Raw genomic sequence first — 55,927 nt, 5'->3', positions numbered from 1 at the left:
AACCCACAAGAATACCTATAACTATTGAATCAAACAATGTTTTGAGAAATATCAGTTTAATTTGAATCTACGCATCAAAATTTGCTATAATTTCACAACAACTCAGTTCTTTGTAAACAGATTATTTACCATACGTAGAAACCTTAGTTTCTTAAAGGAAAAAACGATGGAAGGTAAACACTTACCTTGGCACCTACCTTTGACAGATTGGTGTCTCGGAGCAACGGTTCTATTCGCAACCACTGGCACTGTCATCCTGTGCCGATTCTTGTTGCGGAAGTGGCAATCATGGCGGATTCAACGGTTTCTCGACCAACGGGCAGCACTCGCATCTCCGGGCGAGCAGCAGCTGACAACTCACGAAAAGCAGATACTAACAAAAAAGTTTCGGCAATCAGGAAACGAACGTTTGGAAAAAAGCTTCGCCTTCCAAGGGAATCTCGATCTTTACGTTGCTATTGGGCTTTTCGGACTGGCGATGATTGCCTTGGTGGTGTTAGCTGTCGCTAACGGTTTCCATAAACACGGAACACCATAAACCTTTTACAACTGTCCACATATTTTAGATTTTACCATATATCATTCAAAAAGCGGAGCTCCTTATGAAAGTCGTTGCAAAATTCGGACCCGAAAGCGCGGGCTTAATTGACAAACCAGACCCAGTTGCCAAGGGTGAGTTCGTCGTCGTCAAAATTCATTCAGCACCTATGTGTACGGAATATAAAGGCTTCAAAAATGAAGGTGAGAATGACAGTTTCGGCCATGAAGCCGCGGGCGAAGTAGTAGAAATCGCACAAGCGGGCACTGTTAAGGTAGGCGACCGCGTTGTCGTGATGCCACACTTCCCCTGTGGAAAGTGTTACATCTGCTTAGCAGGCGAATATGCCCACTGTCCAGACGACAATAAGATTCTACAAATTACCGAACAGACGGGTGTGACGGCGACTTTTGCGCAGTACATCCTCAAACAGGACTGGCTGCTCGTGCCAATTCCGGAGGAAGTGTCCTATCATCATGCTGCAATGGCATGTTGTGGGCTGGGATCGACATCTAATGCTATGCGGTTGATGAACGTCAACGCGTTTGATACCGTCCTAATCACGGGAATGGGACCTATTGGGCTTGGCGGTGTGATTAATGCTGTGTATAGAGGTGCGCACGTTATCGCTGTTGAAAGCCACCCGTATCGCGCAGCCCTCGCGAAAAAACTTGGTGCAGCGGAAGTCGTCAACCCACAAGACGAGGATGTCATCGATCAGATTCAGGATTTGACTGATGGTAGAGGCATCGACAAAGGCGTGGAGTGCTCAGCGGCTTCCGCAGCAGTCCGATTATTGATTGAGGCAGCACGTCCGAAAGGACACATCGCATTGATCGGTGGAATTGGCGAAGTGGAAATTCAAGGGAGTAATATTATCAATAAAGGCTTGACCTTACACGGCACGCGGCATTACAATCTCATAGAGACACCTGCTATGATGCAGATGATTACACAAGTGAAGGAACAGCTGGATACATTCATCACGCATACCTTCCCTATGCGCCAGATTCAAGAGGCATGGGCGTTGCAGTGTACACATAACTGCGGGAAAGTCGTCCTTAATGCATGGTCGTAAAAAAAGGAATCGCTATGAATTCGATGGCAAACAACATGCCTCTCTCAACGCCACTGGACGTTCGTCGTGGCATAACAAGCGCGGCAGATGTCGCTTTTCCGTTGCGTTGGGGTATCCTCGGTGCGGGTAAAATTTCAGCGCAATGGGTGTGGGCTTTACACGCCTGCGAAGGCGCAACCGTAACCGCTGTAGCGGCACGCGAAATCAACCGAGCAAAAGAATTTGCGAGAAAATACGAGGTTGCCACGGCCTACGGCGACTACAAGGAAATGGTTGCAGCCGATGATGTGGATATCGTATACATCGGCACAATCAACCGGTTGCACAAAGAACACACCCTTCTTGCTCTTGAGGCGGGCAAGCACGTACTCTGCGAGAAACCACTTACTGAGAACCTTTCCGATGCCCAAGAGATGTATGCAGCCGCTGAAGAGAAAGACGTGATGATGCAAGACGGTATGTGGACCCGTTTTTTCCCAGCGGTAGAGCATGCCCGCGCCGCAATTGAAACAGGTACTATCGGCGAAGTGGTACTGACACAGTCCGACTTCTTCGACCCGATCTACACCATCCAAGCAGCACCGCTCGCGTTCGGTGCGTCGGCAGTGCCAAGAGCGGTCATTGCTTTGGGGGATAGAGTCGGTGGCGCAATGGTGGATTATGGGGACGACAAGTATGCCATCCTAACATTCCCGCCGCGCAACTCCGAGCTACCCGAAGTGACAGAACTCGTTGGGACAGAGGGACGCATCACACTTGAACGACCCGCACACTGTCCGACGCGTATCTCTATCCGAATCCCACCGCCAAACGGCGTGCCTTCGCAGTACAGGACCCGAAACGCCCCCGCGCCGCTGCACTACTTTGAGTATCCGTTACCCGGATCTGTCGCGATGGCGAGATCCTCTCCGAATCAGCACGGCTTTCTCTACCAAGCCGAAGCCATCCACCGATGTCTCGCTGCAGGTCTGCGGCAATGTCCACAGTACAACAAAGAAGAATCATTGCACGCAATGAACGTGTTGACGGAGATCTACAAAGCGAGGCAAGCAGCACACTGTTAGTAAAGAAGTATTTTCAGAATTGACGCGCTTATGAAGCGCGCCTATTTTATAACGCAAGTTGCCACCTATTTATTCTCACTGCGAAGCAATAGCACTCCTACGGAGTGCGGTCGCTTAAATACACCGTTTCTATAAATATATCACCCCTACGGGGTGAGGAAAGAGACAAAAACGCTTTCTGAAATGTGCGAAACTTGTTAGTAGCAACTTGGGTTATTTTATATTAAGGGTTATTACATGAACAAACCAAATATAGTCTATATTCATTCGCACGATACAGGACGATATGTGCAGCCTTACGGGCATGCAATCCCAACACCAAATATTCAGAAACTTGCGGAGGAAGGCGTGGTGTTTCGGAACGCCTTTTGTGCGAATCCTACCTGTTCACCTTCCCGCGCCGCACTGCTCACCGGACAATGGGCACATAGCTGCGGTATGGGTGGATTGGCAAACCGGGGGTGGAGTCTTCCAGTACCAGAGCGCCTCGTAACCTACACCTTAAACCAAGCAGGCTACACCACCGCCTTGGCAGGATTCCAGCACGTTGTCCGAGACCTCAAAGAAACAGGATACCAGAGACTTTTATCTGAAGGAAGTGTACGAGCAGGCGCAGAAGAACGCGCCCGTGCCTTCATCGAGGAGAAACACGATGCGCCGTTCTTTTTGGATGTTGGGTTTGGTGAAACGCATCGCCGAGCGAAAGGATTTGATCCACCACCGGACGGAGAACCGAAGACAGACCCGCGCTATGTGAAACCTCCAGCACCCTTCCCTGACACACCTGTAACACGACAAGATATGGCGGAATACATAGACGCAGCACGAACCCTTGATAGGAAAATGGGTGTCGTCTTCAACGCGCTGGAAGAAAACGGGCTTGCTGAGAATACGCTTGTGATATGTACGACCGACCACGGGCTTGCATTCCCACGCATGAAATGTCACCTCAGTGACCACGGCATCGGTATCATGTTAATTGTTCGGGGTCCCGGCGGTTTTGATGGAGGGCAAGTCGTGGACGGGTTGGTCAGTCAGATCGACCTCTTCCCAACGATCTGTGAATTGGCAGAGATTGAAGCACCCGCGTGGCTCCAGGGTAACTCCGTTCTCCCGTTAGTGCGTGGTGAGGCGGAAGATACTCGCGACACTATCTTTGCTGAAGTTAACTATCACTGCTGTTATGAACCGCAACGCGCTGTCCGAACCAAGCGTTGGAAATACATTAGACGCTATGACAACGCTGAGAAGTGGGCACTGCCGAATTGCGACGACAGCATCAGTAAAACCTTTATGATGGAACACGGTTGGGGGGACGATCCGGTTGAAGAGGAACGGTTGTATGATGTCGTGTTCGATCCATCGGAGGCACAGAACCTCGCTGGAAATCCGGCTTATGCGGACATTCTGGCAGAGATGCAAGACCGTTTGGAACAGTGGCGTTCCGAAACAGACGATCCAGTGAGCGAGAACCAAATTATGGTACCACCAGAAACGGCTGTGTCGAACGATCCGACAGATATATCACCGGGTGACAAACACTACCCTGCACGTGAAATGGTATAGTGCCACAGTGCGCTCAACTTATCGCTGGCGAGGTTTCATGAAGATTAAATAAATATTTCGGTAATTGTTACAGATCGCGAGCACAGCTCGCTCCTACCAAGAGACTGTTGATGCATTACCGAATTAAATTCTGAAACTTCATCTAACCTCGCCAGCATTGAACATGAAAACCAAGAACGAATCTCAGCACCTATCTAACACTGTTTTTCAAAGTTGATTACCCGCCCATAACGCCCCGCGTCGGATAACCGTCTGGAAACTCGGATTTTCAAGCACTGCCATATCGTGTCCGAGTGCGAAGTAAAAAACCCTGCCCTCGCCATACATATGGTGGAACGCCATAACATGTGTTTCATCTTTCGTCTCGTCATAAGCATGCATCAGGTGGTGTGATGTATCAGGATTGTGTTTGAGATAGTAGAGTTCATCCGTCACCCCAAAATCGGCTAACCCTTCAGTAATCGGATGTCCACTGTCACTCACATTCACGGTGAAGTCCATATACGGGCTGTGTCCATCGAAAAACCCGTTGAGCATACCGTGATACCCTTCAGATTCCCTAAATGAAGCAGCTGCGGTGTGCAGTCCAAAAAATCCACCACCCGCTCGGATATAGTTGAGGAGCCCCGTTTCTTGTGCCGCCGAGAGTTCACCGACATCCGTATAGAACAGGACAGTATCGTATCCGCTAAGCCCATCAGCAAGCACATCGTAGTCTTGCGAGAAATCAGCTGCAATTTCGTCAGTATCGTTGAGCATTGATGTCAAGAATTGTCCGTTTCCTGCATGATCGTGATAAATACCTTCTGTACCGACAAATACGAGCAATTTAAGTGTTTCCATTTCTATCTTTAACCCTCTCTAACTGATAACTAATCGTTCGGCATCACGAGCACTTTGACGGATCCATGCTCATCACGTCCTGCAGCAACAGCAAATGCCTCGTTAATACCGTCCAAGTCGAACCTATGCGTAATCAATGGATTCGGGTCAAGTTTACCTGCAGCAAGCAAATCGATAGCGACTTGGAACTCTGTTTTCCCACCACGTCTCCCGTAACAGAACGACCAGATGACCGTAAGTTCTCGACTCCGTGCGAACCTTTCTGAAAAGGTGAGGGGTGTACGATGCCCACCAACCATACAAACGCGTCCTCGTTTCGCTGCGATCTCTGTTGCCTGCTCCAGCGTATTCGCAGTGCCACCGACCGCTTCAAAGACAACATCCGCCCCCCTGCCGTCGCTCCACTCTTTAATAGCCTCAACAGCGTCTGTCTTATCCACGTTAATAGGCACGGCTCCGACCGCTTCGTGGGCGATCTGTATCGGTCCGTCCGGCTTTCCGAGCATGGCGATAGAGGTTGCCCCTGCAATATCTGCGACTTGAGCAATCGTCAATCCGACGGGGCCACTTCCAATAATAGCGACGCGGTCTCCAGGGGATACCATCGCTCTGTTGACGGCATGGACTGCCACGGCATAGACCTCTGCCAATGCGCCACCTTCAGCCGAAACACTGTCCGGCAAAGCGTACACGTTTGGTGTGCGGGTGACCATAAACTCTGCAAAACCACCACCGCCGTGACGCAGGTTTCCACAGATATTGTAATAACCGTTGAAACACTCCGGGCAATTATTACAGGGACTAATCGGTTCAACCGCCACACGCATTCCCTTTTTATACCCTGTAACGCCGCTGCCTGAGTCGATAATCTCTCCTGTTAATTCGTGTCCACCAATACGTGGAGATAGAGGCTTCTCTGGTTGATGATGGTACCCGTGCAGATCACTGCCACAGATCCCTGTAGCCTCTACTTGGACGAGTACCTGTCCTTCTTCGGGCGTTGGATCAGGCACCGTTTCGACCCTTATGTCTTTTCCGCCATAAAATTGTGCCGCTTTCACAATAGTCTCCTCAGATTTTAATAGTCTGTTTGAAATATAACATAGGCTTGGAATCGTGTCAATATCAACTTCGCTTCCGAAATTTCTCTTGACTTCCAAAGGAGAAATGCGTTAGAATCAAGGAGATATAATACCTTATGAGGAGATAAAAATGAGAACAGTTAAATTAGGCTTGATTGGGGCGGGTGGTATCTCCGGGGCACACTGTCGAACACTGGCTGACATCGAAGGTGCCGAAATCATTGCTGCTGCCGACCTCGTCCCTGCAAACCTTGAACGTGCGAAAGAGCAATGGGGCATCAAGCGGACGTTCACTGACTACAACGAAATGCTTAAAATGGACGAGATTGAGGCGGTGTACGTCTGTACCCCGACAGGTGTGCATGCAGCACCGACCGTCGCTTCCCTGAACGCAGGTAAACACGTTTTTTGCGAGAAACCGATGGAGGCGACCTTGGACGCTGCCGCTTCAATGTGGCGTGCTGCAAAAGAAAACGATAAAATCCTCATGATCGGCTTGAAACTCCGGTATTCACCACAAGTTGTTAAAGCGAAAGAGATTGTTGACGCTGGCACACTTGGCGATATCTACTATGTCGAAACGGTTGCAGACCGGCGACGCGGGAATCCAGGTGGTAGTTTCATCCGAAAAGCGACAGCCGGTTTAGGAGCCTCCGCGGACATCGGCGTTTACGCTTTAGACACCGCCCTCTATCTGATGGGGCATCCCAAGCCTGTCGCTGTCTCTGGTATTACTTCTAACTACCTGAGCCTCCACAATACATGGAATCCTGCACTTAAAGAGACCGAGGTTGAAGATTTCGGTGTCGGTTGGGTAGTCTTTGAGAACGGTGCACGCATGGTATTCAAAACCTGCTGGTGCATGAATATGGATTCACTCGGTGGGACGATTTTCCTCGGTAAGAAAGCGGGACTCCGTCTCGGCATCGGCGAAGTCCGTGGACCACAAGAAGGCGTCCGCGTCTACGGCGACAAAGACGGTGAAATTTTTGACCAAGAGTTCACGGAGTTTGAATCGGTAAGTGTGTTCCATGAGGAAGATACAGCGTTTATTGACGCTGTCCGCGAAGGGAAACCCTCGCCGATCGATCCTTACGGTGTGATGCTCACGAACGTTATTATTCAGGGAGTCATTGATTCCTCAAATGCTGGTGGACGTGAAGTCGCAGTGTCCGTACCGACCTTGTAACATTGTAAGGCGAGGTTTCCACGCCTCGCCCTCGTTTCCAGTGTCTATTTCACTATCTTTTCTCATCCTTATAGACTCTATTATTATAGTATGTACAGAACGCGACCGGATTTGCAAGTTTAACTGCATTCCCCACTTTGGTGCAGAGTGCCGTGAGTTTGTTTCCGTCTAATATAACACACGAGGTGTTTCCCCTAAGAAGCACAGAGGTTCTTCAGGATGAAGTCCATTAAAATTGCGGGCAAAGAATTTACGTTAGGATCCCGATTCGCGCGGTTGTTCGCGTTTTTCATAGACGGAGCATTCTTAGCGGGTATTCTATTGGTTTTGGCACTTCTTTTGGACGCTGTGGGTTCTGGTCCTATTCGGATAGGGTTGTTCAGTGCATTACTATGGATATTAGGTCCCAAAACTGAACTACCAAGAAGTGCGTTGGTTGTCACCCAATTGCTTATCGTTTTTCTTTTCGGACCGTGGGCGTATAACGATCTGGAGACCGTAGCCTTGGGCGGTATCGCGCTATGGACAATCGGTTTATTTTTCATGGATGGCTTCAAAAATGGGCAAAGGATTGGCAAAAAACTGCTGTCACTACAAGTACTTCGATTGAAGGATGGAAAACCCTGCACGCTTAAGGACTCTTTCATTCGCCGACTCACAGCCGTCTTTCAACCACTGGATTCCTTCTGGACGTTTGGAAAAAGACGACAGCGGATGGGGGATAAGTTAGCAGAGACGGTTGTTGTGAAGTCTGAACCAGAATTGGAGCAAATTGAAGCTGAGCCTGAAGACCCTGAGAAGATTTTAGAGTATGCCATTGCTGAAATGACGAATCGACTTTCAGAGGCGCGCGAGAAGGTTGATGCCTCTGTCGGCGTTGAAAAACATTTTCAAGACGCTTACGAAGGTGCAGTTGCCCAAGCAGAACGGTGGCAAGAACGTGCTATTATCTCTCTTAAAGCGGAACGCGAAGATTTGGCACGTGAAGACTTAGAAAAACGAAACGAGTACCGACGGTTAGCGGAACAGTACAAAGCACAGTGGGAAGAACAGAAACAGGTCGTTCAAGCACTCAGCAACCTTCTTGAACATCTTCAACAGAAGATGATGGAAGCTGAAGGGAAAAAGGCAGCCGTCGTCGCACAACACAGAAATATTGATGCCGAAAGCCATCTCCGTGAGATGCTGAAAGAAGTCCAAGACACTAAGGCGTTTGAAACGCTGACAAAGATGGAGCAGGACGCGACAGAGGCATCCACATTGGCGAAAGCCGCAGCTGCAGTAGATGTCGCATATCAGGATACCAAATTAGAACGTGAGTTCGCGGGTTATGCTGAAGAAGCATCCCTTGACAAAGACCTCGCTGAATTGAAAACAAAACTACAAAAATAAATGTTCATCAAGATATGTATCGCACAAACACAAAAAGATTTATAGGATTTGAAAGTGAAGTCCATTAAAATTGCAGGTAAAAAATTCAAATTGGCATCCCGAATGGCGCGTTTGTATGCACTCTTCATAGATTTCACTTGCTTATCTGTTGCCCAAATCATTTTAGTCTGCCTTATGCGCTTGATAGCAGAACTTATTTCCCCAACAATGTGGAGTCAACCACAAGGTCCTTTGCAGGGGTTCGTCGCTGGGACTTTTGTTTTCTTTAATATAACTTTATGGACGTTCGGTTTACTTTTCATAGACGGGTTTAGAAAGGGACAAGGCATAGGCAAAAAACTACTGTCCCTACAAGTGCTCCGATTGAAAGACGGAAAACCGTGCTCTTTCAAGGATGCCTTTATTCGCCGATTAGCAGGTATCTTTCAACCATTGGATTTTCTCTGGACACTCGGAGAAAAACGGCAGCGAATGGGGGATAAGTTCGCTGAGACGGTTGTGGTCAGATATGAGCCGGAACAGACTGAAGTCGAAACCGAAGATCCAGAAAAAGTCTTAGAAAATGCTATCGTTGAAATGAAAGATCGGCTTTCAGAAGCGCGGGGGAAGGTTGATGCCTCTATTGGCATTGAAAAGCAGTTCCAAGATGCTTATGAAGGTGCTATTGCTCAAGAAGAACGGTGGCAAGAGCGCGCACTCATTGCGCTTAAAGCAGGACGTGAAGATCTGGCACGCGAAGATATCGAAAAACGAAACGAATACCGACGGTTAGCTGACAAACATAAAAAGCAGTGGGAAGAACAGAAACAGATTGTCCGAGAACTTAGCAACCTTCTTGAGCATTTTCAGCAGAAAATGATGGAGGCAGAAGGTGAGAAAACCTCTGTCATAGCGAAACACAGGAACGTTAATGCCGAAGCACACCTACGTGAGATGCTGAAAGAAATTCAGGACAGTAAAGCACTTGAAACACTTGTAAAAATGGGCCAGAATGCGACTGAGGCGGCGACTTTAGCAAAAGCAGCGGCTGAAGTGGATGCGGCATATCAGGATACGAAATTAGAGCGTGAGTTTGCGGGTTACGCTGAAGAAGCATCACTTGACAAAGACCTCGCCGAATTAAAGACAAAATTACAAAAATAAAAGTTCACCGAGTTTTGTAGTAAAAATAACGCAATTCTATAGACATATCACCCCTCTGGGGTGCGAAAAGAAGTTGAAAAACGTTTTGAAATGTGCAAAATCTGTTAGTAGCAACTTGGGTTAAAAATATAAAATGAAGTCTATTAAGATCGCAGGTAAAAAATTCAAATTAGCATCCCGAATGACACGGCTATACGCGCTCTTTATAGATATTGCGATTTTAGGTGCTGTGCAATCAGGTTTTGCCCTTCTTTTATCGTTTGTAGCATTTCTATTTCTCCCTAAAGGTCCTTTCGATGTATCCAGGTCATTACTGGCTGGTCTTGGACTCAGTATTTTTGGCTCTCTGTTCAGTGCTGCCTTGTGGATATTTGGTTTGCTCTTTATGGATGGCTTCAGAAAGGGGCAGGGCATAGGGAAGAAACTGTTGTCCTTACAGGTACTCCGTTTGAAAGATGGCAAACCGTGCACTTTCAAAGACGCTTTCATTCGCCGGTTCGCCGGTCTTTTACAACCCTTTGATTTACTCTGGTTCCTTGGAAAAAAACAGCAACGCCTCGGAGATAAGTTCGCGGAGACGGTTGTTGTGAAATATGAACCGGAACCAGAACAAACTGAGACTGAAACTGAAGACCCAGAGAGAGTTTTAGAGGGTATTATCGTTGAGATGAAAAACAGACTTGCAGAAGCGCGCCAAAAAGTTGATGCCTCTGTAGGCATTGAAAAACAGTTTCAGGACGCTTATGAAGGCGCAGTGGTCCAAGCGGAACAGTGGCAAGAACGCGCCCTTGTTTCGCTTAAAGCGGAACGTGAGGATTTAGCGCGTGAAGACCTTGAAAAACGAAATGAATATAGACGGTTAGCAGATCAATACAAGAAACAGTGGGAAGAACAGAAACAGGTCGTCCGAGATCTCAAGAACCTTCTTGAGCATCTTCAGCAGAAAACCGTCGAAGCGGAAGGCCAAAAAACTATCGTTGTAGCGAAACACAGAAACGTTGATGCCCAAGCGCATCTGCAAGAGATGCTGAAAGAAATTCAGGACAGTAAAGCACTCGAAACGTTCGCGAAGATGGAGCAGGATGCGACTGAAGCAGCTACTTTGGCGAAAGCAGCGGCTGAAGTGGATGTGGCATATCAGGATACGAAATTGGAGCGTGAATTTGCGGGATACGCTGAAGAAGCATCCCTTGACAAAGACCTCGCTGAATTAAAGGCGAAGTTGCAGTAGACATGAACTCCGTCGTTACACTCACAGAAAAGTAGTGTGGCTGTCACGGAGGAATCTTTTTGAGAAAAAAGATTCACGATGTATATTAGGCGGATCCATCCGGGCGAGAACAAGGAGTTTCTGACGATGTCCATTATTAAGGTTGCAGGAAAACAGTTCAAGTTGGCATCCCGATGGGCTCGACTGGGTGCATTCTTATTAGACATAGGACTCTTGGGTTTCTGTCAAGTCCTTTTACTTCTTAGCGGTCCCGTCCTATTTACAATTTTTGATGGCTTTAACTTTCGTAACGCATCGGATACGACATCAATAAGTATAGCGATCCTAAGTGGTGTTTTGTGGTTATATGGTCTGTTTTTCATGGATGGATTCAAGAAGGGAGGCGGGTTTGGAAAGGGACTTTTATCGCTACAGACAATTCGTCTGGAGGATGGAGAACCCGCGAATTTCAAAGATGCCTTCGTTCGTCGTTTTGCCGGTATATTCCAACCCGTTGACTGGCTGTTTGCAACAGGAAAAGAGAAACAACGGATGGGCGATAAACTTGCCAAGACAGTTGTTGTCAAATTAGACACAAAACCTGTTGAATTTGTAACTGAGGGTGAAACCAAGTCTGAGGTTAAAACCAAAGCCGCGACAACGGATCTGGAAAAGGTATTAGGCGATGTTATTCATGAAATCACAAATCGGTTTTCGGAAGCAAAACAGAAGGTTGATGCCTCTATTGGCATTGAAAAACAGTTTCAGAACGCTCACGAAGGTGCCATTGTGCAAGCCGAACGGTGTGAGGAGCGGGCGATCATCGCTATCCAAGCCGGACGCGAAGACCTTGCCCGCGAAGATTTGGCACAACGCAACGAGTATCGACAACTCGCGAGCAGCTACAAAACCCAATGGGAAGAACAGAAACGAATTGTTGGACATCTTACAACACTCTTTGAAACACTTCAGCAGAAAACTGAGGAAACAGAAAGAAAAAGGGATCAGGTCATCGCACAGCACACAAATGTTGATGCCCACGAACATCTGCGCCAAGCATTAACTGAACTCCAAGATAGCAAGGCTTTCGAGATTCTCAGGAAAGTGGAGCAAAACGCAACTGAAGCTGCCGCTTTAGCGAAAGCCGCTTCTGAAGTGGATGTTGAATTCAAGGACGTGAAACTGCATCGTGAATTTGCAAGCTACGCAGAAGACGCATCAATCGACAAAGACCTTGCAGAATTAAAGGCGAAATTACAATAGACGCGATGTTCCATCGCCACCTATTTCTCAGGAACCATAATGGATACACATACCTCTCCAAACATTGTCTTTATCATGGCAGACGATATGGGATACGGTGATGTCGGCTGCTATAACCCCGATTCAAAGATTCCCACCCCAAACATGGATAAACTCGCACAGGAAGGGATTCGTTTCACCGATGCGCACTCCCCCTCCGCAGTCTGTACACCCACACGATACGGGATCTTAACTGGACGCTACTGCTGGCGAAGTCGTCTCAAACACGGCGTGCTTTACGGATATGAGCCTCCCCTTATTGAACCTGAACGCTTGACAGTTCCGGGACTGCTGAAGGATGCGGGTTACAACACTGCATGCGTCGGTAAATGGCATTTGGGACTCGGATTCTCGACGGTATCGGGATACGACTTCGATTTCAATGCGCCGCTGCCGTGGCAGAACGCAGGACGCGAGTTGGAGGAACATATCAATTTCACTGCACCATTGACCGGTGGTCCAGTAGATATTGGTTTCGACTATTTTTACGGAAATTCCGGTTGCCCAACCTGCCAACCCCCTTACGGTTTCATTGAGAATGATACGTTTGTCGAGGTCCCAAGCGTCTATCATGAGGTGCCGGAGTTCACAAGCCGTCCGGGAATGATGACCCCAGGGTGGGAGCATAAAGACGCAGATCCTATTATAGCGCAGAAAGCGGTTGAATATATTGAGGGACAAGCCGATGCGGATGCCCCTTTCTTCCTTTACCTGACCCCCTCCGCACCGCACGAACCTTGTACAGAAGCAGTCGTGCCAGACTTTGCACGCGGCAAGAGCAGTGCCGGTCCTCGTGGCGATTTGGTGTGGCTTGTCGATTGGATGGTAGGTAAAGTAATGGATGCCTTAGAACGCACTGGTAAAACCGATGAAACACTCATCTTCGTCACGAGCGATAACGGGGCACTGCCCGGCGACCGAATCCAAGACGACAATAGCCCGATGCCATACCATCTCTATGACCACAAGTCGTGTGGTGACTGGCGTGGCTACAAGGCGCATATATGGGAAGGTGGACACCGCGAACCATTAATTGCACGCTGGCCCGGTGTCATTGCGCCGAATACCGAAACCGACGCGCTAACCTGTCTCACGGATCTGATGGCGACGTGCGCCGCTATTGTCGGCACCGAAGTTCCTGACGATGCGGGGCAGGATAGTTGTAATATCTTACCCGCGCTGTTAGGTGAAGAGATAGAGAATCCTTTGCGAGAGGCTATCGTGCATCACTCCAGCACCGGCGTTTTCTCTATACGACACGGTGAATGGAAATTGATTTTAGGGACGCAAGGTTCAGGTGGCTGGCCTCCACCTCGTGATGGGGGTCCCAAACCGGATGTTCCAGGACAACTGTATCAAATCTATGAGGATCCGGGCGAAACGAACAATGTATGGGAAACGCATCCAGAGATCGTGGAACGGTTGACAACACTACTGGAGAGATTTAAACAGGATGGACACAGCTGCATGTGAAAGAGGATAGTAAGATAGGAGGTTTTAGCGTATGGAAACCTATAGTTTGTCACAGTTGTCCGAGGAAACACTCAGGACACTTGTAACCCTCCGCATACAAGTAGGTGTATCTGACAAATGGGAGAACATGCAGAAGTACGGATTAACGCCCGCAGAGGATACCCAAATTGACTATCTCAAATCAATTTTGCGAGAACGGGACTTGGTGGTGATGAACGAAGCCACACTCTGGGCGCGTGCTATCTACCCACTTTTGGTATTAGCAGAGCAGACTTATGTTCAAGCTTGGGCGGGCATCCCTCTGAAAGCCATCTACCCTTCTTTTCAACTCGAAGGTGAGGCGGATGGTGCGCTCGCACCCGCTGCAGCAGGAAAGCCGCAACAGCCCTATCTCATTGTGCATGAGGCAAAACGCGGGATTCATTCATCCGATCCACAGATCCAACTCTACGGTGAAATGCTCGCTGCCGCATGGCTCAATTGGACAAGTGGAACAAATTCGCAACCAACTAAGACTGCATCTATAGACAGTCAAGAAATTTTTGGGTGTTACACTGTCTCTGAAAGTTGGACGTTCGTTCATGGCACCGTTGATGGCATTAAAACAGAAAAACCGACGTTTACCGTTGAATTTTCGCAAGTATATAATGGGATTTTTGAAGCTGAATGCATCGTTCAGATTTTGAAGGCTATTGTCGCCAAGCAATTGGAATACCATTCCGGGGATTTTGCAACAACTGACAGCGTTTCTGGAGAGATTTAAACGGAATGGCCACGGTTTCATTTAAAACTTATAGAAACCTGGGGAACGCAACTGCAAATTGTCTAGGGAGAGACGGTTATGGAAACTACTACTATACTTGATTCACTTTTCCGATTGTCTGGTCCATCGCAAGCGGATATCGATTCTTTCCATAACGAAGGTTATATCGCTTATCCAGATGTATTCACGGACGATGGAAGAGAAGGTCTGATCGAGGAAATCACGCAGCGTTTTGAACCGACGCGTCAGTATATTGAGGCACTGAACAACGGCGACGCACAAGAACGCTCTTACTTTATTCGTCCATGGAACGATCGCGGTGAATACAGTGATCGGCTTATTGACGACCCCTTCATTACGGCATTGATATGCGCAACTATCGGAGACGCGTACCACTTCTGCCACTCCGCACTCAACATCGCCCCCCAAGGGATCGGTCCACTTGGATTCCACCAGGACCATCACCATTGGAAGCATGAGAATCCCATTAACCTCGCAGAGCGTGACAATTACTATATACAGATTCTATACTATCCGAACGGTTTTACACGCGGCGATCGAAATCTCAAAGTTATCCCCGGCAGCCACAAGGTGGCACCGACGAAAGAGGCAACACCAGAACGGATGCTCGCAGGCGATTTCGACGAAGAAGCTGGACGCAAACTTGAAGAGAAACGGCTTGACTTGCCACCGGGTAGCATGGTTTATATTAACGCCCGTATTTTCCACGCGGTGGAGGCGAAACCTGTGGATTCCGCGCAGCTGTATCGCATCTTCGCCATAGATATCTTTAAAGAGGCAGGACCGCCGCATCGCTACACGCAGGAAATCCCTGGGGAATGGATGGCGCAGGCAACACCGTTCCGCCAGAAGTTATTTGATCGCGAGGCGTATACAGAGGGATGTTGGCACTAAAACATTAAATCACTGCAACAGGGAGTAAGAATGAGCACACCAGATCGTCCGAATATCCTTTGGATATCTTTAGAAGATACAACGCCGCGTTTCGGTTGCTATGGCGACCTCATCGCCCGTACCCCAAATATTGACCGCCTCGCTGCAGGTGGATGTCGGTTTCCAAATGCCTTTTCAACAGCCGGTGTCTGTTCACCAAGTCGTTCCGCTATTATCACCGGTATGTATCAGACTTCCATTGGAACACATCACCATCGGACAACGCATACACACGAAAGTACACCTGACCTACCTACGCCGTATTCTGTTGTTCCGCCACCTTATGTGAAAACCTTCACCGAATACCTGAGAGGGGCAGGCTATTATTGCACCAACAATAGTAAAACAGACTACCAGTTTACACCACCTATCACAGCGTGGGATGACAATAGCAATCAAGGGCACTGGCGAAATCGTGCGGAAGGGCAACCCTTCTTTTCCGTTTTTAACCCAATCGTTACACACGAAAGCGGTATGTGGGAAAGGGAAGATCGTCCACTGACTACGAACCCAGATGACGTGGAATTACCTCCTTATTTACCAGATACACCTAAAGCTCGTGCCGCATTGGCTCGACAGTACGATAACCTCGCCACTGCTGATGCACGTGTCGGAGAGTTGTTAGATCAACTCGAAGAAGATGGACTTGCAGAGAATACTATTGTTTTTCTCTGGAGCGATCACGGTGAAGGACTCCCACGCGGTAAACGTTGGCCCTATGATGCGGGGATCCGAATTCCGTTGATTGTGCGTTGGCACGAAGAACTTAATCCAGGCAGTGAAAGTGATCAATTGGTGAGTTTGATTGACCTCGGTCCCACTGTGCTTTCGTTATGTGACGTTCAAGCACCGCAGCACCTACAAGGGCAACCCTTCCTTGGACCACAAAAAGTAGAACGTGAATATATTTTTGCGACGCGCGACCGCCTTGATTTATCGTATCACATGTTGCGTGCTGTACGCGATAAAAAGTATAAATACATCCGAAATTATTATCCCGAAAAATCGTATCTCCACTGGGATCCTTACCGCAATAGCCATCCCGTGATGCAGGAGATGTGGCGACTTCATACCGAAGGCAAATTAGAGGGAGACCAATTGGTCATGTTCCAATCACCGTGCCCCACTGAAGAACTCTATGATGTGGAAAATGACACGTATGAACTCAACAACTTAGCAGAGAATGCAGCATACGCAAATGTGCTTAAACGGATGCAAGAAACGTTGACAGGATGGCAAACGGAATTCGGGGATATGGGGAATATATCTGAAGAAGAAATGGTGGCGACATGGTATCCTAATGGCACCCAACCACAAACGGCATCACCACTTTTCATTCCGATTAACGCGTCTAACTCCGGCGTGGAGCCTGCTCATGAAGATGGAGAATGGGACGCACCGCTGCTTCTGCAACTCTACTGTTCAACACAAGGTGCCTCAATTGCGTATACAACCGAACAAGGTCAAGATGTCCGATGGCAGTTGTATACAGAACCTTTGCGTTTACCGAAAGGCGAAACCGTTATAAGAGCAAAAGCAATTCGGATCGGGTACAAAGAGAGCGACGAAAAATCTCTAAAATTCACAGTTTTAGACAACTAAATGCCCCCTGAATGCTTGGACGACCTTATTGACTTAAACCGCTGTTTGAGGTATAATCTTGTCAAAAATAGGGAGTCATAATGAACACACCAGATCGCCCGAACATTCTTTGGATATCTTTAGAGGATACAACACCGCGATTCGGTTGTTACGGAGACCCAATCGCCCGCACGCCAAATATTGATCGCCTCGCTGCAGGCGGATGTCGGTTTCCGAATGCGTTTTCGACCGCTGGTGTCTGTGCACCCAGCCGTTCCGCAATCATCACCGGCATGTACCAGACCTCTATCGGTACACACCACATGCGGACGACACATACGAACCAAAACACGCCTGATATGCCAACACCGTATTCCGCTGTGCCGCCGCCTTACGTCAAAACATTCACCGAATATCTCAGAGGCGCGGGCTATTACTGCACGAACAATAGCAAAACCGATTATCAGTTCACACCGCCAATCACAGCATGGGATGAGACTAACAACACCGCGCATTGGCGAAATCGTGAAACGGGACAGCCTTTCTTCTCCGTTTTCAATCCGGGCGTTACGCATGAAAGCGGGATGTGGGAACGCGAGGATCGTCCGTTGACCACAACCACGAATCCAGATGATGTGCAGTTACCCCCTTACCTACCCAACACGCCGAAAGCGAGGCAGGCGTTAGCGCGCCAATACGATAATCTTGCAACTGCCGATGCACGCGTCGGTGAACTGTTGGATCAGTTGGAGGAGGATGGGCTTGCAGAGAATACCATCGTCTTCCTCTGGAGCGATCACGGTGAAGGGCTCCCGCGTGGAAAACGGTGGCCCTATGACGCTGGCATCCGTATACCGTTGATTGTCCGCTGGCCCGGCACGCTGAGTCCCGGCAGTGCCACAGAACAGCTGGTGAGTCTGATTGACCTCGGGCCAACGGTGCTTTCGCTCTGTGGCGTGCAGGCACCGGAACATCTGCAGGGACAGCCTTTCCTCGGTCCACAGACGATTGAACGCGACTATATTTTTGCGACGCGCGACCGCTACGATGAATCCTACGATATGGTCCGCGCTGTTCGTGATAAACGGTATAAATACCTCAAAAATTATTATCCCGAAAAACCGTATCTCCTCTGGATCCCCTATCGCAATCGGCACCCAGTCATGCAGGAGATGTGGCGGTTATATGCAGCAGGCGAATTGGAGGGCGATCAAGCGGTGATGTTCCGTTCCCCACGCCCCGCTGAAGAACTCTATGATACCGAAAACGACCGATATGAACTCAACAATTTAGCAGCGGACCCTGAACATCAAGATGTACTGGAACGGATGCGCGGCGCATTAACAGGGTGGCAGTCCGAATTTGGAGACATGGGAAATATACCCGAAGAGCAGATGGTTGCAACGTGGTACCCTGATGGTACACAGCCACAAACGGCAGCTCCGATTTTTATTCCAATTAACGCCGAACATCCCGGCACAGAGGTCGCGCATAGGGTGAGTGAATGGGTAGCTCCGCTTGTTTTACAACTTCACTGCTCCACGCAAGGGGCATCTATTGCCTACACAACGGAGCAAGGAGAGGAGCCTCATTGGCAGCTGTATACCGATCCACTACGTCTACCAAAGGGCGAAATAAGCATAAGAGCGAAAGCGATTCGCATTGGTTATCGTGAAAGTGAAGAGAGAACGATTCATCTAAAAATTTCGTAAGGAGATTATTGATAATGGCGCAACAGAATAGCCAGGACTATTTCGTTTATGTTGGCACCTACACGCATGGAAACAGCGAAGGGATTTATGTCTACCGCTTGGATGGCGCGACTGGCGGCTTGGAATACAGTAGCAAGATAACAGGCGTTGAAAATCCCTCTTTTTTGGAGATACACCCAAGTGGACAGTATCTCTTTGCTGTCAACGAACTTGGTGAGTTTGAAGGCAAAGATAGCGGCGCGGTCACGGCATTTTATATTCACAAAGAAACAGGGGAACTTAGTTATCTCAACCAGCAAGCAACTGGCGGTGGTGCCCCGTGTCATCTGAGTGTAGATGCTACTGGTAAATGTTTACTCGTGGCGAATTATGGCGGTGGAAGTGTTACTGCTTTCCTGATAGGGGCGGATGGTAGACTCAGCGAAGCCTCTGACTTCGTTCAGCATCAGGGATCCAGTGTTAATCCACAGCGGCAGATGGAACCCCACGCGCATGCAATTATGATCGATCCGGGCAATCGGTACGCCTTCTCACCCGATTTGGGGCTTGATAAAGTACTCATCTATCAATTGGATGCGAAAAATGGGACGCTTACGCCTAATACGCAGCCGTGGGTACGGGTGCAGCCCGGCGCGGGCCCCCGTCATTTCGATTTTCATCCGAATAAGCAATACGCGTACGTGATTAACGAGATAGATTCTACCTTCACCGCTTTCCGGTATGACGCGAGTGCAGAAACACTCACTGAATTTCAGACAATCCCCACCCTTCCCGATGATTTTGATGGCACCAGCCATTGCGCTGATATTCACGTCCATCCTTCTGGGAAGTTCTTGTATGGTTCAAACCGTGGGCATGATAGTATTGCTATCTGCGCGATTGATGAAGAAACGGGGATGCTCAGTTCCATCGGTCATGAATCAACACAAGGACAGGCACCGCGGAACTTTGGACTGAATCCGGAGGGGACCTTTCTCTTTGCTGCCAATCAGCAGACAGATACGGTCGTCACGTTCGCAATTGACGCTGAAACTGGCGAATTGAACGCAACAGGCGATGTAGCAGAAGTGCCGACACCGGTCTGTTTGAAGATGTTGGCGTGTAGTTAAGTCGCTTTGCAGGAGGTGGTCACCGTGTCTAAACGATAACAGTTAGGCATGGTGACCTGTCTAAACATTTACCGCTGCTGCCGTTGTTGTCTCCGTTGTTCCTGGAGTTTATCCCACGGATAGATAAAACAGCGATCTGCCCAGTCTTGGTAAAGTCCTGTAAGTTCCTTTACTTTTTGCGGATGTTTGTCGGCGAGGTTGTTAATCTCTGTTCGTTCCGCTTCCACATCATAGAGTTCCCAATCACCGGGGAATTTGCAGACCAATTTCCATTTCCCTTGCCGGATAGCGCAGTTGCCTTCATGCTCCCAATAAAGCACCTCTTTACCGTTGTCTTTATCATCGAAAATCGGCACTAAACTTGTCCCTTCTAATGGCAGAATTGCCCTCGTGTTAAACAGTCCGTTGTGTTCTTCGGGGTAAGTTGCGCCTGAGACTTCAAGGCATGTCGCCATGATATCCGGTAGTTGACCGGGCTGATGGCGTAGTTCGCCTTCAGACTTTATGGCATCCGGCCAATGCGCGATGAGCGGTGTAGCGATACCGCCTTCGTGCACCCAATGCTTGTATTCACGGAACGGTGTATTGGAAAGGTTCGCCCACGGAACGCCGTAACTCTGATAGGTGTTTTCGGGACCAGGCATAATACTTGGGTCGTTCCCACGATAGACAGGTTGTCCATCGGAAGTTGTCTCGGTACTAATGAGTGAACCCGCGTCGCGCCTCGCTGGAGGACCACCGAGCTCCTCAGCACAACCACCGTTATCAGCTAAAAATAGGATTAGCGTGTTGTCAAGTTCACCTGTCTCTTCCAATGTGTCGATAATCTGTCCAATGCCCGCATCCATACGGGTGATCTGTGCAGCGTAGACCTCCATGCGGCGTTGATTCCACGCTTTGTATTGCGCCTCGCTCCACGGGGGCTGCGACGGATCACGCGCGGTAAGCTGCCACGCCTCATCTAAAATCTTCATTTCTCGCATCCGAGAGAGTCTCTCTTCCCGAAGTTCATCCCATCCAGCAGCAAAACGTCCATTGTAGAGTGCAATGTCCTCTTCATGCGCGTGCAGGGGCCAATGCGGTGCCGTGTAAGCAACGTATGTAAAGAATGGGCGATCAGGTGTTTTCTCAGTATGATTACGGATAAATGTCGCTGCTTCATCGCTGACAGCGTCTGTGAAGAAGTAGCCTTCCGGGAGTTCATCGTGTTGGATGCGGGTGTTGTTTCGCGTCAGAGTGTTCGGTTTCCAGAAATTCGCGGCACCCGTGATAATCCCATAGTATTCGTCAAATCCACGCTGACAGGGCCAACTATGTTTGGGTCCATCAGCACCGGTATGTCGAGAGATATGCCATTTACCGCTCATGTACGTGCCGTAGCCTTCTGAACGGACGGCATCAGCAATAGTTATACAACGGTCATTAAGGTCTCCGCGATAACCTTCAAGTCCATCGTCACCCATCATGTGTCCCACGCCTGTTTGGTGTGGGTGTAGTCCAGTAAGCATAGACGCACGGGACGGACAGCAGCGAGCCGTGTTGTAGAACTGTGTAAACCGAAGCCCATCGGCTGCAAGCCGATCCAGATGTGGCGTTTGGACTTCGCCACCGTAGCAGCCTAAGTCGGAAAAACCCATATCGTCGTTCAAGATAAGGACCATGTTAGGTTTTTTATTCTCGTTCATCAAATAAATACCCCTTTCGTTTGCAAAATTGATGTTGTTTTTGAAGGTTTAGTATGTTACCATTAAAAGAGTGACGCTTAGCCTGAAAATATACAGCCTTTATAAAAGCAGATAAAATGCCTCATACATTCTTGGAGGTAAAATCATGATTGCGAATTTGATTACACTCTTCCGCCTGATTCTGGTTTTCGTTGTGATTTCCCTCTTTGGGCATCACCTTTATTTAGATATTTTACTCGTCGCGCTGATCGGCTTAATTCTGTTCCTCGATGCAGTTGACGGCTATGTTGCCCGTAAACTGAACCAAACATCCGATTTTGGTGCCCTATTTGACATCGTTGGCGACCGAATTGTCGAATGCATTTTCTGGGTTTATTTCGCCGTTGTTGGGTTGATACCGTTCTGGATACCAGCCGTCGTGATTGCACGTGGCTTCTTTACAGATGGCTTGCGGAGTGCGGCCTTTGCGCAAGGCAAAACTGCCTTCGGTGAAAACACGATGATGACCTCTAAATGGACGCGCGCACTCACGAGTTCGAGATTGAGCCGAAGTGTCTACGGCATCACGAAAACTATTGCTTTTATCTATCTCGGTAGCGTTATTGCCTTCAAAAATTCCGGTGTCTATCCGGAATTAGTTGTCGGATTGGAATTGGCGGGCGTAATCCTATCTGCTATAACTGTCGCTATGTGTCTAATTCGTGGGCTTCCTGTCATAGTCGATGGTTGGAAGTACGTCAAGGGTTAACGCTACGCTTGAACATAGGGAAAACCGAGCAGCCCTTATTTTCGGGACATAGAACTATAGCCACTTGTATTTAGCAGCAAGTGGCTCCCATCCTCACTCGCAAGCGCAGTAAAAAACGGTTTCGCCTCAGCGTAAGCAGCAGCTGGTAGGATTCTGTTCTTAAGAGTAAATATTAACTGGTAAGTGAGAATGTTATCAATCTGTCGGTACTGCCGAGTGAATTCCGCACTTTCTATAGTATGATGGCTATCTTCCGGCACGGCAGCCTTCCATCCGTCTGGAATGCGGATACGAACCGTCTTTTCAATTTGCGTTGGATAACCGAAATCCAACGAATACATACGTTCCTCCTTAGCAAACGCTTCAGCATACTCCCCGAACTCATCAATTGGTAAGGGCAATAACATACTGTTTTCCAAAGGTGTTGCGTAATTCTCAACACGAAAACCGAGTCTGATTTCTACGGGTTCGTTAAGCTCGTTGAGGTCAGACATGTCATACCACTCTATCTGGATCCCCGGAAATTGCCCGCTGAGTTCAGCCGCCAAAGTACCTTTCAAAGCACCGGATTGTATCTGTTGGTATGCCCAGCGGGTGTTTAGGTTATATTGCCCACTTGTTTGAATATGGAGTGTTCCCTCCACGGTGCCTTGGTTGTTCAGCGTCAAATCTGTTGCGCTTACAAGCCTATTGGATTCAGATGGGAAAATAGGTGTCTCCACAAACTCACCATGTGTATCGGTAATGAGAAATCCCATGCGTCCTTGTACATTATAAGGCAGGTCGCCGTAACTACAAGTTGACGAGGTGGGATCTAACCAGATATAGGTGTTGTCCGCTGTCGGGATTGCAGCAACCATGTGATTAAACTGATTGAGTGATGGAAGTTCCGTATCAACGCGTTCGTATGGTGAGACACTAATCAGAACAGGATAGGCTTTGATGCCGACGAGATCCAGCATTGAAATCAGAAGCGTTGTCTTGTCTTTACAGTCGCCGTATTGCATCTGAAAAACTTCGATGGCAGGTGAGGGTTGGTAAGCACTCTGACCGAGTTCAATACCCACGTAACGAATTTTTGCGGCAACAAAATGGTAGATGGCGCGTATTTTCGCGGCTTCCGTTGTTAGATTTTTGGTTAGCTGCTGGACTTTTTCCTCAATGTGAGTATCCGGTGTGTATCTCCCCTTCGCGAGCTCTTTATACCAAGCGTAAACGTTGTTCCAGTCTGCAATCGATGAATAACGCAGGCGTGGAACGACATCGTTGATATGGGGCATACCTTCTTCTGCTGTCAGCGCAGGTGTTTCGCCATATTTCCAGATATAGACAACGGTATCATTTTCTGTGTAAGACACTTCAGGTTTTTGTGGCGTTGTGCCTGACATCGCGTTGGCAATCTTCCACTGAAGGTGCCACGTTTTAGGTATCCGAAGTGCATAACTCGTTTCAAGGGTTGCCTCCGTTGCCTGAAAATTGTATCCCCCCGTAATCCATGTCTCGCCGCCAGGCAGTTTATCTTCAAGCGTTACCTGATATTCAACGCAAACTCCCGGTGCAAGCCCCACCATAGAAATCACTTTCCACATCGCGTCGGAATAGAGGTTTTGTGCCAATAACCCCGGGGGCGTTACGTCATTAAATGCCTCTTCAGGCGGTTGCAGCACCCTGCCGTCTGCCGTCATTGTTCTCGCTATGTTAACACTTATATTTTGCGCAGCGGGTTGGTAAGGGATGGCAATATCCCCATATTTTTGGATGCCTCTTTCGGTAAGAATTTTAACGACTTGATGTGTCGTATAGCGCGACTGGCCTGTCGGCAAAATATCGTGACTGAAATGGTTAAATAGAACAAGGGTATCAGCGTCAGGATAATCGTTTGCGTCCGGCGCGTTCGCGATGATATGCTCAACGTCTGGATGCAGGAGGGTAACAGGCTGGACATCAACAATCTGCGTTGAACTAAAATTCTGTTGGGCGAGTGTTTGAAGCCGTGTCAAGGCGAGCAGATTGTCTGGAGCAATGTCTAAGAGTTGTTTGTATTGAAGCTGCGCCTCAAAGTAACGCTGTTGGTCTTCATAGATTGCAGCGAGTTGTTCTCTCGCCCAAACATCGGTTGGAAATAATCGAGTTGATTCTCGGAACTCTGCAATAGCCTCCCCAATCTCACCGCGCTCCAAGTAGATTAACCCCAAATAATTGTGCAAATTTTCGCTTTCAGGGCGTTCACATCTCGGATCAAGCGACAGTGCTCTTTGGAGCACCTCAAGTGCCTGATCGAAACGTTGTAGCTGCTTGTAAACTAAACCGAGATGATTCAAGGCGTAGAGGTTATCCACCGAAACACCAAGGACTCGCTCATAGTATTCGGCGGCTGCTGCGTAGTCCCCTAATTTTTCAGAGATGTATCCAGCGTAATTCAGAGCCGTGATATTGTTCGGCTCCAGTACTAAAAATGTTATGAATGCATTGCGTGCGTTTTCGTACTCTTCAAGCTGGAAATATATCTCTGCGATTTTGCTTTGTACATCACTGGAATCCGGACGAATTGCAACAGCAGCTTTGTAAGCCGTAAGAGCTCCTCGTAGATTTCCCTGTTGTAACTCGTTGTTACCAGTCTCAACCTGCTCTCGCCACTCACGGTTCCGCTCGACCAGCGGATCGACTACTGGTGGAGCAGGCTGACTTTTCGGAAAAATCGCGCATCCACCGATGACAAAAAGGAGAATAAGAATCAAAAATATGTGGATTTTACGGAGCGTCATTGTCTATCTCCTTCGGCGGTTCGGTGTCCGGCACTCAGTTTTCTAAAAGTTTTGGATTTTTGCTGTGCCGTTCCTTATCTCGCCGCGTCTTTTTCTCCATTGACTTTTTGAATGCATCCTCAAGTTTGATCCCGGTTTGATTTGCAAGACAGATAAGTACAAAAAGAATATCTGCCATTTCCTCACCAAGGTCCAAGTCCTTCTCATTTTCCTTGAAACTCTGTTCCCCATATTGGCGCGCCATAATCCGGGCTAATTCCCCCACTTCTTCCATGAGAATAGTGGTATTGGTTAACTCCGAAAAATAACGGACTCCAAAGGTGTGGACCCAGTCGTCTACGAGTTTTTGGCAATTTTCGAGTGTATACTCCATACCAGTTTTAACTCCGTTTGATAGTGCATACCTAAGACTTACAATGCGCGCAATAATCCGCTTTGCAAGCGTGGTAATCCTTGCAAAGGGATAATACGTAATCAATCTCTATATATTTTAGCAGGGTTCGCGACGAAAGTAAACTTTTTTCTCTCAACTCTCGTTGAAGTGCACAATTTAGATTGTAAATCGCTTGATTTTTCTCGAAGTGTGTTGTATACTTTATACTTATAAATGCACAGCCTATTTAGGAAGCGGATCTTTACCATTCAGCGATTACGCTCGGTGGGCAAAGGAGAAATCGGATGGGACTTACAAATAAAGAACAGCAGTTTTATGAAACAAACGGTTATTTCTTGAAAAAAGGGCTTGTCTCTGCAGAAGACATTGCACTAATTCAGGAAGAAATCATAGATATACACAACCGTATGGCAGAACAACCTACTGATGGAATTGGAATTTCTTGGGAAGTTTATGATTCGGACGATCATCCACCGCGTATCAAACAGTTAATGCACAGCGAGTTGGTAAGCCCGACGCTCAACCGCCTGCTTCGTTCTGACGATGTGCTGGATATACTGGAAGTTTTGATGGGTGAAAACATCTCGCTCTACCACAGCAAATTGCTTCCGAAGGCAGGCGGGGACGGGACATCTATCCCGTGGCATCAGGATTACGCCTATTGGAAAAATGAGAACAACAAACCGGTCATGATTAATTGCCAATTGGCTATTAACGAGGCAAACCTTGAGAATGGGTGCATTCAGTTTGTTCCCGGCAGCCATAATTGGGGCTTGCAGGAACACGAACGGAAACATCAGACGTTTGGCGTTTTCCTACCCGGACATTATCAAGAACGGGAAGATGCAGTCGCTGTTGAAATGGAACCCGGAGACGGTGTTTTCTTTAATGCGTTGATTATCCACGGCTCGGCACCGAATAATTCACCGAATGATAGGTTGATGAACACCTTCGCTTACAATGTGACGGGAAACGGAGAAACGCAATCTCGTGAAGTTTTACGTGGGAAACCTCTTGACGCGTGAAAAAAGTGAGTGTATTGATCTAAAGACACTTCCCAGCGAACCTGCCACCGAAATTTACGGCGACTGTGTAAAAAAGTTGTATCTGGGGAGAAATACCATGAAAATCAAAAACCTAATAAATGCTTGGAAAATCCTCTGGTTTCTGCTTATTGGTGTTGGGTTAGGTTGCGGGAGTTCCGACCCGCGTCACACAGACTTCGCACCGAGGATTTTAGCCTTTGAAGCAGAATCAGATATAGTTTCACCGGGGGAAAAGGTGGCAATCCGTCTGGAAGCTGCAGATCTTGAAGGGCACGTTTTATCATACACCTGGTCAACCACGGGCGGTGAACTAACGGAAAACGCATCCGGTGCACTCTGGCAAGCACCGCAAACTGAAAAAAAATATCAGATTGCGGTTACAGTAAGCGATGGCGAAAACACAACAACAAGTACACTTGACATCCAAGTGTGGCGGACCCGACCGGGAGACTATTATCCGTTGGCGGTAGGAAATATTTGGCACTACAGCGACGCAAACGGTACCAAGATCACGTTCGAGATCGTAGATACCATCCAGATTCAACGAGCAGGCGGAGAAACTATCGAGAGTTTCGTCCTCCAGAAGTCCAGCAGTGGTGAGGGTTTGGAGAATATTGTCAACTATTCTTACCTCGGGACGCGCCAGGATGAAAAAGGTGAGGTTTCAGCAATTATACAGCACGCGCAGAATACTACATCTGGTACAGGTGATACGATTCTGTTTGTGCCGTATCTGCCGCTATACCAATTCCCGCTCATACCGGGGGACAAATGGGAGGTCAACTTCCAAGCACAATTGGTTCCTGAACTTTTCCCGCTCGGTGGTGGACTCGACGAATTTGAGGTAATATCGGAAGAAACAGTGTCCGTGCCAGCTGGAACTTTCAAACATGTCTTCCAAGTTCAAGAGTCATTCCGTTGGGGTTTCGACATTGAAAATCAGGACATTCCACTTGACATCACTGTCGTGAAAAAGTGGGTCGCGCCGGACGTAGGTATTATCAAATTTACGCAGTCGCAAACTCGCGGTGATGAGACAATTGATACCGTTTTTGAACTTGAATCCTTTGAGTTAGTCGGAAATTAAAACTGTGAAAAATACAACAAAAAAACCAGAAATTTTAACCACAACTGTCGGGTCTTATCCCGTCCCAGCGTGGCTTCTGTCTATGCCAACAGAACAGACCCTCCTCGATGCGACACGAGTCGTCGTCGATATCCAGCGGCAACGCGGCATTGATTTGCCGACGGATGGCGAACTCTACCGTTTTGATCCCAACCACCCAGATACCAATGGGATGATTGACTATTTCATCCGCCCGCTCTCTGGTGTGAGAGCAGAAGTAGGACGACAGGAATGGCATGAATTTAGGCAGATGCAGACGATGTCGTTTCGGGCAAAACCCGCAGGAGTTGTTGAAGACGCGCTGAACGAAGGCACGTTAAATCTCGTTTCTGATTGTGAGCGCGCTATAGACGTTGCCGGCAAGGATATTAAATTCACGGTGACAAGTCCTTACATGCTCGCACGAACGCTGTTGGATAAACATTACGGTGACTTTGATAGATTGCTCACCGCTTTGGCGGAAGTCTTAGCGGCACAGGTGCGAGAACTGGATTGTGCCTGCCTCCAAATTGATGAGGCAAACATACCGGGGAACCCCCAAGACGCGCCCCGCGCCGCCGAGGCGATTAATATTGTCCTTGATGCGTTTAACGGGGAAAAAGCGGTTCACTTCTGCTTTGGCAACTACGGGGGTCAGGTTATTCAAAAAGGGACCTGGAGTGCTTTGATCGACTTCTTGAATACGCTCCGGTGTGATCACTTGGTTTTAGAACTGAAACACCGTCCTGATACAGATCTTGAGGCACTCAAGGCGGTCACAGATATCGTCCTCGGTATCGGTGTGATTGATGTGAAAGTCAATCCAGTTGAAACCGCCGATGATGTGGCAGCCAGCATAGAGACTGCAGAAAAGATGTTGGGCGCAGGACGTATTGGTTGGGTGCATCCGGACTGCGGCTTTTGGATGCTCCAACGTTCGGTGGTTGACCGAAAGATAGAAGCACTCGTGCAAGGCAGGGATAAATACTTAGGTCTCGCATAATGAAAAATCGGAGCCAACAATAAAGAATACAGATGTTTGAAGTTCAACTACCGATGCTAAAAAAACTTCAGAATGTTGCTGGTGGCACTGCGGGGATAGGGTTCATACTCGGCACGCTAATTCCTGCCGTGGCTATTTTCATTTTAGATTGGCAATGTCCATTTGGAGATGGAATTTTCCGAATCGGCGGTTTTTTGGTAATTACAGGGTTCGGAAGCGCTATTGTTTTCGGTAACCTTGTTGCCCTTGCTCTCATCGGTTTTGCGAAATATCGCCAGATATCATCCAATTCATCAAAAGAAAGGAAATAGCAGAGAAATAAAATGGAATTCAATCTCTTGCACACCGTTTTACTCTTTGGTACAGGTATCTGCGCAGGTTTCATAAACACAGTTGCTGCCGGCGGATCGTTGTTGGCACTCCCGATGCTTATTTTCCTCACCTCCGATCCGATATTAGCAAACGGCACAAACCGGGTCGCTATTTTTTTTCAAAACCTCAGTGCCATTATGGGGTTCCGGCGTAAGGGGGTCTCTAATTTTCGGTATGGCATCTTACTCGCTATCCCCGCAGTTATCGGTGCCGGGATAGGTGCCAGAATCGCGATTGGCACGGATGCAGCGTTGTTTCAATTCATCCTTGCAGCTGTGATGCTGATTATGCTCAGCTTAACATTGTTGAACCGGACCGCACGCCTAAAAGATAGGATTGAAAGTAACGGGACAAGCTCTAAAGTCATTGCAATGGTTGTATTCTTCTTCATCGGGATTTACGGAGGTTTCATTCAAGCAGGTGTGGGGCTACTTGTTATAACTGCTTTGCGACTTTTGACAGGTATTGATCTCGTTCGGACGAATGCGATTAAAGTTTTGGTTATCTTCGCTTACACCGTGCTTGCGCTCGGTATTTTTATCATGAACAAGCAGGTTGATTGGACTTTAGGTATAACCTTAGCAATAGGGAATGCTACCGGCGCATGGGTTGGGAGCCATTGGGCCGTCGAAAAAGGCGAAAAATGGATCAAAGTGGTTCTCGTTGTAACTGTGCTTGCCTTCGCGACAAACCTTGCGTTAAAGCCTTTTGATTTAGATATCGTATCGCTTCTCGGGCTCGGTTAGCGATCCAACTCTTGGTACGAAAAAATCAGACGGTGAATGGCAGTGATGTGTGAGGTAAGGGTAAGGATACCGAGTGTGCAGAGCAGAATCATTCCTGTACTTTGAACAATTGAAAACTTGTACCAGAGTAGCCCTTGGAGCAGGGTCCCAGCACCCAATAAGATGATACGTTCGGGACGCTGCATGAGTCCTACCTTACAAGTCACTTGGAGTCCTTCAGCTCTTGCCCTCACGTAACTGACAAGTATTGAACCGAACCAGGCACCGAACGCGAGAATTATCCCTAACAAACTATCCAAGCTGTAGAAATAGATGAGGGCTCCAAGGAAAAGAAAGCCTTCTGAGTAGCGATCTATAACGGAGTCCAAGAGTGCTCCTGATGCCCGGAGATCTCTTTGGGCACGGGCAACCGCGCCATCAATCATATCAAAACTTCCCCCAAACAGAATCAGAATCCCACCAGTGATAAGACGACCTGTTGCGAAATAGAAGGTCGCGACGAGGTTTATGACCAGCCCGAAGAGCGTCACCATATTCGCTGTAATACCGATTGCAACCATTTTGTTAGCGAGAACAGAAAGGAATGCTTCAAGGTGGGGTTTTAATTTTGCTTCAAACATGTGATGTCTCCTCATTGTAATGCAGATTTGAGGAGAACTCCGTTCTGCCTTCCACGAGGAATCGCAAGGATCCTTGCCGGTTTTCGACCAATTCTGTGGTGGGAATCTCTTCTGCTTGACGAAGAAGTTCCAAAATTGCCGGTGCGATTTCCGTCGGACGCTGCACGACTTTCATTTTTTCCAGTGCAGAAGATTGGATATCCGATGATGCAACACGTACAACCCCATCGTTCCATATCAGCTCTGGAGGTGTATAAGTAAGATTATAAGTTTCATCAAAAACTGTGATAATAGGGTGGGGCAGTTTTAGAAGTTCTAATTCAGCGTTCTGAATTGCTTGTGCGAAGTCCAATGAAGTCTGGCGTTGTGTTGTAGCGATATGCACAACTGGTAGGTTCCACAAAATGATAGGCTTTTTGAGCCGATGCGCGAGTGTGGTTAAGCGTAGGAAACACCGCCACTCTGCGGCACTGCTTAGGCTTTGGGCATCGCCTTGCACCAAGATGACCTTTGTGTCCTGTATCCAGGCGAAACCCGCGAATCTAAATGTCCCTTTACTTCCCGCTCTATCGCCATAGAGCCTGATTGCGTGAGTGAAGGGAGGCTGAGGGTATTTAGAGGTGTTTGCTGACATATCCCCTGTGCCTCTAAACGGTAGCGAATTCTATAAAAAAAGCAGGGAGGTGTTTGAAACACCTTCCCTGCCTAAAAGGTGATGGGTTTCGCTTATTCGCTGCGTCCACCAATGGCGTTAATGGCAAACCATCCGATACCTGCCGCGACAGTCGTCAGGAACACTAAAGCGCGTTTGGATGTGGACAGTTCCTCGTGTACACCCTTGGCATCCTCAAGCATCATCTTGACTTCGTTGATCGCCTTTTGGTTAGCCTCAATGCTTGCCAAGAACATTTTCACGTCCTCTTGGATGGATTCAATGACTGCGCTTGTTGCTTCCTCTGCCATTTTATGCTCTTTGATCATTTTATCCAACGCTGCGATATGCTCGTCAAGGTGGCTAATCTGGTCAAGTATAGCTGCTTTGCTCGCAGCAAGTGCTTCTTTAACGCTAGCAGAGACAGCGTCACCAGATTGGCTTACGGCATCCATTAACTTCTCTTGTGATTTTAGACTTGCCTCAAGAGCCATGATTTGTGCCTTGAGTTCACCCATACTCGCATTGAGACCTTTAATTTCTGCCTCAAGTTTATCCCGTGCTGCTTCGGATTCGGCCAATTCCACCTTTAACTTTTCAAGTTCCTCGTGCTGCACAACGAGCTTTTCTTCAGCACCATCAAGAGCATCTTTTGCCATAGCGAGAGGGATACGTAAACTTTCGCCGGGGTAGATGAGGTGTGGATTGGTGAAATCATTGTACTTACTCAACTCGCGCCACCGGAGCGGATCCTTTAGATGCTTTTGGCAGAGATCCCAGAGGGTATCACCCTTTACGATAGTGATTAGCATGGTATCGTCATCCCCGGCGTGCGGTGTGATTTTCGCAGATGCAGATAACACGTAAACGCCACTGAGTGCTGCGCAAATGTACAGAATCAGTGCCAACTTCAGTGTGCCTCTTATCATTTTCATTTGTTATCTCCTTTAAAAGCTATAAGAGAGGGACGCAAAGTGAGTTGATCCAACGCCGTTTAGTTCACTCGCCATGCCATCTTGGATAGCATAATCAATCTGCAATCCACCGATGTTCACACCAAATCCACCGAAAAGGTTTTGGACATCGCGGGAGGCTCTAACCCCACCACGGATGGCAAGACCTGTAGATTTGTAAGTGAGAATAGTATATTCAGCACCAAGCTTTAGACTCGTCGCGCTCTGATCGAGATTGACGAACTCCTGCTCAATATCGGCTGCGAATGTAACCACGTTGCCCATATAGAGATCATAAGCTAAACCAACGTTGACCACCATTGGCACGGTATCATCACCGAGAGCTGCACCGAGGTATTTAGCAACGATGCCGTAATGGAAAGTTGGAACCTGTTCCTCACCCATATCTATGTGCAGGGCATGTCCCATCAGTCCGACATCTACACCACCAAAACCGCTCTGGCTGTCGTCTGCGCCGAAACTATCCATCAACATACGACCTGTTAAACCGATACCGAAGCTTCCAAAGCCGATGCCGTAAGAGAGGGAGTAAGCATTTGTGCTGTAGTCGAACATGCCACCATAGCGTTCTTGGGCATCATACTGTTCAATACCACTCACACCTGCATTTGTAACAGCAAGCCCGATAGACCCGGCTGAACCAAGAGCCTTCGTCAATGCCAGGAAGTTATGGCTTCTATCCAGATCAAGCTGCTGTGTTGAAATATTGAAACTTAAATCCGCTGCGGAGCCGAGTCCTGCCGGGTTCCAAACGGTTGCCGTGGCATCATCGGCGATTGCCGTGAAAGCACCACCTAAACCGATGGAGCGTGCGCCGGCACCAAGCCGTAGATGTGGCATGGCATCCACGCCAGCAAAACTGACCGGTGACACCGCTAGGATAAGAAAGAAAACGGGTATTAAACCACATAGCAATTTCGGGCCCTGTTTGGAAGCCCACTTAGCAATTTGCTTTGTCAGTAACATTATATCCTCCTTCAGTGTCCACATCGGGAACTGGACGGATGTCCAATTCCCGATATGCAAACTGCCGTTTACTTAGCGCGTCAGTGCGAGTTTGAGAATGGCGTACTCTGGCTCGAAACCGTCTGCCACTATAATTTGACAGTAGTAAACGCCTCGAGCTAAATCTTCGCCAGCGGTGGTAGTTCCATCCCAACCGATTGCGCCTTTGCCAACGTACTCGCCTGCATCCCAAACTTCGTTATCCACAAGGACTCGAACCGGACGGAAGGTCATGTCATAAATGACAATACTTACCGTGGACTGTCGAGTCAGTGTGAAGGAAATACGAGTATTATCCTTGAACGGATTGGGTGCGTTAATCGGACGCGATGCCAATACTGGGCCTTCCTCACTCTCAACAAAGAATGTAAACTCGTGAACCGCCATGTTTGCCTTACGGGCCCCACTGTTCTTGTCAGAAACGTTGCCCTCTTTATGCGCCATGTCGGATACTTCAAGTTTAACTGTATGCTGCCCGAAAGCGAGATCGGCAGGTGGGGTGTATAGAACCTGTGATGCCGATTTCTGGTTCGGTGCGAGGTTAATCAGTTTATCGTCGAAAACGAAGCGGATAGAATCGACATCTACACCGGATTCAGCATCCGCGTAGGTTATCGAAATCTGCGGACGACGTTCAATCAGGCGTGCCTCATTCTGTGGCGATGCCATCGTGATGACAGGCGCAGCAGTATCAAAGTCGATCGAGAAATTCCCCTTCGCTGTGGCAGAGTTGCCGATCGTATCCGTCGCACGGACCTCAATCGTGTAAGTCCCTTCATCAAGCGGAGCTTCAGGATTGAAATCCAAACGCGTGATACCTTCAACATCGCTTTCGCCATCATCTGCTGTCTTCCCCTTCACCTCTTTACCGTTGCTATCCCACAAGGTGATGACCATTTCATCAACACCTGATTCATCACTGGCACTTGCCGAGATGACCGGGAGCCCGCCACGGATAGTTCCAGACGGCGTAATTGAGGTGATTGCAGGTGCAGCGTTATCAACGACTAATGTGAACGTCCAAGAATGTTCGGTTGTTCCACCTTCGCTGATCGCAACAACTCTTACGGTGTGCGTTCCCGCTGTGAAACTATCAGCAACTTCAACTCGTCCTGCAGCGATTTGTGCAAGTGGTACTGAGCGAAACGGTTTGTCATTTATACCGAACTTCACACTTACGACGCTCGATTGCTCATCGGTAACAACCGCTGAGAGCGTTACCCAACTATCACCCGTGATGACACCAGATGGAGCCGCTGCAGAGATGACTGGCGGCGTTGTATCCGTCTTCACCGTAAAGGTAGCAGATGTCTGTGCCGTTTTACCATCGCCGTCAGTGACTTCAACAACAACCGTGTGCGATCCACCACTGAGATCTGATCCTGGCGTGTAAGAGAACCGATTTCCATCTACCTCTGGTGTAGCATCTGTACCGTCAATGGTAAATGTGGTTATCTCAACAGTGCCAGCACCCGAGAATTCACCGCTAATGAGCGGACGACCGTCTTCAACGGTTTGACCACCAGCAGGTGACTGAATAGCGACCGTAGGTATTGTACCACTGATAGCGAATTCGCGTGTGGCTTCACCGATGTTACCGAGAACATCAGCAACGCTAACGGTTATTTTATACGCGCCACCGGCAAGTTGGTCATTACGAGTGTAAACCAGTGTTGTTGCATCGGTTTCAATGGCAGCCTGCTCGACTGGAATATCTTGATTACCTTGTTCGGGCAGAGTGCGTACCAAACCAACAGTCGGTCCATCGGCAAGTTCCGTCGTTGCCCAAGCTAAGACTTCCTTACCAGTGCTGTCTGGACCGCTACCTTCACCGTCATTATATGTCGCATGAACGGTCGGCAAGCTATCCACCGTATGGTCTTCTGAAGGAGTCTCAATCGTAATCATCGGACCGGTGTTATCAAGGTTAATCATTGCCAACGAGAACGGGACTGAACCGTTCCATTGGGTGACGACACCATCCGGTGTATACATACCATCCGGCAGTGCTGAAAGTTCCATTACCGTAAGTGAGAAGGTATTTTCTGGATCTTCCGCACTTTCGCTCGGAACTGCGCTTCCGTTAATAGCACCACTCAGGTGGTCTGCGGCTAATGAGCCGTTAGCAACCATGAAACTTACAGCGACCGAATTGCGAAGTGGGATCGGTTCAGCAGGTGCGTCTGCAACATCCACACCGTCAACAGCTATGACCGCCAAATCGCTGATATCGGAGGTTCGGAAGTTCAGCACATGCACTGTGATTCTCGACCCATCAGTTTCAGAATCATCGGCTTGCACATTACCGAATTCATCAATAACGAGCGCATGGAACATATAGGTTCCATTTGCAAGCATCCCGATATCGACTGTCGGTGCTTCTAAAACTCCCGGTTCGCTATCGGCAGTGATTTGGTTGCCATCTACATCGGTTTGCACCAACCTTACTGAACCTGCCGCGTAGGTTTTCGGCTCAGCTGTCGGTTCAACCGTAAGCATAATCATTGGTGACGGTACTGATTCATCAACAATACCACCAACCGTATAACTCCCATCTTCATTCGCTGCAATGGGGGGCTGTGCGTCAACGCCTTCGGCAACATGAGTGACAGCGACAATATTTGTCGGTCCGAGCGGTGCAACATCGTCAACGTTGTCAAGTGAGAACCTTGATTGAACACCACTGGGGGCTGCTGTTTCACTCTCGTTTGCAGCGGAAAGTGCGATTGCACGTACGATATACGGATTAGAATCTTGGGCTACATCTCGCGCTGCGGGACTATCCGCAGTGATGGTATCCTCTAATTCCAATGCTACCGTATCTACGCTAACCGACCATTTTTGGTAGGCTTGATGTTTATGAATCGGTGCGGTTGCTTCACCATCAACGACAGCTTCAGCTGCGACACCAACAAAATCAGCGATGAAGTCAGCATCGCTCTGCTTTAGTTCTTGGTATTCTTCCTCGCTAATAACAGTGCCTTCGGTGGTCACACCAACCTCTTTCCACTCAGAATCATCAGCATCTTGACGTTTAACTTCAACACGCACTGAAGTGATAGGTGGAGAGGTCCTCTCACCGAGGGTGTACGTGTTAGGTACAAGGATTCCCTGCGGTGCGCCGCTATCGGGATTTGTCTGTGCTGCGGGGTCGGTCGTGATCGCGAAGATCTCGGGAGCTGGTCGATAACTGTTTTCAACTGTCACTGAGATTTTCGACCCATCCGTTTCAGAGTCATCGGCTTGTTCGTTGCCGAACTCGTCAAAGGCGAGGGCATAGAACATATAAGTTCCATTTTCCAAGTATGTTTCACTGTTAGCAAGTGTACCGACATCAACAGTTACCTCGAAAATACCACTGCCTTCGGCTGTCTCGGTCGCGTCGCCAACAACAAGGTTCTCAATGTCGGTTACGAACCTGATAGATTTGTAGGTCTTTCTATCCGCTGTTGGCTTAATGGTGAAGGTAGCCACAGGTGAACTGACAGCATCGTCATACTTATCAACGAGACCACCAACGGTGTAGCTGCCATCCTCAGCGGTTTCAAAGACACTATCGGTCGCCTCAACACCTGTTACACTAACGTTTGTCGGACCGAGTGGCGCGACATCGTCAACATTGTCAACAGAGAACATCGCAGTGACATCGTCAGCAGAGAGCGTCTCGCTTCCATCAGCTGCGGCACTTGCAGTCGCACGCACCATGTACTGATTGTCATCCTTGGAGGCATCACGCGCACCAGGACTATCAGCAGTAATGCTATCCTCAAGAGTTGTTGTATCTACCTCAATCATCCACCTTTGATAGGTGTCAGATTTTACAACATTCCCTCCGGCAACATCTGCTACGTCCGCTACGTCTGCTGCTGCGAGTTTTGCATCGTCAACTGTAGTAACTGGACTACTTTCGGAGGCAGTGCCGACCTGAGTCCACTCTGTGTCGTTCTTGCGTTTAACTTCAAACATCAGAGAGGTGGTAGGTGCCGAAGTGATTTCAGGTGAATAGCCGTAAAGTGCTATGGTTCCCTGAGGTGCACCACTATCCGGGTTCGTCTGTGCTGGATCACCGACAGCAAACGCCAGAACTTGAGGAGCCGGTCGGCGAGTGTTTGCAACAGTCACCGAGATTCTGGTTCCATCCGTTGCGGACATATCCTCTTGGATATTGCCGTACTGTTCATCAGGTCCGTCAGGAGATCCGTCATAAGCGAGGGCATGGAACATATAAGTTCCGTTTTCCAGGTACGTCTCACCGTCAGCAAGCGTGCCGACATCAATAGTTACCATGAAAATGCCACTGCCTTCAGCGGTTTCGGTTACGTCACCAATAACAATGCCTTCAGCGTCCGTTTGTAACATGACAGATGCGTAGGTTTTCCGTTCAGCCATCGGCTCAATGGTAAGGGTAGCCATAGGTGAACTGACAGCATCGTCATACTTATCAACGAGACCACCAACGGTGTAGCTGCCATCGCCAGCGTCTTCAAAGATGCTATCGGTCGCCTCAACGCTTGTTACACTGACGTTTGTCGGACCGAGTGGCGCGACATCGTCAACATTGTCAACAGAGAATCTTGCCTCAACACCAGGAATCGGTGGAACTTCGGTTCCGTTGGTGTTCGCATACCCCACTACCACATACTGGTTTTCATCTTTAGATGCATCTCGTGCTGCTGGACTATCTGCGGTGATAGTATCTGCCAAAGTTGTGGTATCCACAGTAGCCACCCATTTCTGGTAGGTAGTATTGACAGAGACAACTGGTTTGTCAGGTCCCACAGTGTTGACGAGATCACCAAGGAGGTCAGCAAGTTCTTGACCCTCAATGTGCTCAGCAGTTTCACTGCTTTCAATCACCCATTCAGCAGCTTGAGGACCCGTGGCAGCCAAGCGGACAGAACTAATAGGAGTAGAAGTCCGGCTCGGTGTATACGCAGTAAGCATGAGTGTGCCTTGTCGTCCACCACTATCCGGGTTAGTAACAGTCGGGGGAACTGGAGCCACCGTAATTCCAACAACCTCAGGATCTAACGGACAAATACCGGCATCTAAGTTGATGACACCCTGCATCGGATTGACATCTGTAATTTGCAGTGCGTTGGTTGCCACAGCGCGAACCATTACCTGGCTCATCTCATTGCCACCCAACAATGCTTCAAAATCAGAGACATTCCAACCGATCTCCAATGTTGAACCTGTTTGGGTTCCTGCGAGATCAAGTTCGCCGATGTTTTGCCATGCGCCACTTGCATCCATGTACTGCACCATAACGGCGGCAGGATGTGGTGAGCGATGGTCAACTGTAACAGTTAAGACAACATTTTCTGTGGTATTGTTGAAGATTGTGACGTTACCGACAGGACCACTTTCAAAGAGGTCATCCATATCGCCGTCCAAGTTACAATCACCAACCACAACAAACGTTACGCTTGCACGGTCCTGATGTGCAGGATCACTTGAATAAACAATCCTGAGATGTGTTGGCGCAGTATGAGAACTTACATTGAAGAGCGTATCAATCCCCATTGCGCGAATCCCATAATCCCCTGCGAGGACATCTTCACCCAATTGTGCAAGCATCATCAAACTATTACCATTTGGCGGCTCGCCATAAGTGATTGGCACAGCATTAACGATGTCTACCGTTACTCCTAAAACGTCAACGAGCGATTGCGCTACATCAGCGTCCAATTGCAGGTGCATATTTAGCAATTCGCCTAAGTCCTCAAGAGACGGGTTTAAATTGTCTTGTAGGAACCCAAGTCCAAGAGGTGTCCCAAGGAAAGCTAATACCGTGTTTAAGGTTAGCGTTTGGGTCGGTACAGTTACACCACCAAATTCAATCTCCTCAGGAAGAACATTTTGACCTACAAGTTGCGCTATGGTTTGATCCCATATCGTCGAGGCAAGCAGGGTAGCCTCAGGCGTTAGCGGCATCCAAGTGTTCGGGCGTTGGAGCGATGGATCACCGAGATAGGGTGTTCCGTCTTCATTCAACCCAATTATTTGATAAACGAGATATCCTTCAGCCTGTGCAACTCTATCACTTGGTTTTAATCCCGGTACACCTGTGACTGTCAAGGTAGCAGCACCCGGTTCCAAGGAAGTGGCAACGTAAACACCTTCGTCGTTTTCATAACCGACTGTGTTGACACCTGAACTGATTTCAACATCGGCTTCTGGTGCACTGGTATCAACGGTGAACTCACCTTGCATTAAATCTAAGGGGTTCCCATTCACATCATGGACAACAGCACCCAAAAAATAGTTGCCATCGGGAATATTATCGAACTGAGTTTCAGGAACCCAGAGTGACCCATATTCCGGATTGACCTTTGGGATAGTGAAAACAGAAGACAACATCGGATCAAACGATTCCTCAAATTCTGTTGTCACTCTGTTAGCATTACGCAGGAGTATATTCTGAAGTCTCCATCGATGTTTTCCAAGTGCGTTCAGCAACTGTTGTGGAGACGGTAATTGACCACTTGCCAAGGACTCTGTAATTATCGAACCCACAGCTGTGTTGAATACTGCCCTGAAATTGTCATCAAATAATTCCTCAAGAATCCCACGATTCGTTAATTGGAGATTGCGCGGGTCTGGCATCGACCACTCACGAATCGGATAGGTTTTTGTTGCACTCAGGACTTCTGATATTGTGGCGAGATTACCAGCCAATGTTTCCTTAGCAAGGGCTGCGAGTTTTTCGCGATCCAAAACTTCCAGAGTTAACTCGTCAGCAAGCGTCACATGAAAGTAATAATAACTACTACCTGGTACGACCCCTATCTCAGCTTCCCAAACAACGCCATTTGGTCCGAATATAGGATCCATGGGATGCTCAACAGGATCCCCATTCAGTCCATAATGGTGGACGAGGGTAACCTCTTCAAAAAGCTGCTCAAGACTATCTTCCAGAGCGGGCCATGCCGGTAAGTTAGTAGCAGCAAGAGCCTCTTCCAATCGGAAGGTATGGCGGATCAACTCTGAACCCAGGACCGTCGGATCACCAACCAACCGACCCTTTGCTTGCAGCGTTCCGTCACTGGACTGAAACGTAACACCACCGATATTTGATGCTGGCAGCGGAACGCGAACGTAAAGATTCAAATTATTGCGAGTCAGATATTTTCGATTCGGGTCGGTCTTGTCACCCATCCTATCATCATAGATAAGATCAAGCGGCAGAGGTGTAATCGCGTTCCCAAAATTCTCGGGGTCTAAACCTTGTTCTAAATCCGTTTCCCCTAATTTTCCAGCGAAAATTCGGATATCGGGATCAGCTAGAAGATTCAGGATCTGATTTTTTGGGAAAGGAATTTCTTGTCCGACCAACTTAGCAATCTCTTCAACCACCATTGCAACCAATGCGTCTTGAGTGAGTCCGAAACCTGCTAAACTTTCAATCGGTTGTCCGGTAGCCACCATGAAAAGATCCTGCACAAATTTCCTTCCGGAGATCGTGTTATGCGAGAGTCCACCAAGCCGAGATTTGCCCAAAAGTGCTTCATTTGTAGGCATTATCGAAGGAATTGGATCTGCCATTGGAGCTGTTACCGGCGGGGGTATAACTTCATCTGGTGGGGTTGTCTCTTCATCGGTTGACGGAGTGGTTTCCTCGTCCATTGATGGAATCGTCTCTTCATCGGTTGACGGAGTGGTTTCCTCGTCCATTGATGGAGTCGTCTCTTCATCGGTTGACGGAGTGGTTTCCTCATCCGTTGATGGAGTCGTCTCTTCATCGGTTGACGGAGTGGTTTCCTCATCCGTTGATGGAGTCGTCTCTTCATCGGTTGACGGAGTGGTTTCCTCATCCGTTGATGGAGTCGTCTCTTCATCGGTTGACGGAGGCGGCAACAACAACCCTGCAAGTTCGTCAATTGCTACTGGATCTTGAAGCAATGTTTTAACGTCTTCATCTTGCAGTAACGCTTGGACATCTGGATCTGACAGAAGTGCTATATGGTCGTCTGTTAGTATGATCCCTTGTCCTTGAGCGACCGTCTGCAGGGTTGCGGCCGACCCAGCGTTAATAAGACTGATAGCTAAATCAATGGTACCACCGATATCATCAACCTCTGCTGTCTTAAGTCCGTTCAAAATCTCTGGCAGAAGTGCCTTAACATCGTCACGCTGAAACAAATCAATGTATTTGTCACGTACCTTGACAGCGAGAGAGGCTTCCGCTTCCTGCCCGAAAACCGTGTTCGGAATTGAAGTGTAAAAAACACACAGTGTAAAAATCAAAAAACAAACGAGTGTTCGTTTTTTCATTAACTCATCCTCCTCGTTAAGTCTGCGCGCTCGCAAGACTAAGTACTGAGTTTCTTAGATGGGCAAGCGAGAATACAAAAAAGACGTCCGGGGTAGATGTTTGCCCATCCAATTAACATCCTACCAACGAGCATTAAAATTTCCCGATACGGATGTAGCCGTAGGATAGGGTTCGTGTAGCATACGGCACAGGTCAAAAATAGATGGAAAGCGGCATCTAACTTCCATGTTCAACCTTGCGGGAATTTTTCTATTATTTATTTTATCAAAAAGTGGCAAAATTAAGCAAGCATTTAATCATTACGTGTTAGAGACATGAGTGTTACACGGACGAAACCGGTAACAAAATCGTCCTGCAGTTACGTGATTTTTTATGCAATCGGTAAATTTGTTCCCGCCGCATTGGTATATCATCAGATTAAATTGCAGTCCGCTTATTATAATACCACAATTTACAAAATATGTCAAATCAAAATCGGAATTCTGGCTGAAAATTTCCACCTCTTTAAGCAGAAATTTACAATCTATTTGACATATTACCAGAAAACGCTTAAACTGTCAAGAAAAAATAGCATCGGAGAAAAACATGACTGTCTTGACCGAATCTGAAAAGAATCAACTGGATCAGCACGGTTTTCTGCTTCTCGAAAGTCTGATACCTCCAGACACAACAGCGCAGCTTCGAGAAAGTGCTTTGGCACTCGCTGAGGCGGAACAAAAAGCCGGCAAGGGGCACACATATCTTGCCAATGACAGCGCGCAACGCGTCTGGAATCTCATTGACAAAGGCGAGATGTTTGAAGAAACCATTCAACATCCAAAAATGCTTGCCGCTATGGAGTATCTACTCGGCGCGGATTGCACACTGAGCTCCTTTACCGTAAATGTGCTTTATCCAGGCGCGCCTGATACCGGTCTCCATATTGATTACCCATTATCAGGACTTCCCACACCGCGTCCAAACTTCCCTATGGTTGCTAACAGCGTATGGTTTCTGGATGATTTTACACTTGAAAATGGAGCAACCAGTTGTGTCCCGGGGAGCCATCGGCGGCTCGAGGCATTACCTGAACCGGGTGTGGAATATGCCGACGAGCTGCAGATTTGTGGACCACGGGGTTCCGTTTTAATTGTCAACGGGGCAATATGGCACGGATCCTCAGAAAATAGAACGAATGAAACGCGTGTTGGGTTACTCGGTTTTTTCTGTCGCTCCATCCTGAAACCGCAGCAAGCACATCTTGAATTAGTATCAGAGGCGGTTGTATCCCGCGCGACACCGACCCTAAAACGATTGCTCGGTCTCGATTCATTACCGAATATGAACACTTAGTGTCTCAAGGCACAACGTGATTTTTCTCTGCCATCAATATCCACTCGGATTCCGGTGTTTTCGGTGTCAATTGATACATGAGGCGAACTGTAATTGTGTCGCCGGGTACCCTGGATGGTGTGTCGAAAACATAAATTCTGTTTTCATCTGGAAGAAGCCGATTTTCTTCTCCAGCAGAAATTGAGACTCGTTTCTTCTGACGTACACCATTCTCTGAAGTGAGCTGCACCATTTCAAGCATAATAGTACGCAATGTCCCACCCGGTAAAATGTGTCCGGTCTTGCTCTGAAGTTTCACATTTACCTTTTCAGGCGTGATCTCAAGTTGAAGTGCCGCAGCACGTCTGAGTTGTGCGACACTACGACTTCCGCGCCACGTGTGTTTCCTGCCTTTAATGCTTTCATAACTAGCTGTGCTTTGTAGCCGATTCACAATCGGCATGTGACACGTCGCGCAACTTTTATCATCTTCAGCGAATTTACTATTTAGAAAACTGGAAACTTGGTCATGCTCAGGGACAGTTGGCTGACCATGACAAGTACTACAGAGTGTTGTTGGTGCTGTATAGATGGGATCGGTCACGTTGGCGTGGAAATAGGTCTCTGCGCTTGCTTGTGGTCCGTGCATCGCACCTTCAGCATCGAGATGGCAGACGAGGCATGAAACGCCTGCTTCCCGGTGTTCAGTCCTGAGTTCCGGCATCTTTCCTACACCCGTGATGAGAATCGGTTGCGGAGCATGACACTGGTCACATTTTGTCTCTCTGTCCGGAACTTGACTTGCGACCTCCTGATAGATTTCATCAACCCACGCCTTCGCGTGCATCGAACCTTCCCACTCCCGCCAGATTGCAGGATGGCAGCTTTTACATTTCCCTTCCTGAAATCCTTGATATGCTTCCGCCACGCGATCTTTAGTGTTTTCAGCGCGGGGCGCAAGTTTGCTACTTAATGTCACCAATACATATCCACATAACCCCAAACATACAACGACTATGCCTCGGCGCGCCATCGTAAAATCCATCACACCCTCACAGTGTATCTAAGAGTGAAAGGGCTGCTGCCTCTCCACTCCGAATACAGTCTGGAATGCCAACCCCATGATAACCGTTTCCTGCAAGTGCGAATCCTTGTAATCCATTCGCGAACCGTTCTATATCACTGACAAGGTCTTGGTGTCCCACCTGATACTGTGCCATCGCCTGTGAATGCGTGCTAACGATAGCAAACTGTGGAGCGTTTTTGAATCCGAGAAGTGGTGTTAAGTCCGCTTGACATAACTCAATAAGTTCTGTTTCACTTTTTTTAGACGTAGGTTCGCCAACAAAGGCACGTAACAGAACATGTTCAGCAGGCGCACGGCTTTCAAATTTAACGCTACTGAAGGAACATCCGATAAGAGATAGATTTTCCGTAGCTGGGACGACAAATCCCATACCATTCAATGGATGCGTAACGTCTGAACGGCGGAAAGCGAAGTTAACCGTTGCCGAGGAAGCATAAGGGATAGCATCAAGTTTTGTGGCAAGTGGCTTTGATACGTCTTGGACAAGTGTCCCCGTTTGTGGTGTTGGAAGGGCGATGCAGAGGAGTTCTGAATTTAGCGTTTCCCCATTGGCAAGGGAAACGATCCACCCGTTATCATCAGGTGTTTGTTGAATATGTTCTACGCGGGCATTTAACCTAATACTGTCGAATACGGCTTCAGTAAGCTTATCAATCAAGGTCTGCATTCCAGATTTAAAAGAGAGAAAGAGGCTATAGCGCGGTCCACTCGTGTCTCGGCTGGTTTCGGCTGCCTGCTTTTTTTGTGCGCGCAGTGCCTTGATGATGCTCCCGTGCGTTTTCTCCATCTCTAAGAATCTTGGAAAGGTCGCCTTGAGACTTAAATTTTCGGCATCCGAGGTGTAAATGCCTCCTATCATAGGTTGTGCCATCCGTGTGAAGGCTTCGGTGCCAAGGCGCCGCCTGACGAAGTGCGCTACGGCTTCATCCGTATCTCTTTCCCTACGCGGAATAAAGAGATCGAATGCCATTCGCAATTTGCCGTGCCAACTAAAGAGCGGGCTTTTTAGGAATGGCATGAAAGAACCCGGTGCCATCATATAAAAGCCTTCCGGGACAGGATGTAACGTTCCATTGCGGATTACAAAACTCCGCCGGACCTTTGAGTTAGTACCGATGAGTTGATCTGCGATACCGAGTTCCTCACATAAAGCCTTTGCCGACGGTTTCGTTGAAATAAATGCATCGGGTCCGTGCTCAATGAGAAAACCGTCGCGATGTTCAGTTTGAATAACGCCGCCGACACGCTCACTTGCTTCAAGGAGTATCAGGTCAAGCGGAATATCGCGTTGTGCTGCCTCGCGTTGCAAGCGATAGCACGCGGCTAACCCTGTAATACCGCCCCCAATAACAATTGCACGCTTTCTAACTGAGTTTTTCGACATGAGAACTCTCAATCCAGGTTCTTCATTTAAAACTTCCAATCCGTATCCAGCATGAACAAGAGCACAAGAGCATCACAGTCAAACGAGTCCGTTCGACCTTCACTCTCACTCCGCAGATTTTTCACATACAAAGTCTGCTAACATGCCGATAAATTTCGGATGCGCACCGACCGTTCCCGCCCGAATAAAATCAATGCCGCACGCCTCCGCCGTTTCAGTCGCTTCTATGTCTAAGTCATAGAGTACTTCAACATGGTCACAGAGGAAACCGATAGGCGAGGCGACAACGGTATCAACACCATCGTTTTTTCGGGCTTTAAGCCAGTCGTTGATATCCGGTTGTGTCCACGGTATCGGACTGTTTTCCACTTCGCTTTGGTATGCCAAACCGAACCGAGTTTTTCTGATCTTTTGAGCGACTGCCTCACCTGTTTTTGCGAACTGTTGTGTATAGGGTGAGGTGTCCGCGGAGACCTGTGGAATTGCATGCGCTGTAAAAACAAGCTCAGCACGCGCTAATTTGTCACCACACGCGGTTTTAATGATTTCAGCGATAGCACCGACATAGCCTTCGTGTGTGTACCACGGCTCAAGGTAATCAACAGTAGGCTTCTCACCCTCCAGTGCATCAATTCCATCTTGGACCGTTTGCTGATACCATTCCCAACTGACTTTGGACTGGTGTGGTGCCATGATGATGCCGAGTATCTTACGGTATCCCTTCTGTGTCATTTCTGCGATGACTTCCTTTAAGTAGGGGTTCCAATGTCTAAATCCAGCATAGACAGGAAGCGGCAGATTACGCGCACGCAACGCATCGTCTAATGCGGCAGCTTGTTTGAAGGTCAATTCGTTGAAAGGTGAAAATCCGCCCAATTTTACGTAATGTGCTGAGATGTCTTTTACGCGTTCTCTTTGAGATTCTGCCTCCCCGGCAATTCCTTCAACAAAGCAGTAGGCTTCACCAGGACAGGTATTGTTATTATATTTTTTACAGCATCCGGGTGTCGGACCGCCAAATGCAACCAATAAAACACTATCATACTTCATTTTTATTTTTCTCCTATGCTATGTTAGCCAACTGCGCCGGCATATACCTTGCGTCAGCAGCGATCGCCTTCGCAAAGGATTCACGTGCCAAGGTCTCGTCCCCGTTTGCGCGGTGCGCGAGTCCAATACAAAAATATGCTTGTGCGAGCTGCGTGCCCTGAATTCCAATGACGAGGGCTTTGTAAACAGACTCCAATCCCGCCTTTGTGTCATCACCGTTACGGTAGGCAGAGAGTATGTGGTTATACCCACGCAAAAGGTGCGCCGGCGCACAATCCGGATCCAATCCAAGTGCAATATCAATTGCTTTTTTCGCCTCAGCGAAGAAATCACCCTTCTCAAGGACGCTTGATACGATGCGAGATGCTTGCGTAAGCAGACTTGCATACGCCGTCCATGCGTCAGGAAAATTCGGATATTTCTGCGTCGCAGCTTTCAAAATAGCGATGGCTAAGCCGAAATCGTTGCCCTCTGCAACCTCTTCAGCGGTTTCCCGGTACATTTCAAACGCTTTGAGTTCGGATGTATTTTGACGAAGGGCTTCGGCATCCGCAGTTGGAATAGCTGAAGGTTTCAAGTGCTGCCAGCCCGGCTCCGGATCGTCGATCAACCCGCGATATACCCTTAAAATCGCATAACGAGGGGTCCCCCAGACCTCAGCAATATCTCGAATCCAGTCAGGTAGATTGGCTTCCATCTCGGCAAGCAGTGTGGCTAAGGACATCCCTTGTTCAACACGCTTTCGGACCTCCGTTAAAAAATAAGTCTCAATCTCAAGTAACAAATCGATTTCGGCATCGTATGCCAAGGGTCCGTGACCCGGAAGAACGGCTTTAGGTGTGTATGTACGGAGCTCTTTAATTGTATTAATCCAATCGTGGTTTGCCATGAGACCTTCGTTCATCACAGGTTGACCGAAAATTGGAAAACTTCCTGTCATGACGGTGTCACCGGAAACGATGCAATCTTCCGCTGGAATCCTAATGGCAGTGGCATCATCTGTTTCCGCCTTTCCTAAATGAACGAGGTGCAAAGGTTGATTACCCAAATCCAATTCGGTTTCGTCAGTGAAGGTCTGCTGCGGGAGGAAAGGCGGATCACCGAGCGTAAAACCCCGGGAACGAAGGAACGCTTCTTGACGCGGCGATCTGTTCACCATAAAATCTTTTGTCATCTCGCGTGCAACGACGGTCGCGCCAACTTCATGAAAAATAACGTTCCCATTGGTATGGTCCCAATGATAGTGGGTGTTAATTGCGTATAAGATCGGTTTATCTGTGATAGTACGAATCGCACTGCGCAATCGTCGTGCCATCATTTGGTTCACTTGTGTATCAATTACTGCAACCCCTTTATCCCCAATAATAATAGAAGAGTTGACGATATTGCGAAAGAGATATACCCGTTCTGTTACTTTAACGAGTTGTCCGTATTGTCGTGGCGCAAACGGGTTTTCCGGAATGTTTCTCATTAATTTCCCTACAGTCTTTTTGCGATATTTACGAAATGTTTGACGTTTTCAAAAGGAGTGTCTCTGTGTAGCCCGTGACTCAAATTCAAAATATGTCCGGTTTTCCCACCCTGTTTTAAGCAGGCATCGACTGCTGCCGTGATGTCATCAGGGGTTCCGTCCCGGAGGATATCGTTATCAACATTTCCTTGGAAAGCGACAGTACCATTTATTTCCGCTTTGGCTTTGCCGAGGTCTACACACTTTCCCACACTTAGGACATCTGCGCCACTCTGATGCATTAAATCCAGATAATTGCACTCCTTTGCGAAAAGAATGCTGGGTGCCTCTGAATTGAGTTCGACGAAAATTCGTTGGTGGTAAGGAAGTGCGAATTCTTCATAAATCCGCCTGGGCAAGATGTCCGCAATAGATTCAAAGAGTTGCACTATTTGAACCCCTTCGCTGATTTGATAATTCAAGTAGTTAATTGTCATCTTCGTTAGTTTTTCTAACAGGAGATGTAGGAGCTCCGGTGCCTCTTCTATCATTTGGAAGACAGGAGTGGCTTTTTCCGACATTCCTCCGCCATGCTTGATGGGACTCTCCCCTACAATGAGGAAAAAGGCGATCGTCAAAGGTGCCCCAGCAAAACCGATCAGTGGTAGTTCCTCATTCAAGGTTTCCCGTAACTCGCGAATGACGTTTCCCGTAAACGCTAATTGTGTGGGTGGGTCATCAACGGATTGAAGGACGTTGACTTGGGCTCGCGTCCGGATGGGTGAGCTTAAAATAGGACCGGGATTAAACCGGAAATGCGCGCCCATAGGGGCGAGTGGGGTGAGAATATCTTTGTAAACAATGATGGCATCAACACCGATACGTTTAGGCAGCAGTGAAATTTTGACTGCTGATTCGACATCGGTCTGCAACATCGGTGCAGGACACGTCCGAAAGAGTCGTTCCAACGGAAGGTTAAGCTCACGTCGAATCTGCCGGTAAACGGGATCTGATCTGCCTGCCTGCCGCATCATCCAAACGGGGACACGTTCTACCGGTAGACATTTTGATGCGCGAAGAAGTAAATCGTTTTTCAATCGTCGTTCCACGTTGACGGGGCTTGACGTTTTAACGTCTTTTCAAATTACCCCACGTCGTTGTCAATTTGCCTATGGGTTCTACCGGCGCAACACCGAGTACTTTTCCCACACCTTGGTCCATGAGCGTTTTCAGGTCCGCTTCACTCAGGATACTGCTAAACATTGCCACATCGTCAATGATGCCTTTGAAATAGCCACCGTCACATCCATGACCAGCCGGACACAATCCACTACCGATAAGGAGTCCCTTTTCCGGTGCGCCGACTTTGTTCGGTCCTTTTGCCTTAAATGTAGCATCAATATAGAGTTCATACTCAGTGCCGTTGTAGATACCAGCGATAAAATACCATTCATTCGGTTTGTTCACCGGTGTGTTCGCGGCGGCGCAACCTGCTTGACAACTTTTGAATTCAAAGTTGCCGCCATTCCAGAACTCAAACCACCAATTCGCTCCGCCACCGTCTCCAGGGTTACCGTTCGCAATGACAAGGGTGGCTGAGCCTTTACCCGCCGGGTTGTTGCCTCCGACAGCTGTAGGATGCATCCAGAAGGTGACAGTGAACTCCTCCGAATTGAACAGCGGTGAGGGAGCAATTTCAACGTAATCGTCTTTCCCATCAAATATGACTGCCTGCCCAAATTGTCCATCTTCCCATTTCGCGCCCTCTTTGAGTTCACCATCGTTCCCATTGCCGGATAAATCTGCAGTGGTCTTCCCAGTACCTTCATCGAAAAGCCAGATTCCAGCCACTGTCTCTGGGTCGATTTTGGCATCGGCTGTCGTAAAACAGCATACCATGCCAAACAGCAATCCGATACCTATCAGCATCCGGGACCGCTTCGGTTTGCTAACGAAAAATCTTATGAGCGAATTCATTCTGAAGTGTCCCCCTTCTGATGTCGTTCCATAAACTGTCGCAGTTTGGCGAAACTTTTAACGTTCTTCATTATCCTACCGCTTTCTCGCTCTTCAAGATAGAGGAAAAAGCCCATAAAATAGAGACTCGCTAAAAACAATAGAAACCCTGTGAAACACTGTGCGATCGCCCAATAATTGGGTTGAAAACTCAGGTAAGGGGTGACAGCCACGGTGTTGTCGCTGTTTGCATCGGGTGAATCCTGTTGAGGCCATTCCACCGAGACGAAGCCACCCCACCCAGTTATCCCAAGTGATAGAAAAGCGATTGAAAGGGCAAAAAGGATAAAAAATGGGATGCCCATGTTACTTACCGGTTAGGCGGAGACTTTTATCAAGCCCTTGGTACAACCGTCTTCGCGGTTGCGAACCTTGGTTATCCCTTCAACGAGTGATTCAAGTGAAAACTCGTGGCTGATGATTTTGTCCATATTGACATCGCCACTCGAAATCAGCTGGACAGCCTCTTCCCATGTATCGGGAGCAAGCCAAGAGAACCTGATAGTTTTATCATCGAGAATAGTGTCAAGGATAGGAACCTGCATCACGTCTGTATCGCCAGGAAGCCCAAAGATAACGACAGTCGCGTGCCTACCTGTAACTTCGAGTGCCGTGTGAATTGCGTCAAGCGAGCTGGTAGCCGTAATTGCGCGATCCGCCAATTCTCCGTTATTGAGTTCCTGAATTGCAGCACCAAGGTCTTCAACATAATGTGGGGAACCGGTATCACTAACATTGACGACGACATCTGCGCCGAGCTCCTTACCGCAATCCAAGCGGTAGTCGCGGGTTCCAACGAGCAAGACATTTTTCAAACCGCGGCTCTTTAGAACTTGTACCATCATTAGACCGATAGGGCCCGGTCCGAAGACAACGGCAGTTTGTCCTTCCTCAGCATTGAGATTATTGACAGCATAAAGTCCGCATGCCAGAGGTTCTGTTAACGCTCCCTGGTCATAAGTTACGTTATCGGGGAGTTTGACCGTCCAGCGATAATCAGAAACCGCGTATTCCGCAAAACCACCGTCAACACCAACACCTAAGACACGTTTTTCTGGACACAAGTTGGACAATCCTTTCTGGCTCCAAAAAGAGTCTGGGTTCGATTGAACGGGATTAACGACAACTCTGTCCCCTACTTTAAATCCACCTGTTGATCCTGCTTCACTACCCACTTCAACGACTTCACCAGTGAACTCGTGTCCAAGAATAAGGGGTCCCTTCCCGTCATCTGTTTCGAGTGAACTATTACCGAAATAGTATGCGACATCCGAACCACAGATGCCTACTGAACGCACTTGGACCAATAGGTCGTTGTCCCCTGCTGCCGGTACGGGCCGGTCTTCAAGACTCATTGATTCGGGTTCATAGAAAATTTGGGATTTCATTATGTGCCTCCTCAAGTTTTTAATGGATATAGTCATTTTAGCATATCTGAAATTTAAATTACAACGAAATTCGATTCCAAAAAATTAAAAAATGAATCGCATTTCCAGAAGCAGCAACCGACTGCAAAACTCGCCCAGAAATACTGTTATAATGGCAATAAAAAGGAAGCCTGTTGCAGCCCGTGTCGCCCCAAGGACATCGCGGGCAACCGATTTAGGACGCAAGCAATCCCACGTAATAAAATAGAGAAACAGCGTTCCCGCGATGCCAATCAGCATCCGCATACTAAAAATGATTTGATAGAAAAGGTTAAAAGGTACAACATCCACAGATTGCTGTCTGAAAAAGAGGTTCAGGCAGAGAAGCAGTGTCATACCCAAAAGGGTATAGAGTAATACGGTATTAAACCGTTTCAGATATGTCACTGGTAAATCAGGCACCACGAGATACCAGTGTCCAAACCACATTCCGCTGTGGACGGCACCCAATAACACAGACGCTGTCAAGAACTGAAGCGGTAACAGAAACATCTCAGCGGGGAGTTGAACAACTTGAAGATAACGCTGTGCGCTCAAGACAATCCATACTACGCCGCAAATTGCCCCACTAAAGAAAAGGAGTCGGGTGACCAGTAGTGCTTTGAACCACCAGCTCAATGTGTAAAAAAGGACAATCAGAACGAAACAGATAACAGAAATGGACTCTGGGTTCTGCCAGAATCCGAAAAAACTGCGAAATGTGACAGGTTGTTGATAGAGAGCAAGGTTTGCACAACGCGATAAACCCCCTACAAGCAAGTAGATACTTCCCATCAAGCGATAAAAATTGGCACCTACCAAATCTTTTGGAACTATGAGAAGCAGAATAAACCCGCCAACCGCGAGCTGACTGAAAACAAGATAAAAGACATCAACGATACTGAACATAGGTAATACGTTGGTATTTTCCAGCAGATTAGGTTTTAATCAAACTTGTATCTGCACTTCCGGAGATTATTGCTTTAACAAAAAACGAAAACCCATTATAGTCCGCTGTAGAGCGATGAGTTCGTGCATCGCTATAATCAAGAACCATAATGGGTTTACCTACCGCGTGCGGTTAAGCGCGCAGTCTATGTTGTAAGGCGGTGTACTTCCACCTATAAGATTTCAACTTCGGCACCAAGGGCTTCGAGCTGCTCTTTTGTCTTTTCGGCATCCTCTTGAGAGACACCTTCTTGAATGATGACAGGCGCGGATTCGACTTTTTCTTTCGCTTCCTTCAAGCCGAGTCCGGTGATAGCGCGAACCTCTTTGATGACAGGAATTTTCTTGGCACCAAAGTCTTTGAGTTGAACGTCAAATTCCGTTTTCTCTTCCTCCGGAGCGGCTTCCTCTTCCGCACCGGCGGCGGGTGCTGCTACCCCTGCCACAGCGACAGCCGGGGCGGCTGACGCACTTACACCGAATTTATCCTCTAACGCTTTGACCAATTCGGAAAGTTCCAGAACCGTCATATTGCTAATCTCGTCAATCATTTTCTCTAAATCTGCGGCCATGTTCATATCCTTTCTATAAGTAGTACCAAATTAACTTGATTAGAAGTTTTCTGATCAAGCCATGCAGGGTTAAATCATCGTAACCGACTTTCCCCACAATATTTAGTATATGCGCAATACGCGCTTTGATTTAGGCGTTTTCCGCCTCTTTCTTTTGGTCAGCAACCTGTGTGAGCACAGAGGCTACCTGACGTATTGTTCCACTGAGTACATTCACCATACCTGTAATAGGTGAACCCTGATCGAGAGTCCGGACAAGCCCGGTAAGCGGTGCACTGATGAGACCGACGGTCTTGCCAATTAGGACTTCTCGGGACGGCATATCTTGGAGCGATTCAACACCTGCAGCGTCAATGACCTGGGTTCCAAGAATCCCGCCTTTGATCTTAAAATTTTCGTGTTCTTCGCCAAATTCAAGCAAGATTTTTGAGGATGCTGCTGGATCTGTGCCAGTAGCAAGGGCTGTATTTCCTTTGAGATAAGGTGCCAACCCTTCAATACCTCTCTCTTGGGCAACGACATTTACTAATGTATTCTTACAGACTTTATAACGGAGACCTGCTGCTCGGAGCTGATTGCGCAGCTCGCTAATTTCCGCAACGGTAAGTCCCTGAAAGTCTGTTAGCAGAACAACATCAGCACTGTCGAAAATCTCGCGAATTTGCTCTGTTTGATGAACATTCGCCTCATTCGGCATGTTCCAATTCCTTTCTATGTGGGTTGTGTGTTGACCGCGGCACACTGCCTCGGTTTCTCTATAAAACTGTCAATTGGGTATACGATTGCATGCAAAAAGCCCCCAGGCACCTGGAGGCTCATATTAAGGAGAAGTGAACAGTGGACGGCAAGACCTTGCGTACGCTTCGACCGCACCCTTCTGTTTCTATCCATTCAAGCCTCGGTAGGCAAAATTAAGCCCATAGCACCTACATTCTACGACTCTATTCAACTGTGAAGGCTATTTCTATATCGTATCCCGTGTAGATTATACAAATTGCTGCGGATCTATACGAACGCTGACACCCATTGTCGCTGAGATAGCAACGCTTCGAATATACCTACCCTTCACCGAGGAGGGACGGGCGGCAACGAGTGCACTCATCACTGCATCAAGGTTCTGTTTAAGGCTTTCTTCCTCAAACGAGACTTTGCCGATCGGGACATGAACGATACCGGAAGAGCGTTCCACTCGGTATTCGATTTGCCCAGCTTTGATACTCTGAACGGTTTCGGAAATGTCTGTTGTGACGGTGCCTGCCTTGGCATTCGGCATCAAACCGCGTGGGCCAAGAACCCGTCCGAGTTTCGGCATGATACTGCGCATCAGGTCCGGTGTTGCGATTGTCGCGTCAAATTCAAGCCAACCATCTACGATTTTATCGACAAGGTCATCTGTTCCGACGAAATCTGCGCCAGCTTCTTCAGCTTGCCGCGCGAGATCACCCTGGGCGAAGACAACAACACGCGCAGACTTCCCTGTTCCGTGTGGCAGTGCAACGGTGCCTCGGATATTCTGATCTGCTTGTCGAGCATCTATACCAAGACGTGATGCCAAATCCACAGTCTCATCAAACTTAGCACCCCCCGTATTCTTGACGAGTGAGATAGCCTCGTCTACCGTATAAAGTTGGAGCCTATCTACCTGCTCTCTAATGCCGCGGTATCGCTTTCCTCTTTTCGCCATCTTGTTCTCCATGGGCGTATTGCTGTAGCCCCGTTTCAAAGTAAGTATCCTTATGCCGACGATGTTATACCTCTTCGTCGAACAAGCGAATTTCACTAATTAATTGTCAACCCCATACTACGAGCGGTACCTTCCACCATTCGCACTGCTGCATCTAAGTCTGTCGTATTTAAGTCGGGTAATTTCGTCTGCGCGATCTCGCGAATCTGATCCATTGTGACGGTGGCAACCTTATTTCGATTAGGTTCGCCTGAACCTTTGGCGATCTTCGCCGCGGATTTGAGTAAGATTGCAGCCGGCGGCGATTTTACCGCAAAGGTAAATGACCGATCACTATAACAAGTGACAATGGTTGTCACCACCATTCCGGTTTGATGTTGCGTCTGAGCATTAAACGATTTGATAAACTCCTGTAGATTAATCATATACGGCGCGAGACTCGGACCGACAGGCGGTTGCGGTGTTGCCTGTCCGGATACCAACTGGAGTTTAACTTCACCTGCTACTTTTTTTGCCATTATTTTTCCCTATTTTATTTTTACGCCATTTAAATCTAGTTAAGTTCCTCGACTTCAAGCAAACCCAAATCAACAGAGGTAGAGCGCCCAAAAAGCGAAATACTGAGGCGTAATCGTTGGTGTTCCATATCAATTTCCTCAATTTCGCCAGGGAATCCACTAAACGGACCGTTTATCACCTTGACCTTGTCACCGATCTCGTATTCCATTGCAGGTACTGGCGGGGCTTCCTCTTCTTCAGTCGACATCTGGAGCATTGCTTCAACATCATCAGGGCTCAGAGGTGATGGATGTGAAGTGGGGCCCAAGAAGTTCATAACTCCTGGTGTTTCCTGTATGAGCGACCAACTTCTCTGCCCAATCGGACTGTCAACGTATGGACCGAGCTCATGGGTGGTATTGACAAGAACGTACCCTGGATAAGAGGGGCGAACGCTAACCTTTCGCTGGCTATCTTTAACCTCTACCACTTCGGTTTCCGGGACATTAACCTGCAAAATTTCGTCCTGTAACTCTTCCCTCGCAATCATGTTGTCGAGGTTAAGTTTAACCTTCTTCTCATGCCCGGTGTATATCTGAACAACGTACCAATATCCATCCATATTTCACTAATGTGTCACATTGCCGTTAACGGATAAAAAGTGCTCTAAGAAAAGCCATACCGAAACCCTCAAGCGGACTATCCAAGGCGTACTGGCTTACAACGACGGCGATTAACGGAATACACGCTATCGCTGCTGCGAATATTTTCCGGCTTCCCTCATTACCACCACTCAGTTCACTTTCTCTACTGCTTTGCGGCTGGTTTTCCCAACTTCTTACAATAAAAAAAACAGCAACCGGGAGAATTACCAGAAAAAGCCAACCTAAGGGGTTTCCCCATCTTGGGAAAGCAGGGTTCCCGTCAACTATCCCGATGAAAAGACCTAACAGGGCGGAAGCAACTATGACGGTAATCGTGCTGCCTTGAACCTCTTTCGCGTCCGGTTTAGACACCCGCTGCCATTCCTGAGTAATTCCCTGAATATAGTTTTTAAAACGAGCTATCATAAGATTAAAAGGCAGGCCAGGAGGGATTCGAACCCCCAACATTCGGTTTTGGAGACCGA

Annotated in this window: 47 protein-coding genes and 1 other annotated feature; of the genes, 22 read left to right on the top strand and 25 right to left on the bottom strand. The window is 48.0% G+C overall.

Features of this window, described 5'->3' with window-relative positions; translation table 11 throughout:
* Positions 1-166 precede the first annotated feature (166 nt).
* From OXH39_20265 to OXH39_20250, 4 genes are all read left to right on the top strand, one after another.
* Entirely contained in the window at positions 167-538 is a 372-nt protein-coding gene (locus OXH39_20265) for a hypothetical protein (protein MCY3552800.1), read from the top strand.
* A 64-nt stretch (positions 539-602) separates the two neighbouring features.
* The gene (locus tag OXH39_20260) at positions 603-1,616 is read left to right on the top strand and encodes a zinc-binding dehydrogenase (protein MCY3552799.1); all 1,014 of its coding nucleotides are present in this window, start codon (positions 603-605) and stop codon (positions 1,614-1,616) included.
* Positions 1,617-1,630: 14 nt separating this feature from the next.
* Positions 1,631-2,680: a Gfo/Idh/MocA family oxidoreductase gene (locus OXH39_20255; GenBank protein ID MCY3552798.1), complete on the top strand. Its 1,050-nt coding sequence runs from the start codon at positions 1,631-1,633 to the stop codon at positions 2,678-2,680.
* A gap of 237 nt (positions 2,681-2,917) precedes the next feature.
* Complete coding sequence (locus tag OXH39_20250) at positions 2,918-4,246, top strand: sulfatase (GenBank protein ID MCY3552797.1); 1,329 nt, start codon at positions 2,918-2,920, stop codon at positions 4,244-4,246.
* A 207-nt stretch (positions 4,247-4,453) separates the two neighbouring features.
* On the opposite strand, the gene OXH39_20245 is transcribed toward OXH39_20250, so the two are convergent.
* The gene (locus OXH39_20245; protein MCY3552796.1) at positions 4,454-5,089 is read right to left on the bottom strand and encodes a ThuA domain-containing protein; all 636 of its coding nucleotides are present in this window, start codon (positions 5,087-5,089) and stop codon (positions 4,454-4,456) included.
* 29 nt (positions 5,090-5,118) lie between these two features.
* Positions 5,119-6,150: an alcohol dehydrogenase catalytic domain-containing protein gene (locus OXH39_20240; GenBank protein ID MCY3552795.1), complete on the bottom strand. Its 1,032-nt coding sequence runs from the start codon at positions 6,148-6,150 to the stop codon at positions 5,119-5,121.
* 151 nt (positions 6,151-6,301) lie between these two features.
* On the opposite strand from OXH39_20240, the gene OXH39_20235 reads away from it, so the two are divergent.
* From OXH39_20235 to OXH39_20185, 11 genes are all read left to right on the top strand, one after another.
* Entirely contained in the window at positions 6,302-7,360 is a 1,059-nt protein-coding gene (locus tag OXH39_20235; protein MCY3552794.1) for a Gfo/Idh/MocA family oxidoreductase, read from the top strand.
* 219 nt (positions 7,361-7,579) lie between these two features.
* Complete coding sequence (locus OXH39_20230) at positions 7,580-8,752, top strand: PspA/IM30 family protein (GenBank protein MCY3552793.1); 1,173 nt, start codon at positions 7,580-7,582, stop codon at positions 8,750-8,752.
* Positions 8,753-8,806: 54 nt separating this feature from the next.
* Positions 8,807-9,895, top strand: coding sequence for a PspA/IM30 family protein (locus tag OXH39_20225; GenBank protein MCY3552792.1), 1,089 nt, complete (start codon positions 8,807-8,809; stop codon positions 9,893-9,895).
* Positions 9,896-10,028: 133 nt separating this feature from the next.
* Positions 10,029-11,126: a PspA/IM30 family protein gene (locus OXH39_20220; protein MCY3552791.1), complete on the top strand. Its 1,098-nt coding sequence runs from the start codon at positions 10,029-10,031 to the stop codon at positions 11,124-11,126.
* Between the two features lie 126 nt (positions 11,127-11,252).
* Positions 11,253-12,368 carry a PspA/IM30 family protein gene (locus OXH39_20215; protein MCY3552790.1) on the top strand — a complete coding sequence of 372 codons (1,116 nt, stop codon included), beginning with the start codon at positions 11,253-11,255 and terminating at the stop codon, positions 12,366-12,368.
* A gap of 39 nt (positions 12,369-12,407) precedes the next feature.
* Complete coding sequence (locus OXH39_20210) at positions 12,408-13,880, top strand: arylsulfatase (protein ID MCY3552789.1); 1,473 nt, start codon at positions 12,408-12,410, stop codon at positions 13,878-13,880.
* 31 nt (positions 13,881-13,911) lie between these two features.
* On the top strand, positions 13,912-14,643 hold the full coding sequence (locus tag OXH39_20205; GenBank protein MCY3552788.1) for a hypothetical protein: 732 nt from the start codon (positions 13,912-13,914) through the stop codon (positions 14,641-14,643).
* A gap of 78 nt (positions 14,644-14,721) precedes the next feature.
* Complete coding sequence (locus tag OXH39_20200; protein ID MCY3552787.1) at positions 14,722-15,558, top strand: phytanoyl-CoA dioxygenase family protein; 837 nt, start codon at positions 14,722-14,724, stop codon at positions 15,556-15,558.
* A gap of 30 nt (positions 15,559-15,588) precedes the next feature.
* On the top strand, positions 15,589-17,199 hold the full coding sequence (locus tag OXH39_20195) for a sulfatase-like hydrolase/transferase (GenBank protein ID MCY3552786.1): 1,611 nt from the start codon (positions 15,589-15,591) through the stop codon (positions 17,197-17,199).
* Positions 17,200-17,279: 80 nt separating this feature from the next.
* On the top strand, positions 17,280-18,890 hold the full coding sequence (locus OXH39_20190; GenBank protein MCY3552785.1) for a sulfatase-like hydrolase/transferase: 1,611 nt from the start codon (positions 17,280-17,282) through the stop codon (positions 18,888-18,890).
* A 14-nt stretch (positions 18,891-18,904) separates the two neighbouring features.
* Positions 18,905-19,999: a lactonase family protein gene (locus OXH39_20185; protein ID MCY3552784.1), complete on the top strand. Its 1,095-nt coding sequence runs from the start codon at positions 18,905-18,907 to the stop codon at positions 19,997-19,999.
* A gap of 68 nt (positions 20,000-20,067) precedes the next feature.
* Here the strand turns inward: OXH39_20185 and OXH39_20180 are convergent, their stop codons facing one another.
* Positions 20,068-21,684, bottom strand: a complete 1,617-nt coding sequence (locus tag OXH39_20180; protein ID MCY3552783.1) for an arylsulfatase — start codon at positions 21,682-21,684, stop codon at positions 20,068-20,070.
* 145 nt (positions 21,685-21,829) lie between these two features.
* Here OXH39_20180 and OXH39_20175 point away from each other — a divergent pair, with 145 nt between their 5' ends.
* Positions 21,830-22,432, top strand: coding sequence for a CDP-alcohol phosphatidyltransferase family protein (locus OXH39_20175; protein ID MCY3552782.1), 603 nt, complete (start codon positions 21,830-21,832; stop codon positions 22,430-22,432).
* A 35-nt stretch (positions 22,433-22,467) separates the two neighbouring features.
* Here the strand turns inward: OXH39_20175 and OXH39_20170 are convergent, their stop codons facing one another.
* Complete coding sequence (locus tag OXH39_20170) at positions 22,468-25,197, bottom strand: DUF3857 domain-containing protein (GenBank protein ID MCY3552781.1); 2,730 nt, start codon at positions 25,195-25,197, stop codon at positions 22,468-22,470.
* A 34-nt stretch (positions 25,198-25,231) separates the two neighbouring features.
* Entirely contained in the window at positions 25,232-25,570 is a 339-nt protein-coding gene (locus tag OXH39_20165) for a nucleotide pyrophosphohydrolase (protein MCY3552780.1), read from the bottom strand.
* A gap of 305 nt (positions 25,571-25,875) precedes the next feature.
* Between OXH39_20165 and OXH39_20160 the strand changes: the two genes are divergently transcribed.
* From OXH39_20160 to OXH39_20140, 5 genes are all read left to right on the top strand, one after another.
* Positions 25,876-26,616: a phytanoyl-CoA dioxygenase family protein gene (locus tag OXH39_20160; GenBank protein MCY3552779.1), complete on the top strand. Its 741-nt coding sequence runs from the start codon at positions 25,876-25,878 to the stop codon at positions 26,614-26,616.
* Between the two features lie 97 nt (positions 26,617-26,713).
* Positions 26,714-27,724, top strand: a complete 1,011-nt coding sequence (locus OXH39_20155) for a hypothetical protein (protein MCY3552778.1) — start codon at positions 26,714-26,716, stop codon at positions 27,722-27,724.
* A 4-nt stretch (positions 27,725-27,728) separates the two neighbouring features.
* Positions 27,729-28,745 (top strand): cobalamin-independent methionine synthase II family protein, encoded by a 1,017-nt coding sequence (locus OXH39_20150; GenBank protein ID MCY3552777.1) that lies wholly within the window; start codon positions 27,729-27,731, stop codon positions 28,743-28,745.
* Positions 28,746-28,777: 32 nt separating this feature from the next.
* Positions 28,778-29,056, top strand: a complete 279-nt coding sequence (locus tag OXH39_20145) for a hypothetical protein (GenBank protein MCY3552776.1) — start codon at positions 28,778-28,780, stop codon at positions 29,054-29,056.
* A gap of 12 nt (positions 29,057-29,068) precedes the next feature.
* A complete protein-coding gene (locus OXH39_20140; protein MCY3552775.1) occupies positions 29,069-29,863 on the top strand; it encodes a sulfite exporter TauE/SafE family protein in 795 nt (264 codons plus the stop codon).
* On the opposite strand, the gene OXH39_20135 is transcribed toward OXH39_20140, so the two are convergent.
* From OXH39_20135 to OXH39_20115, 5 genes are all read right to left on the bottom strand, one after another.
* The gene (locus OXH39_20135; GenBank protein MCY3552774.1) at positions 29,860-30,483 is read right to left on the bottom strand and encodes a CDP-alcohol phosphatidyltransferase family protein; all 624 of its coding nucleotides are present in this window, start codon (positions 30,481-30,483) and stop codon (positions 29,860-29,862) included. The genes OXH39_20140 and OXH39_20135 overlap by 4 nt on opposite strands.
* A complete protein-coding gene (locus OXH39_20130; protein ID MCY3552773.1) occupies positions 30,476-31,117 on the bottom strand; it encodes a hypothetical protein in 642 nt (213 codons plus the stop codon). Before OXH39_20130 ends, OXH39_20135 begins: the two co-directional genes overlap by 8 nt.
* 92 nt (positions 31,118-31,209) lie before the next feature.
* Entirely contained in the window at positions 31,210-32,070 is an 861-nt protein-coding gene (locus OXH39_20125) for a LysM peptidoglycan-binding domain-containing protein (GenBank protein ID MCY3552772.1), read from the bottom strand.
* A 12-nt stretch (positions 32,071-32,082) separates the two neighbouring features.
* Entirely contained in the window at positions 32,083-33,075 is a 993-nt protein-coding gene (locus tag OXH39_20120) for a hypothetical protein (GenBank protein ID MCY3552771.1), read from the bottom strand.
* A 72-nt stretch (positions 33,076-33,147) separates the two neighbouring features.
* On the bottom strand, positions 33,148-41,391 hold the full coding sequence (locus tag OXH39_20115; GenBank protein ID MCY3552770.1) for an Ig-like domain-containing protein: 8,244 nt from the start codon (positions 41,389-41,391) through the stop codon (positions 33,148-33,150).
* Between the two features lie 586 nt (positions 41,392-41,977).
* Between OXH39_20115 and OXH39_20110 the strand changes: the two genes are divergently transcribed.
* A complete protein-coding gene (locus OXH39_20110; GenBank protein ID MCY3552769.1) occupies positions 41,978-42,724 on the top strand; it encodes a phytanoyl-CoA dioxygenase family protein in 747 nt (248 codons plus the stop codon).
* A gap of 4 nt (positions 42,725-42,728) precedes the next feature.
* On the opposite strand, the gene OXH39_20105 is transcribed toward OXH39_20110, so the two are convergent.
* From OXH39_20105 to secE, 15 genes are all read right to left on the bottom strand, one after another.
* A complete protein-coding gene (locus OXH39_20105) occupies positions 42,729-43,748 on the bottom strand; it encodes a multiheme c-type cytochrome (protein ID MCY3552768.1) in 1,020 nt (339 codons plus the stop codon).
* A gap of 7 nt (positions 43,749-43,755) precedes the next feature.
* On the bottom strand, positions 43,756-45,174 hold the full coding sequence (gene hemG, locus OXH39_20100) for a protoporphyrinogen oxidase (protein MCY3552767.1): 1,419 nt from the start codon (positions 45,172-45,174) through the stop codon (positions 43,756-43,758).
* Between the two features lie 105 nt (positions 45,175-45,279).
* On the bottom strand, positions 45,280-46,224 hold the full coding sequence (hemH, locus tag OXH39_20095) for a ferrochelatase (GenBank protein ID MCY3552766.1): 945 nt from the start codon (positions 46,222-46,224) through the stop codon (positions 45,280-45,282).
* A gap of 13 nt (positions 46,225-46,237) precedes the next feature.
* Positions 46,238-47,695 (bottom strand): MBL fold metallo-hydrolase, encoded by a 1,458-nt coding sequence (locus tag OXH39_20090; protein MCY3552765.1) that lies wholly within the window; start codon positions 47,693-47,695, stop codon positions 46,238-46,240.
* A gap of 8 nt (positions 47,696-47,703) precedes the next feature.
* Positions 47,704-48,771 carry a uroporphyrinogen decarboxylase gene (locus OXH39_20085; protein ID MCY3552764.1) on the bottom strand — a complete coding sequence of 356 codons (1,068 nt, stop codon included), beginning with the start codon at positions 48,769-48,771 and terminating at the stop codon, positions 47,704-47,706.
* Positions 48,772-48,802: 31 nt separating this feature from the next.
* Positions 48,803-49,651 (bottom strand): LamG domain-containing protein, encoded by an 849-nt coding sequence (locus OXH39_20080; protein MCY3552763.1) that lies wholly within the window; start codon positions 49,649-49,651, stop codon positions 48,803-48,805.
* On the bottom strand, positions 49,648-49,995 hold the full coding sequence (locus tag OXH39_20075; protein ID MCY3552762.1) for a hypothetical protein: 348 nt from the start codon (positions 49,993-49,995) through the stop codon (positions 49,648-49,650). The genes OXH39_20080 and OXH39_20075 overlap by 4 nt, the downstream gene beginning before the upstream one ends.
* A 12-nt stretch (positions 49,996-50,007) precedes the next feature.
* Positions 50,008-51,078, bottom strand: a complete 1,071-nt coding sequence (locus OXH39_20070) for an alcohol dehydrogenase catalytic domain-containing protein (protein MCY3552761.1) — start codon at positions 51,076-51,078, stop codon at positions 50,008-50,010.
* A gap of 84 nt (positions 51,079-51,162) precedes the next feature.
* Positions 51,163-52,005 carry a hypothetical protein gene (locus tag OXH39_20065; GenBank protein MCY3552760.1) on the bottom strand — a complete coding sequence of 281 codons (843 nt, stop codon included), beginning with the start codon at positions 52,003-52,005 and terminating at the stop codon, positions 51,163-51,165.
* A 212-nt stretch (positions 52,006-52,217) separates the two neighbouring features.
* Complete coding sequence (gene rplL / locus OXH39_20060; protein ID MCY3552759.1) at positions 52,218-52,616, bottom strand: 50S ribosomal protein L7/L12; 399 nt, start codon at positions 52,614-52,616, stop codon at positions 52,218-52,220.
* A gap of 130 nt (positions 52,617-52,746) precedes the next feature.
* Positions 52,747-53,313 (bottom strand): 50S ribosomal protein L10, encoded by a 567-nt coding sequence (gene rplJ / locus OXH39_20055; GenBank protein MCY3552758.1) that lies wholly within the window; start codon positions 53,311-53,313, stop codon positions 52,747-52,749.
* Between the two features lie 83 nt (positions 53,314-53,396).
* Positions 53,397-53,573 (bottom strand) — a sequence feature (ribosomal protein L10 leader region).
* Positions 53,574-53,601: 28 nt separating this feature from the next.
* A complete protein-coding gene (rplA, locus tag OXH39_20050) occupies positions 53,602-54,300 on the bottom strand; it encodes a 50S ribosomal protein L1 (protein MCY3552757.1) in 699 nt (232 codons plus the stop codon).
* Between the two features lie 95 nt (positions 54,301-54,395).
* The gene (gene rplK, locus OXH39_20045) at positions 54,396-54,818 is read right to left on the bottom strand and encodes a 50S ribosomal protein L11 (protein MCY3552756.1); all 423 of its coding nucleotides are present in this window, start codon (positions 54,816-54,818) and stop codon (positions 54,396-54,398) included.
* Between the two features lie 35 nt (positions 54,819-54,853).
* Positions 54,854-55,420, bottom strand: a complete 567-nt coding sequence (gene nusG / locus OXH39_20040; protein ID MCY3552755.1) for a transcription termination/antitermination protein NusG — start codon at positions 55,418-55,420, stop codon at positions 54,854-54,856.
* A 25-nt stretch (positions 55,421-55,445) separates the two neighbouring features.
* Positions 55,446-55,868 (bottom strand): preprotein translocase subunit SecE, encoded by a 423-nt coding sequence (gene secE, locus OXH39_20035; GenBank protein MCY3552754.1) that lies wholly within the window; start codon positions 55,866-55,868, stop codon positions 55,446-55,448.
* Positions 55,869-55,927 lie beyond the last annotated feature (59 nt).

The sequence above is a fragment of the Candidatus Poribacteria bacterium genome (genome assembly GCA_026702755.1).
In the GTDB taxonomy this organism is placed as follows: Bacteria; Poribacteria; WGA-4E; order WGA-4E; family WGA-3G; genus WGA-3G.
Note: the sequence above shows the minus strand (reverse complement) of the source record. Positions and strands in the feature narration are given on the sequence as shown.

What these genes read in the sequence shown, in the direction of transcription:
- OXH39_20265 (MCY3552800.1), top strand. Translation starts at nt 167, where the DNA reads ATGGAAGGTAAACACTTACCTTGGCACCTACCTTTGACAGATTGGTGT.
- OXH39_20260 (MCY3552799.1), top strand. Translation starts at nt 603, where the DNA reads ATGAAAGTCGTTGCAAAATTCGGACCCGAAAGCGCGGGCTTAATTGAC.
- OXH39_20255 (MCY3552798.1), top strand. Translation starts at nt 1,631, where the DNA reads ATGAATTCGATGGCAAACAACATGCCTCTCTCAACGCCACTGGACGTT.
- OXH39_20250 (MCY3552797.1), top strand. Translation starts at nt 2,918, where the DNA reads ATGAACAAACCAAATATAGTCTATATTCATTCGCACGATACAGGACGA.
- OXH39_20245 (MCY3552796.1), bottom strand. Translation starts at nt 5,089, where the DNA reads ATGGAAACACTTAAATTGCTCGTATTTGTCGGTACAGAAGGTATTTAT.
- OXH39_20235 (MCY3552794.1), top strand. Translation starts at nt 6,302, where the DNA reads ATGAGAACAGTTAAATTAGGCTTGATTGGGGCGGGTGGTATCTCCGGG.
- OXH39_20230 (MCY3552793.1), top strand. Translation starts at nt 7,580, where the DNA reads ATGAAGTCCATTAAAATTGCGGGCAAAGAATTTACGTTAGGATCCCGA.
- OXH39_20220 (MCY3552791.1), top strand. Translation starts at nt 10,029, where the DNA reads ATGAAGTCTATTAAGATCGCAGGTAAAAAATTCAAATTAGCATCCCGA.
- OXH39_20215 (MCY3552790.1), top strand. Translation starts at nt 11,253, where the DNA reads ATGTCCATTATTAAGGTTGCAGGAAAACAGTTCAAGTTGGCATCCCGA.
- OXH39_20210 (MCY3552789.1), top strand. Translation starts at nt 12,408, where the DNA reads ATGGATACACATACCTCTCCAAACATTGTCTTTATCATGGCAGACGAT.
- OXH39_20205 (MCY3552788.1), top strand. Translation starts at nt 13,912, where the DNA reads ATGGAAACCTATAGTTTGTCACAGTTGTCCGAGGAAACACTCAGGACA.
- OXH39_20200 (MCY3552787.1), top strand. Translation starts at nt 14,722, where the DNA reads ATGGAAACTACTACTATACTTGATTCACTTTTCCGATTGTCTGGTCCA.
- OXH39_20195 (MCY3552786.1), top strand. Translation starts at nt 15,589, where the DNA reads ATGAGCACACCAGATCGTCCGAATATCCTTTGGATATCTTTAGAAGAT.
- OXH39_20190 (MCY3552785.1), top strand. Translation starts at nt 17,280, where the DNA reads ATGAACACACCAGATCGCCCGAACATTCTTTGGATATCTTTAGAGGAT.
- OXH39_20185 (MCY3552784.1), top strand. Translation starts at nt 18,905, where the DNA reads ATGGCGCAACAGAATAGCCAGGACTATTTCGTTTATGTTGGCACCTAC.
- OXH39_20180 (MCY3552783.1), bottom strand. Translation starts at nt 21,684, where the DNA reads ATGAACGAGAATAAAAAACCTAACATGGTCCTTATCTTGAACGACGAT.
- OXH39_20175 (MCY3552782.1), top strand. Translation starts at nt 21,830, where the DNA reads ATGATTGCGAATTTGATTACACTCTTCCGCCTGATTCTGGTTTTCGTT.
- OXH39_20170 (MCY3552781.1), bottom strand. Translation starts at nt 25,197, where the DNA reads ATGACGCTCCGTAAAATCCACATATTTTTGATTCTTATTCTCCTTTTT.
- OXH39_20165 (MCY3552780.1), bottom strand. Translation starts at nt 25,570, where the DNA reads ATGGAGTATACACTCGAAAATTGCCAAAAACTCGTAGACGACTGGGTC.
- OXH39_20160 (MCY3552779.1), top strand. Translation starts at nt 25,876, where the DNA reads ATGGGACTTACAAATAAAGAACAGCAGTTTTATGAAACAAACGGTTAT.
- OXH39_20155 (MCY3552778.1), top strand. Translation starts at nt 26,714, where the DNA reads ATGAAAATCAAAAACCTAATAAATGCTTGGAAAATCCTCTGGTTTCTG.
- OXH39_20145 (MCY3552776.1), top strand. Translation starts at nt 28,778, where the DNA reads ATGTTTGAAGTTCAACTACCGATGCTAAAAAAACTTCAGAATGTTGCT.
- OXH39_20140 (MCY3552775.1), top strand. Translation starts at nt 29,069, where the DNA reads ATGGAATTCAATCTCTTGCACACCGTTTTACTCTTTGGTACAGGTATC.
- OXH39_20135 (MCY3552774.1), bottom strand. Translation starts at nt 30,483, where the DNA reads ATGTTTGAAGCAAAATTAAAACCCCACCTTGAAGCATTCCTTTCTGTT.
- OXH39_20130 (MCY3552773.1), bottom strand. Translation starts at nt 31,117, where the DNA reads ATGTCAGCAAACACCTCTAAATACCCTCAGCCTCCCTTCACTCACGCA.
- OXH39_20125 (MCY3552772.1), bottom strand. Translation starts at nt 32,070, where the DNA reads ATGAAAATGATAAGAGGCACACTGAAGTTGGCACTGATTCTGTACATT.
- OXH39_20120 (MCY3552771.1), bottom strand. Translation starts at nt 33,075, where the DNA reads ATGTTACTGACAAAGCAAATTGCTAAGTGGGCTTCCAAACAGGGCCCG.
- OXH39_20115 (MCY3552770.1), bottom strand. Translation starts at nt 41,391, where the DNA reads ATGAAAAAACGAACACTCGTTTGTTTTTTGATTTTTACACTGTGTGTT.
- OXH39_20110 (MCY3552769.1), top strand. Translation starts at nt 41,978, where the DNA reads ATGACTGTCTTGACCGAATCTGAAAAGAATCAACTGGATCAGCACGGT.
- OXH39_20105 (MCY3552768.1), bottom strand. Translation starts at nt 43,748, where the DNA reads ATGGATTTTACGATGGCGCGCCGAGGCATAGTCGTTGTATGTTTGGGG.
- hemG (MCY3552767.1), bottom strand. Translation starts at nt 45,174, where the DNA reads ATGTCGAAAAACTCAGTTAGAAAGCGTGCAATTGTTATTGGGGGCGGT.
- hemH (MCY3552766.1), bottom strand. Translation starts at nt 46,224, where the DNA reads ATGAAGTATGATAGTGTTTTATTGGTTGCATTTGGCGGTCCGACACCC.
- OXH39_20090 (MCY3552765.1), bottom strand. Translation starts at nt 47,695, where the DNA reads ATGAGAAACATTCCGGAAAACCCGTTTGCGCCACGACAATACGGACAA.
- OXH39_20080 (MCY3552763.1), bottom strand. Translation starts at nt 49,651, where the DNA reads ATGAATTCGCTCATAAGATTTTTCGTTAGCAAACCGAAGCGGTCCCGG.
- OXH39_20075 (MCY3552762.1), bottom strand. Translation starts at nt 49,995, where the DNA reads ATGGGCATCCCATTTTTTATCCTTTTTGCCCTTTCAATCGCTTTTCTA.
- OXH39_20070 (MCY3552761.1), bottom strand. Translation starts at nt 51,078, where the DNA reads ATGAAATCCCAAATTTTCTATGAACCCGAATCAATGAGTCTTGAAGAC.
- OXH39_20065 (MCY3552760.1), bottom strand. Translation starts at nt 52,005, where the DNA reads ATGTTCAGTATCGTTGATGTCTTTTATCTTGTTTTCAGTCAGCTCGCG.
- rplL (MCY3552759.1), bottom strand. Translation starts at nt 52,616, where the DNA reads ATGGCCGCAGATTTAGAGAAAATGATTGACGAGATTAGCAATATGACG.
- rplJ (MCY3552758.1), bottom strand. Translation starts at nt 53,313, where the DNA reads ATGCCGAATGAGGCGAATGTTCATCAAACAGAGCAAATTCGCGAGATT.
- rplA (MCY3552757.1), bottom strand. Translation starts at nt 54,300, where the DNA reads ATGGCGAAAAGAGGAAAGCGATACCGCGGCATTAGAGAGCAGGTAGAT.
- rplK (MCY3552756.1), bottom strand. Translation starts at nt 54,818, where the DNA reads ATGGCAAAAAAAGTAGCAGGTGAAGTTAAACTCCAGTTGGTATCCGGA.
- nusG (MCY3552755.1), bottom strand. Translation starts at nt 55,420, where the DNA reads ATGGATGGATATTGGTACGTTGTTCAGATATACACCGGGCATGAGAAG.
- secE (MCY3552754.1), bottom strand. Translation starts at nt 55,868, where the DNA reads ATGATAGCTCGTTTTAAAAACTATATTCAGGGAATTACTCAGGAATGG.